Source organism: Clostridium niameyense (genome assembly GCF_001243045.1).
Classification (GTDB): domain Bacteria; phylum Bacillota; class Clostridia; order Clostridiales; family Clostridiaceae; genus Clostridium_F; species Clostridium_F niameyense.
On sequence record NZ_LN849007.1, the window covers coordinates 969047 to 1026717 of the forward strand.

The window sequence follows — 57671 nt, forward strand, 5'->3', positions numbered from 1 at the left end:
GGAGTAGATGTAACAAGAGATTTAAGGTATGCTAAAGTATATGTAAGTATTTTTGGAGATGAAAAATCAAAAGAAGAATCTTTATTAGCACTTAAGAGTTCAACAGGGTTTATAAGAAGAGAAGTAGGAAAAAAAATAAACTTAAGATACACACCAGAGATTATAATACAGTTAGATGAAAGTATTGAAAGAGGTATGCATATAGATAAAATTCTAGATGCAATAAAGGAGAAAGAGGAAAATGATAATTAGTAAAATCCTAGATAAAATAAAGGAAAGTAACAGCATAGCTATTACTTTCCACACTTCTCCTGATGGTGATTCTTTAGGTAGTGCTTTAGCTTTACTTAAATCTATTAGAAAATTAAATAAAAAGGCTTATATATTATGCAAAGAAGAAATACCTAAAACCTTTAGATATTTGCCTTTATCAAGAGAAATAACAGGACAACTATTTAAACCTTATGATGATACGGATTGTATTATAGTATTGGATTGTGGTGATGTAGAAAGAATAAATGCAGATTTAGATTTAGAAAATAGAGAATATTTTGTTATAAATATAGATCACCATTTATCTAATGAATTTTATGGAGATTTAAATTTTGTAGATACTAATGCACCTGCTGTAGGTGAGATAGTATACAAAGTAATTGAAAGTTTACATATAGATATGTGCAAAGATATAGCCACTTGTTTATATACATCTTTAATTACAGATACAGGTTCTTTTAGATATTCAAGTACTACTCCTAATACTCATATTGTAGCAGGGGAACTACTAAAAACTGGTATAGATTTTAGTAATATTCATAGAACTATATATGAAAATAAAGAATTAAAAAGATTAAAACTTTATGGAAAAGTATTGGATGGAATGTATGTTGTACAAGATAAAATTTGTGTAATGAAAATTACATATGAAATGTTAGAGGAACTTGGATTAGGGGAAGTAAAGGATACATCTGATGTGATATCTTTAGGTATGCAAATCCATACGGTAGAAGTAGGGATTTTGTTAAAAGAAGCAGAAGATGGAGTAAAGGTAAGTATTAGGTCTAAGGAATTTGTAGATGTACGAAAAGTGGCAGAAGGCTTCAACGGAGGAGGTCATAAAAGAGCCTCAGGAGCTTATGTAAAAAATGAGAAAATTACCAATGTAGAGAATAAACTTATAGAATCTATAAAAAAAGAGTTGATTTAAATGGATGGAATAGTAAATGTTTTTAAACCTTCAGGTATGACTTCTTTTGATGTAGTAAGAGATATAAGAAAAATAACTAAAGTAAAAAAAGTAGGTCATACAGGTACTTTAGATCCACTAGCATCTGGAGTCTTACCTATATGCATAGGAAAAGCTACAAAAATTTCAGATTATATAATGGAAGGTACTAAATCTTATAGGGTAGAGTTGAAGTTAGGTATAACTACGGATACCTATGATAGAGAAGGAAAAATTACATCATGTAATGATGTAAAAGTAACAGAAGAACAGCTTATAAGTGTTTTGAACAATTATATAGGAGATATAGAACAAGTACCTCCTATGTATTCCGCTATAAAAGTAAAAGGAAAAAAACTATATGAGCTAGCAAGAAAAGGTATAGAAGTAGAAAGAGAGTCTAGAAAAATAACTATATATAATATATCTGTTATAAGTATAGATATGCCTTATGCAATATTTGATGTAAAATGTTCAAAGGGAACATATATAAGAAGTTTATGTTATGATATAGGAAAAGACTTAGGATGTGGTGGAGTAATGTGGAATTTACAAAGAATAGAAACATCACATTTTAATATAAAGCAATCTATAAGTATAGATGATTTAAGTGAGGATAATATAGGAGATTATTTAATACCTATAGATAAAGCTTTAGATCAGTATGAAGCTATTTATGTTGATAATAGACTTTCAAAGCCCCTTTTAAATGGTGTAACTTTAAAAGATAGAAAGTTATTACAAAAGCTGCAGGAAGATAAAATTTATAGAACTTATATTGATAATGGCAACTTTGTAGGATTAGGTTCTATGAATAAATATGGATTTAAAATAGTAAAATTATTGTCTTAGGAGTAGTAACCTATGTTAGTTTTAGAAGATAATTTTAGGAAAAAGTTAGAGTTTAATACATACATTGCACTGGGGAGCTTTGATGGAATTCATAAAGGTCATAAAAAATTAATAATGGAAACTATAGAAAGAGCTAAAAATGATGGAAGTAAAAGTATGGTTCTTACATTTAAAGATCATCCTTTAAATGTAATAAATAAGGATATAGCTCCTAAATTATTAATGGACAATGAAAGAAAAGTTGAAATTTTTCAGGAAATGGGTATAGATATAGTTAATTTTATTAATTTTAATAAAGACTATATGAAATTAAGTCCAGAAGAATTTGTAAAAAATATGATAAAATATTATAATGCTAAAGGCTTTATAGTTGGATTTAATTATAGATTTGGATACAAAAATCTAGGTGATATTAGTCTCTTTAAAGAATTAAGTTATAAATTTAAATTTGACCTACACGTGGTGCCACCTATAAAATATAATGAAGAGATAATAAGTAGTTCTAAAATAAGGCATATGATTATATATGACGGTAATGTAGAAAAGGCATCAAAAATGCTAGATAAAAATTATGCTTTAAAAGGAACTATAATTAAAGGAAAACAATTAGGAAGAAAATTAGGATTTCCCACTGTAAATTTAGATTATGATAAAAAATTTATACTTCCAAGGGGAGGAGTTTATTACACTATAATAAAGTACAATAAAAATTTTTATAAAGGTATTACTAATATAGGATACAATCCTACAGTTGAAAATGAAAAATTAAGTGTAGAAACTCACATATTAGGATTTCATAAAAATATTTATGGGGAAAGTATAACTATATATTTTATAAGTAGAATAAGGGATGAGAAAAAATTTCCAGATCTACAAGGACTTATAAATCAACTTTCTAAGGATAAAGAATATGTAATAAAGCAAAAAACTGAAATTAATTTTTAAAAATTAATTTACAATTGTAGGTTTATTTGCTATAATTACTTCGTGATGAACCTTATGCTAAGAGTGCTGAAATGCCGACGGCACGCTTGGGTATAGGAGATATATTTGGAGGTGTATACAATGGAAAAGGCAAGAAAACAAGAAATAATGAACAAACATGCAAGACATGAAGGAGATACAGGTTCTCCAGAAGTGCAAATAGCATTACTTACAGAAAGAATTAATCACTTAAATGAGCATTTAAAAGAACACAAGAAAGACCACCATTCAAGAAGAGGTCTTTTAATGATGGTTGGTAAAAGAAGAGGTCTTTTAAATTACTTAATGCGTGAAGATATTGAAAGATATCGTAACATAATAAAAGAATTAGGATTAAGAAAGTAATTAAGATAATAAGAGCGGCTATGTCCGCTCTATTATTTTAAAAAATTAATTTTAAATAATATTTTGAAATAGTGTAAAACTAAAGTAATGTAGTTATAATTTTATATTTAAACCGTAATTTCGAGAGGAGGTAGAATATGGTTCATACTTTAGAAACTACCGTTGCAGGTAGAAAAATGAAAGTAGAGTGTGGAAAAACAGGAATGTTATCTAATTGTGCTCTATTTATAAGCTATGGTGATACAGTAGTAATGGTAAATACTAATGCATCAAAGGAACCAAGAGAGGGAATAGACTTTTTTCCTTTAAGTGTAGAATATGAAGAGAGGTTATATTCTGTAGGTAAAATACCAGGAGGTTTTATAAAAAGAGAAGGAAAACCTTCTGATAAATCTATATTACATGCAAGATCAATAGATAGACCTTTAAGACCATTATTCCCAAAAGGATATAGAAATGATGTTCAAATAGTAAATACTGTTTTATCTGTAGAACAAGATAATTTACCAGAAATATTAGCTATAAATGGAGCTTCTTTAGCATTATGCTTATCAAGTATTCCGTTTACTACACCAGTAGCAGCTGTATCTGTAGGTTTAATAGATGGAGAATTTGTTATAAATCCAACAGTATCTCAAAGAGAAAATAGTATATTAGATTTAACAGTATGTGCAACTAAAGAAAGAGTTATGATGGTAGAAGCAGGTGGAGAAGAAATTCCTGAAGATATAATGTATGATGGTATAATGTTTGGATTTGAAGAATGTAAAAACATAGTGGCTTTTCAAGAAGAAGCTATGAGTAAATTCGGAAAAGAAAAAACTGAGCCTAAATTATATAAAGTAGATGAGGATTTAGAAAAAGAAGTAAGAGACTTTGCTTTTTCCATGATAAAAGATGCAATGTATATAACAGATAAAGACGATAGAAATGCTAAAATGGATGAAGTAAAAGAAAAAATAGAAGAAGAATTTGAAGAAAAGTATGAAGAAAAATCAGCTGATATAGGAACTGTAGTTTACCAAATACAAAAAGAGGTAGTAAGAAGTATGCTTTTAAAAGAGCATAGAAGACCAGATGGAAGAAAGTTTAATGAAATAAGACCTATAAGTTGTGAGGTAGGATTACTTCCAAGAACTCATGGAACAGGATTATTTACAAGAGGATTAACTCAAGTCATGACAGTGGCTACATTGGGAGCCTTAGGTGATGTACAAATATTAGATGGTATTGCAGAAGAAGTATCTAAGCGTTATATGCATCATTATAATTTCCCAGCTTATAGTACTGGAGAAGTTAGACCACTTAGAGGACCAGGAAGACGTGAAATAGGTCATGGTGCTTTAGCTGAAAGAGCTCTAGAGCCATTAATTCCATCAGAAGAAGAATTCCCATATACTATAAGACTTGTGTCAGAAGTGTTAAGTTCTAACGGTTCTACATCTCAAGCTAGTGTTTGTGGTAGTACATTAGCATTATTAGATGCAGGGGTTCCAATAAAAAGACCTGCAGCAGGTATTGCCATGGGACTTATAACTAATGAAGATTTAACTGAAGAAGAAGTTATAACAGATATACAAGGATTAGAGGATTTCTTCGGAGATATGGATTTTAAAGTAGCTGGTACAGAAAAAGGAATAACAGCTATTCAATTTGATACAAAGATAAAAGGTTTATCTAGTGATTGCATAAGAAAAGCTTTGGATGGAGCAAGAGAAGCTAGATTACATATACTAGATAAAATAATAGAATGTATTAAAGAACCAAGAGAAGAATTATCAAAATATGCACCAAGAACTAAAGTTATTTCTATAGATCCTGAAAAAATAAGAGATGTAATAGGTGCAGGTGGCAAAGTTATAAATAAGATAATTGCGGAAACTAACGTAAAAATAGAAATAAAAGAAGATGGAAAAATATTTGTAACATCTAGTGAAGCAGAAGGAGTTAAGAAAGCTATTGATATAATAGAAGGATTGACTAAAGATGTAGTAGTTGGAGAAATTTACTTAGGTAAGGTTACAAAAACAACTAATTTTGGAGCATTTGTAGAGATACTACCTGGTAAAGAAGGATTGGTACATATATCAAAACTTGACTTTGCTAGAGTAAATAAAGTAGAAGATGTAGTATCTGTAGGAGATGAAATCTTAGTAAAAGTTACAGATATTGATAACCAAGGAAGGGTTAACTTATCAAGAAAAGATGCTATTACAAATCCTGACAATACAGATAAAGAATAAAAATAGAAGGGCATGTCTGCCTTTTTATTTTTTAAATTTTATTTAGGGAGGAAAATCAATGTATACGCTACTTAAATTAGATAATGGACTAAGAGTGGTATTAGAGAATATAGATTATGTAAATTCTGTTAGTGTAGGGGTATGGATAGAAAATGGTTCTAGAAATGAAACTAAGCAAAACAATGGGATATCTCATTTTATAGAGCATATGCTGTTCAAGGGTACAGAAAACAGAAATTCCTTAAAAATAGCGGAGTCTATAGAAGATTTAGGTGGTCAAATAAATGCATTCACTGGGAAAGAGGCCACTTGTTATTATGTAAAAATATTGGACTCTCATATAGATTTGGCCCTAGATGTATTGGCAGATATGTTATTTAATAGCAAGTTCTTGGAAGAAGACATAGAAAAAGAAAAGAAGGTTGTAATAGAAGAAATAAATATGAGTGAAGATTCTCCTGAGGATGTGCTAGTAGATCTTTTTAGTAGAGCAGCGTGGGAAAATGATTCTAGTTCCTATCCTATTTTAGGGACTATAGATACAGTTGGATCTTTTAATAGAAATCAGATATTAGACTATTTACATCAGTACTATATACCAGAGAATTCAGTTATATCAATATGTGGAAATATAAATATAGATAAAGCTAAAAAGCTTGTGGAAAAATATTTTGGAGGTTGGAAATCAGGGGAAAATAAAAAAATAACTACATATTCTACCCCTAAAATATATAAGAATCATTTATTTAAATCTAAAAATATAGAGCAAATCCATGTGAATTTAGGTTTTAAAGGTATTGAAGCTGGTAGTGATGATATTTATCCCTTAATTATGATTACTAATATATTAGGTGGAGGAGCTTCATCTATTCTTTTTCAAAAAATAAGAGAAGAAAAAGGATTATGTTACAATATATATGCCTATTTGACTTCTCTCAACAATACAGGAATAATAAATATATATTCAGGGTTAAATCCTAAATGTATTGAAGAGGCTTTAAGTTTAATTAAAAATGAAGTTTATAACTTTTATAAGAAAGGTATAGATAAAGAAAAAATATTAAAATTAAAGGAACAATTAAAAGGAGGCTATATATTAGGTTTAGAAAGTACTAGTAGCAGAATGTTTAGTAATGGTAAATCTGTTTTATTTTTAAATAGAATAAAAAAGCCAGAAGATGTAATGAAAAAAATAGATAATGTAACTTATAGTAAGATACAAGAAGTTATGGAGAAGACTTACGGTGAAGGTATATTAAATTCTGCTTTTGTAGGTAAAAATTTAAATTTAGAAAAAGCTATAAATATCATAGAAAAAGAAGAGTATACTTTTAAACAACCAAAAGTTAAACTCATATAATTCATAGGTAATAACTTCTAATATAGTATCATATTATGGAATATGATACTATAATAAAATATTAGGGGGACATATTTATGGAAGAAAATATGAAATATTTTAGTGATATGGAGAAATATGAAATTATAAATGTAAATGATGGAGATAAATATGGATTTCTCGAAAGTAATGATGTGGTAATAGATGAAGATGGATATCTAAAGTATTTATTATTAAATAATTCATCAAAGAATTTTGGATTGTTTTCTAAAAGCAGTTTTATAGAGGTTTCTTGGGATTTTGTAAAAAAGATAGGTTCAAGAACTATAATACTTGATGCAGATGGTAAAGATTTAAAAAAAATCCGTTAAGGAGATGAAACAAAATGAAGATATTAGTACAAAAATTTGGAGGAACATCTGTATCTACTCCAGAGAGAAGAAAAATGGTAGTAGATAAAATTATAAAAGCAAAACAAAAGGGATATTATCCTGTAGTGGTAGTATCCGCTATGGGGCGGATAGGACAACCTTATGCTACAGATACGCTAAGATCTTTAGTAGAAGAAGAATTTTTAGAACAAAATACACTAGCTGCTGATTTACTTATGAGCTGTGGAGAGCTTATAAGTACTGTAATTATGAGTGAAGAACTTTACAAAAAAAGCATAAGTGCAGTACCTTTAATGGGAGGTCAAGCAGGAATAATAACAGATAATAACTTTAATAATGCGTCAGTTTTAAAAGTAGAAAGTGATAGAATATTAGACTTATTAAAAAGTGATAAAGTTCCTATAGTAGCAGGATTTCAAGGAAAAAGTGAAGATGGATATATAACGACTTTAGGTCGAGGTGGTAGTGATGTAACAGCAGCACTTTTGGGAGTAGCTTTAAATGCAGAAAAGGTAGAAATATATACAGATGTAGATGGAATAATGACAGCAGATCCAAGAATTGTTTCAGATGCTTCATTAATAAAAGAAATAAGTTATAATGAAGTTTTCCAATTTGCGGATCAAGGGGCTAAAGTGATACATCCAAGAGCAGTAGAAATAGCTATGAAATCTAATATATCTTTAGTAATTAAAAATACTATGAGTGACTGTTCAGGTACTATTATAAATAGTATAGGTGTTCAAAATCCGAGTACGGTAATAACAGGTATAACTCATATGAGTGAAAGAACACAAATTATTGTAGAGCTTGAAAATAACAAGGGAAACATTAATTATAATAAACTTCTAGATATATTAGCATGTAATTCAATAAGTATAGATCTTATAAATGTATTTCCAAAGGAAAAAATATTTACTATAGATTATAAAGATTTTAATAAGTTTAAACTAATAATGAATGAAATGAAGTTGGAGTTTTCTTATATACAAGATTGTAGCAAAATAGCTATAATAGGAAGCAGAATGAGAGGAATACCTGGAGTTATGGCTAAAATTCTAAGAGGTCTTGAAAAGGAAAATATAGAAGTTTTACAAACAGCAGATTCACATACAACTATTTGGTGCCTTGTATCAAAAGAAGATACTAAAAAAGCTATAAAATTACTTCATAATGAATTTAATTTAGGAAATTAATTGAATTATGTATATAAATCCTATCTATGCACAAAATATTTTTAGTGCATAGTAGGAGGTTTTTATAATGGAACAAGAAAAAGAAGCAAAAGAACAGAAACAACAAATGGAATCAATAAAAGAATTAGGAGTTAATAATATACCTAATCAAATTGACAAAATACAGGTATTACCCATTATAGGTCAAATAGAAGGACACATGGTTTTATCCCCACAAACTAAAGCTACTAGATATGAACATTTAATACCACAACTTGTGGCTTTAGAAACCTCAAATGCTGTAGAAGGAGTTTTTATAATATTAAATACTGTAGGAGGAGATGTAGAAGCAGGTCTTGCTATAGCAGAAATGATAAGAAGCTTGAGTAAGCCTACAGTATCTTTAGTTATAGGTGGAGGGCATTCCATAGGAGTACCACTTGCAACTTCGGCAGATTATTCTTTTATCTCTCCAACAGCGACAATGATAGTACATCCTATAAGAATGAATGGTTTAGTGATAGGTGTACCTCAAACTTTTGAATATTTTCATAAAATGCAAGAGAGAATTACAGAATTTATAGTAAGAACATCAAAAATAGAAAAATCTATGCTAGAAAGACTTATGCTTCAGACAGATGAGTTACTAAATGATATGGGAACAATACTTATAGGAAAAAAAGCAGTGGAATATGGATTGATAGATGAGGTAGGGGGAGTAAAAGAAGCTTTAAACAAATTAAACAAATTAATAGAAGAAAAAAAGAAGCCATAGGATATATCCTATGGTGATTTAATGTTATTAAAGGATATTTATCTTCTTCGTAGAATTTATATTTTTGAGGTGATAAAAAGTGCCAAGGAAAAAGAGAAGAACAAAAACCAAAAATAATAATGATATAACAGGTATAGTGCTTATAAGTATAGGCCTTTTTGTGCTTTTTAGTGTTTTTTCACCTTCATCTTCAGGAATAATAGGTACTTTTATAAAAAAGATACTTATAGCTTTATTTGGAATAGGAGCTATAATTTTTCCTTTTATAATAGTTTTTATAGGATTATGTTTTATAGCTAAAAAAAATAAAATAAGTTTTAATAGTAAATTTTATGGTATAGTAATATTTTGCATAAATTCTTTATTGTTTTTGCAGATGCTGATTATTAAAAATTATGGTACAGAAAATATACTAGAAGGTATAAAAAAGTTTTACATAGAGGATAGTATTTTACACGGTGGTATAATCTGTTATTTAGTAGATGTACCTATATATAAATTATTTGGTACCATAGGTTCATGTATATTATTTATAAGTATATATATAATATGTTTTATATTGATATCACAGATTCCATTAAACACAATATTAAAAGCTATAAGGCCTAAAATTTCTTTAAAGGAAAAAATTCTAAAAACAAAATCAAATGATGAAACTTTATGTGATATAAAAGAAGAAGATTCCGTAGATTCAGATGAAAAAGATAAATTTGTAAAAGATATAAATAAAAAAATAAAGATTTTAGATTTTATGAAAAATTCCAAAATAGAAGAGGATAGTGTAGATGTTTTAGAAAATCATAAGGAACAAAATACTAATACGGACTTTTCTATAGATGAACAATTAAATAAAAATTTAAATACTAATGAAAGTAATTCTAACATAGAATATAAATATCCTAAACTAGAGTTACTAAATGAAAACTTAAAATCTAAGTTAAATAAGGAAGATAAAAGAGATTTATTAAGTAATGCTAATAAATTAGCAGAAACTTTAGGAAGTTTTGGAGTAGATGCAAAAGTTAATCAAGTAAGCAGAGGTCCTTCCGTTACAAGATTTGAACTTCAGCCAAGTCCAGGAGTTAAGGTTAGTAAAATAGTAAATTTAGCAGATGATATAGCTTTAAGTTTGGCAGCTCCGGGTGTTAGAATAGAGGCTCCAATTCCAGGTAAATCTGCAGTAGGAATAGAAGTGCCTAATAAAATTTTAACTCCTGTATATTTAAGGGAAGTTATAGAATGTGATGAATTTAAAAAATCTAATAAAGGATTAGCATTTTGTCTTGGAAAAGATATAAGCGGAAGCTGTGTAATCTCAGATTTATCAAAAATGCCCCATCTTCTTATAGCAGGTGCTACAGGATCGGGAAAGAGTGTTTGTATAAATACACTTATAATAAGCATTTTATATAAATATTCTCCAGAAAATGTTAAGCTTTTAATGGTAGATCCAAAGGTAGTAGAGTTAAATGTATATAATGGAATACCACATTTATTAATTCCTGTAGTTACAGACCCTAAAAAGGCTGCAGGAGCATTAAATTGGGCAGTAAATGAAATGACTAAAAGGTACAAGTTATTTGCAGATAATAATGTTAGAAATGTAGAAAGTTATAATAAATTATATGAATCAGGAAAGATAAGTAGCAAACTTCCTTATATAGTTATAATAATAGACGAGTTAGCAGATTTGATGATGGTATGTCCCAATGATATAGAGGATTATATAAGTAGATTAGCACAAATGGCAAGAGCAGCAGGTATGCATTTGGTTATAGCAACACAAAGACCTTCCGTAGATGTAATTACAGGTATAATAAAAGCTAATATACCATCTAGAATATCTTTTGCAGTATCAAGTTCTATAGATTCAAGAACAATATTAGATATGTCTGGAGCAGAAAAGCTATTAGGAAAAGGGGACATGCTCTTTTATCCCGTGGGAGCTTCAAAGCCTACAAGAATACAAGGAGCTTTTATATCAGAAGAGGAAGTAGAGAAAGTAGTATTTTATGTAAAAGACAAACAAGGAGAAGCAGAATATAAAGATGAAATAATAGATGAAATAGATACAGCAACTAATATACAAGAAGGAGATGAAGATGAATTACTTACAGAAGCTATTAGAATTTCTATAAATTTAGGAGAGGTATCTACATCGTTGATACAAAGAAGATTAAGAATAGGATATAATAGAGCCGCTAGGATTATAGAACAAATGGAGGATAGAGGTATAATTTCCGGAAAAGATGGCAATAAACCAAGACAGGTAATAATTAATTCTGATCATCCAGTGTATGGAAAGTATTTCCAAGGAAATCTATAATTTAATATCTATATAATGCTTGTAAAAATCCCTTAGTAGCTTTAAAATATTTGTTGTGACAAAATTAAAATCCAGGAGGGTATAGATTGATGGAAAAAATTAAAATAGCATTAGTCAGCTTAGGCTGTGATAAAAATAGAATTGATTCTGAGATTATGCTTCATAAATTACAAAATTCAGGAGAAATTATAGAAAACCCCAAGAAAGCGGATGTAATTATAATAAATACTTGTGGTTTTATAGAAGCAGCTAAAGAAGAATCTATAAATACAATTTTAGAAATGGCATCTTATAAGGAAAAATATAATTGCAAAGTTTTGGTAGTAACTGGTTGTTTGACTCAAAGATATAAAGGTCAACTTCAAGACCTTCTACCAGAAGTGGATGTCATGCTAGGAGTAAATGATTATGATAAAATAGTAGAAGGTATAAAGAAATATTTATCTACAGGGAAAAAAAGTTGTTATTATAAATATAGTGATGAAAATATAAATGAAGGAAATAGAGTTTTAACTACTCCAAGTTACACAGCTTATGTCAGAATAGCAGAGGGGTGTAATAATTTCTGTACTTATTGCGCTATACCGCGTATAAGAGGAAAGTATAGAAGTAGGAAGAAAGAAAATATATTAAAAGAAATTAAATCATTAGTATCTCAAGGTGTAAAGGAAATAATTTTAATTGCACAAGATACTACTATGTATGGAATAGATTTATATGGTAAAAAGATTCTTCCAGAACTTTTAAGTGAAATTTCAGAAATAGAGGGTGTAGAGTGGATAAGGGTTTTATATTGTTATCCAGAGGAAATAGAAGAAGAACTTATAGTGGAAATAGCCCAAAATGATAAGGTGTGTAAGTATTTAGATATACCAATACAGCATATAAGTAATAATGTATTAAAGAAGATGGGAAGAAAAACTAATAAAGAAACTATTATAAACATAATAAATAAGTTAAGAGAAAATATTAAAGATATAACCCTTAGAACTTCATTAATTGTAGGGTTCCCCGGAGAGACAGAGGAAGATTTTAAAGAACTTAAGAATTTTATAAAAGATATAAAATTAGATAAAGTAGGAGCTTTTAAATATTCTAAAGAAGAAGAAACTCCAGCAGCTAGTATGGATCATCAAATAGATGATGATATAAAGGAACAAAGAGAAGAAGAAATTATGCTTCTTCAACAAGAAATATCTAAAAATATAAATGAAGATAAAATAGGAAGAGTATATAAGGTATTAGTAGAAGGTATAGAAGAGGATATGTATTATGGAAGAAATTACGAAATGGCTCCAGAAATAGATGGACAAATTTTCTTTAATAAAGATGAAAATATAACTATTGGTGATATAATAAAGGTGAAGGTAACCCACAGTTTAGAATATGATTTAATAGGAGTTGTGTGTGATGAATCTTGCAAATAAGCTTACAGTATTAAGAATATTTTTAGTTCCAATATTTCTTATTTTTATAACAGTAAAGAACATACCTTATGGAACCGTAATTGCTACAGTTATATTTATAATAGCATCAGCTACAGATAAATTGGATGGATACATAGCAAGAAGTAGAAATCAAATAACTACTTTTGGTAAAATAATGGATCCTTTAGCAGATAAGCTTTTAGTTACTTCAGCTTTAATTTGCTTAGTGGATTATCAGCTAATACCAGGTTGGGCCGCTATTATAATAATAGCAAGGGAATTTGCAGTAACAGGTCTTAGAACTGTAGCTTCTGCTGAAGGTATAGTAATTGCAGCTAGTAAATGGGGAAAGGCAAAAACTGTAACACAAATAGTAGCTATAATATTTGGACTTATAAACTTGAACTATAATCAAAATACATCTATTTTAACAAATATAATAACTATTAAAAGTACTACACTAATGTATATAACTAACTTTATGATGGCTATGGCTATAATAATAACTATAATATCAGGAGTAGATTATTTTGTTAAAAATAAAAATGTAGTTTTAAAAAATAAATAAAAAACAGTTTATAAAACAAATTGAATGTCAATACTAATAAAAGTTCCTATATAGGAGCTTTTATTTAATATATAGCCTTGCTTTTTATTCATGGCATAAATATAATATTTACCTATATTTGTATTGACCAAGCATAAAAAATAGTATATAATTTTATTAAAACTTATGTTCGAATTAAAAGGAGGTTGATGACTATAATGTCAAATAAGATAAATAATGAGAAGATGAAAGCTATAGAAATGGCTATGGGACAAATAGAAAAACAATTTGGTAAAGGTTCTATAATGAAACTAGGAGAAGATAATATACTGAATATAGAATCAATTTCTACGGGAAGTTTAGATTTAGATATAGCTTTAGGTATAGGGGGAGTTCCTAGAGGAAGAATAATTGAAATATTTGGACCAGAATCTTCAGGTAAAACTACAGTAGCACTTCATATATTAGCAGAGGCTCAAAAAGTTGGAGGAGCAGCAGCATTTATTGATGCAGAACATGCTTTAGATCCAGCATATGCTAAGAATTTAGGAGTAGATATAGATAGTTTAATAGTATCCCAACCGGATACTGGAGAACAGGCCTTAGAAATTACTGAAGCTTTAGTAAGATCTGGTGCTATAGATGTAATAGTTATAGATTCTGTAGCAGCATTAGTACCAAGAGCCGAAATAGAAGGAGAAATGGGAGATGCTCATGTAGGTCTTCAAGCAAGACTTATGTCTCAAGCGTTAAGAAAACTTGCAGGATCTATTAATAAAACAAAATGTGTAGTAATATTTATAAACCAATTAAGAGAAAAAGTTGGTATTATGTTTGGAAATCCAGAAACTACTCCAGGTGGTAGAGCATTAAAGTTTTATTCTTCAGTAAGATTAGATGTAAGAAGAATAGATTCAATAAAACAAGGTGATGAGATACTTGGAAATAGAACAAGAATAAAAATTATAAAAAATAAAGTAGCACCGCCGTTTAAACAAGCAGAGTTTGATATTATGTATAATGAAGGTATATCACAAGTTGGTAATATATTAGATGTAGGTGTAAGGGAAGAAATAGTTCAAAAAAGTGGTTCTTGGTTCTCTTATAAGGATACAAGATTAGGTCAAGGAAGAGAAAATGCTAAACAATTCTTAAAGGATAATCCTAATATATCATTTGAAATAGAAGATGCTATAAGAAAGAAACACAATTTACCAACTGTAGATGTAAATTTTAAAGAAGATAAAACCGAAAAAGAAGAAAAAGCTACAAATAAACAAGGCAAATAAACTTAATAAAATCAATAGCTAAAAAACGTTTATATTAACTTGACAAGGATAAATTTTTAATATAAAATTAAGACAAAATCTGGTTTAGCATATACAGTCCAATTGAATAGTATAACACCTTTTCTAAGCTTCATATTTACTTATATATAGCGAGCAAAATAAGCAAAGGAGGTGTTTTATGGGTTCTATAAAATATATAGTAATTGCCATAGTAATTATAGCAATTCTAATTATTACAAGTTTATATATTATAGATAAAAAAGCAAAAGAAAAATTATCAAAAGCATCACAAGATGCAAGAAAACTAATTGAGGATGCTGAAAGAAATGCAGAATCTAAAAAGAAAGAATCTATATTAGAGGCTAAAGAAGAAGCCCATAGATTAAGAAATGAAGTAGAAAAAGAAACTAGGGATAGACGTAATGAAGTGCAACGTCTTGAAAGAAGAGTAATTCAAAAAGAAGAGGCCTTAGATAAAAAGATAGAGGCTTTAGAGAAAAAAGATGATTCTTTAAACAGAAAGCAACAAAGTTTAGAGGATTTAGAGAAAAATGTTAAAGAACTTCATGAAAAAGAAAGAAAGGAATTAGAAAGAATTTCCGGATTAAGTAGTGAAGAAGCAAAAGGGATATTATTAGAAGAGGTTAGAAAAGAAATAAGACATGAAACTGCAGTAATGATAAAAGAACTAGAAACTAGAGCAAAAGAAGACGCTGACAAAAAGGCAAGAGAAATCATTACATATGCCATCCAAAGATGTGCTGCAGATCATGTAGCTGAAACTACAGTACATGTAGTTAATCTTCCTAATGATGAAATGAAAGGAAGAATAATAGGAAGAGAAGGAAGAAATATAAGAACTTTAGAAACATTAACTGGTGTAGATTTAATAATAGATGATACACCGGAAGCAGTTATATTATCTAGCTTTGATCCAATTAGAAGAGAAATTGCAAGGATTGCTTTAGAAAAATTAATAGTAGATGGAAGAATTCATCCTGCTAGAATAGAAGAAATGGTTGAAAAAGCTAAGAAAGAAGTAGAAAATGATATAAAAGAAGAAGGAGAACAGGCTACTTTTGAAACAGGAATACATGGACTTCATATTGAGTTGATAAGATTGCTTGGAAGATTAAAGTATAGAACAAGTTATGGTCAAAATGTATTAAAACATTCTATTGAAGTATCATATTTAGCAGGTCTTATGGCATCAGAATTAGGCATAGATCCTACATTAGCAAAAAGAGTAGGGTTGTTGCACGATATTGGCAAAGCTGTAGACCATGAAATGGAAGGACCTCATGCAATAATAGGTTCTGAAATAGCTAAAAAGTATAGAGAATCTTCATTAGTAGTTAATGCTATAGGAGCTCACCATGGAGATATGGAACCTCAGTCTTTAGAAGCAGTACTAGTTCAAGCAGCAGATGCTATATCTGCAGCAAGGCCTGGAGCTAGAAGGGAAACCTTAGAAGCTTATATAAAAAGATTAGAAAAATTAGAAGAAATTGCAAATAGTTGTGAAGGTGTAGAAAAGTCTTATGCAATTCAAGCTGGAAGAGAAATTAGAATTATGATTAAACCAGAAATAATAGATGATACAGGATGTATTGAAATGGCTAGAAGTATAGTAAAAGAAATAGAAAGCGAATTAGAATATCCTGGACAAATAAAAGTAAATGTTATTAGGGAAACCCGCGCTATTGAGTATGCTAAATAGGTTTCCAAAATAGGTTCGAAAATAATAAATTCCTTTTAGGTTTTATAAGTTGCTAAAATTTACAAAATTTAAAAGGAATTTTTAATTTTTTGTAGAATACATATACATAAGTAATACTAATAAATATAAATAAAGATAATATAGGAGGTTTACTTATGGAAGTATTAAAAGTTTCAGCAAAATCAAGTCCAAATTCAGTGGCAGGAGCTTTGGCAGGTGTGTTAAGGGAAAGAGGAGCTGCTGAAATACAAGCAATAGGAGCAGGAGCTATAAACCAAGCTATTAAAGCTGTGGCTATAGCAAGAGGATTTGTTGCACCAAGTGGTATCGATTTAATTTGTATACCAGCCTTTACAGATATAGAAATTGATGGCGAAGAAAGAACTGCCATTAAACTTATAATTCAACCAAGATAAAATAATAACTAAAGGACTTGAATTTTATTCAAGTCCTTTAATTTATTTTGAAAATGTGTTAAATTAGATTATGTTGGATTTAGTATAATTAAAAATAATAGAGGAGGAAACTATGAATATTAAATCAGTTATAGAGCTATTAAGGCCTAAGCAATGGATAAAAAACTTTTTTGTTTTTGCGGCAATAATTTTTTCAGGAAATATATTAAATATAGATATATTACAAAATAATATTATTACATTTGTATTATTTTGTTTAACTTCATCCAGCATATATGTATTAAATGATATTGTGGATTTAGAAAAAGATGGAAGACATCCTCAAAAGAAAAATAGACCACTACCAAGTGGAAGGGTCTCTAAAAAAGAGGCAATCTTTACAGATATAGTTATTGTTTGTTTAGTTATATATTTTTCTTATACTAAAGTTAATCATGAAATCATGTTAATTTATTTAATTTATATGTTTGTTAATATACTTTATTCTTTCAAATTAAAGAATGTAGTTATTATAGATGTTATGATTATAACTTTTGGCTTTGTACTCAGAGTAGCAAGTGGTAGTATAGCTACAGGGGTTAATATATCTCCTTGGTTATTTTTATGTACAATTCTTTTGTCTTTATTTTTAGCTTTAAACAAGAGAAAAAGTGAGATAATAACTTTAAAAGACAAGAGTGGAAGCCATAGAAAAATACTCGAAGAGTATTCCGTAGAGTTAATAGATAACATGTTAACAATAGTAACACCCTCTATACTTATATGCTACTGTATTTATACTTTTAATTCGGTTCAAAGTAAAAGTATGATGTATACAATACCTTTTGTATTGTATGGTATATTCAGATATCAATATTTAATGAGTAAACACAATATAGGGGGAAAACCTGAAGATGTATTTGGAAGGGATAAACCTTTCTTATTAAATATGATTTTATGGGTTGTATGTGTTATAGCAATAATATATTTTAAACTATAAGGTAGGTGCAGTTAATATGGACATGTTGTCTGTAACTAGTTATTCTAAAAAAGAACAAAAATCAAATTATTATAGAAATGTAATACTTTTATCATTAATTTTAAGTGTGCTTTGGGTAATATTTATAAATGCAAAACCTTTTTCAGATTTTGATTATTATTATAAATTAGCAACTAATATATCAAAAGGCGGCAAATGGGGAAATACTTATACTTCTGTAGGATATAGCATAATACTTGGGGGAATCTTTAAGATTTTTGGACCTAGTGTGGTTGTAGCTAAAATATTTAATTTAATACTTACTTTTGTAAATAATTTGATATTTTTAGCTATACTTAGAAAGATAGAAATAACTGAAAAACATAGAAAAATCATATTTACCATGTTTGCTTTATTTCCTAACAATATATTTTATAATAGTGTATTAGGTACAGAAATTTTATTTACTACAGTGCTTTTATTAATAACCTATATATATTTTACTGATATGAAATATAAATATATAATTATAGGTATATTAACGGGACTTAATACTATGATAAAACCTTTTTTTATAGCTTATGCTTTTGCTATATTTTTGGTGGAACTTTTAAAGGAGAGAAGTTTATTAAAACCTATTAAGTCTTTTTTAATTATATTTTTAGTAGGAAATATTTGTATAGCTCCATGGATTTATAGGAATACTAAATTAAATGGTCAGTTTACCTATGTATCTAATAATGGAGGAATAGTACTTTATATAAACAATAATTCACAAAATAAAACGGGAATGTGGATGCCTGCTTCAGATGTTAAAGATTCCTTAGTAGAAAAAGATGAATATAAAAGAGCATCCATGACTGAAAAAAATAACATGCTTAAAAAAGAAGCTAAAAAGTGGATAAAATCTCATCCAAAAGAATTTGTGAATTTAGGAGTTAAAAGATTAGTTATTACTTATATGTGTGGAAATGACACATTGTATAGTACCTATGGAAGCAATTTAAGTAAAAATACAAAAATGACATTATTTTATGCTATTAATGTTATAAGGAATTTAGTTTTTATACCGGCTATAATTTATATGATTTTTTATAGTTTATTTATAATAGTAAAGATGATAAAAAGAAAAACCAACAAATTAAATAAATTTAATTTATATTGTACTGTTATTTTTTATATGTTTACTACAGTATATTTTGTAACAGAAGGACAAGGAAGATATGCATTTCCACTAATATTTATAATGGTATATTTTTGGTATTATTTAATAAACCATTTTATTTTAATAATTAAGGAGTTTAAAAGATGATATATTTAATATTAACATCAGTATTTTTAGGAGCTTTAGGACAAGTTTTAGTAAAATATGGGGCTGTAAATTTAGATCTTAATTTTACAGGAAAATATCTAATTCAAAGTATATTATCTATACTTAAAAATCTTCCAGTAATGCTTGGCATAATATCTTATGGCATAAGTTTTTTACTTTGGATAAAGGTTTTAAGTAAAGTAGAATTAAGCTATGCATACCCTATGGTAAGTTTAGGTTATGTGTTAGTAATGATCTTTTCTTACTTTCTATTTAAAGAGAATATAACTCCTTTAAGGATACTAGGAATTGCATGTATAATACTAGGAGTAATTTTAGTTGCAAAGAGTTAAAAAGTTGTTATAGTATTAATTTAAAAATTTTCATAAATTAAAATAACGGGAGGCAATATATGGAATTATCTAAAAAAGCTGTAAAAATCGAACCATCTTTAACTTTAGAAATAACTGCTAAAGCTAAAAAAATGAAATCAGAGGGTATAGATGTAATTGGTTTTGGAGCAGGGGAACCAGACTTTAATACACCAGAAAATATCCAAATAGCAGCTATGGAAGCTATAAAGAAAGGATACACAAAATATACACCTGCCTCTGGAATAATAGAGCTTAAAGAGGCTATAGTAGAAAAATTAAAAAAGGATAATAATATGGTTTATAACACTAATGAAATAATAATAAGCAATGGAGCTAAACAATGCCTTTCAAATTTATTTCAGGCTATTTTAAATGAAGGTGATGAAATAATAATAGCTTCACCTTATTGGGTAAGTTATCCTGAGCTTATAAAATTATATGGTGGGAAACCAGTTTTTGTAAAAACAAAAGAAGAAAATAATTTTAAATATAATATAGAAGACTTAAAAAAAGTTATAACAAATAAAACAAAGGGAATAATAATAAATAGTCCCAATAATCCAACAGGTACTGTTTATAGTAGGGGAGAATTAAAAGATCTTGCAGATTTCGCAAGAGAAAATGATTTAATAATAATATCTGATGAAATATATGAAAAGCTAATATATGGAGACGAAAAACATGTAAGTATTGCTAGTATTTCAAAAGATGCTTATGAAAGAACTATAATTATAAATGGTATGTCTAAAGCCTATGCTATGACTGGTTGGAGAATAGGATATGCTGCAGGACCTAAAGAGATAATTAAGGTTATGTCAAATATACAAAGTCATACTACCTCTAATCCTAATTCTATAGCTCAATATGCTTCTTTGGAGGCTTTAAAAGGAGATACTGAGGCTTTGAATAAAATGGTCTTAGAATTTAAAAAAAGACGAGATTACATGGTAGATAAAATTAATTCTATAGAAGGATTATCTTGTATAGAGCCTAAAGGAGCCTTCTATGTTATGGTGAATATAAATAAAGTTTTAAATAAATCTATTAATAATAGAGTTATAAAAGATTCTTTAAATTTTTCAAAAATACTTTTAGAAGAAGAAAAAGTGGCAGTAGTTCCAGGAATAGCTTTTGGGGTGGACAGTTTTATAAGACTTTCCTATGCAACTTCTATGGAGAATATTGAAAAAGGATTACATAGAATAGAAGTATTCTTAGGAAAATTAAGTTAATTAGAGCTTAATTTATTAAATAAACTCCAATACTGTTGAAATATGTAGAATAAATGGTATAATAATTTAGTGTATATTTAAATTTTATAGAAGAGGTGAACAAAGTGTTAGAAAGAGAAATCACAATAACTAATCCAACAGGATTACATGCAAGACCAGCAACTTTATTAGTAAAGAAAGCTTCATCATTTAAATCAGATTTATTTATCGAATGCAACGGTAAAAAAGCTAATATAAAGAGTCTTATAGGAGTTCTTTCATTAGGAGTAACAAGCGGAGCAAACATAAAATTAATTGCTTCTGGTGATGATGAAACTTTAGCTGTAGAAGAAATTACAAAATTAATAAATACATTAGAATAATTAATAAATAAAGGGCTCTTAAAGAGCCTTTTATTTATTCCCTAAAGAACCTTTTTTTGTTTTAAGGAAGAATAAAAGAGTATAAATGCCAGCAGCTCCTATTATTATATAAATAATTCTTCCTATTAGATTTGCAGGTTCTCCAAATAAGACCCCAACTAAATTAAAGTTAAATAATCCTATAAGTCCCCAATTTATAGCACCTATAACTACCAAAATAAAAGATAGTTTGTCTATAAAACTTAATTTATACATATTGTTATTCACTCCCTAGAATATAATTACATCTTAATAAATTATATTATTTTTAAATAAAAATAGAACATTTATAATAAAAATAAAAAAGCGAATGTTAAAATTGTAAATGAATATAATGTATGTTATAATATGAATAAATAATATAAAATCATAAAATTTGTACATATGGAGGATTGTATAATGAGAAACACATATAACAGCCCTTTAAATAAAAGATACGCATCAAAAGAAATGAGCTATTTATTTTCAGAAGATATGAAATTTAAGACTTGGAGAAGGCTTTGGATAGCTTTAGCAGAAAGTGAGAAAGAATTAGGAATTAATATTTCAGATGAGCAAATACAAGAATTAAAAGCTTGTGTAGATAATATAAATTATGAGGTAGCAGAACAAAGAGAAAAAGAAGTAAGACATGATGTTATGAGTCATGTATATGCCTATGGAGTTCAATGCCCTAAAGCTAAGGGAATAATACATCTAGGAGCTACTAGTTGTTATGTAGGAGATAATACAGATCTTATAATAATGAAAGAAGCTATGAAGGTTATAAAGAAAAAATTAATAAATGTTATAGAGAACTTAAGTAGATTTGCATTAGAGTATAAGGAGTTACCAACATTAGGATTTACTCATTTTCAACCAGCTCAATTAACTACTGTAGGAAAAAGAGCTACTTTATGGATACAAGATTTAGTATTAGATTTAGAACAATTAGAATTTGTTATGGATACATTAAGATTTAGAGGAGTTAAAGGAACTACAGGAACTCAAGCTAGCTTTATGGAATTATTTGATGGTAATGAAGAAAAGGTTAAAGCTTTAGATAAAAAGGTAGCGACTAAAATGGGCTTTTCTAAAGAATTTATGGTAACAGGTCAAACTTATACTAGAAAAGTAGATTCTATAATTTTAAATACTCTATCTGAGATAGCTCAAAGTGCTTATAAGTTTAGCAATGATTTAAGATTGCTTCAAAGTATGAAGGAGATGGAGGAACCTTTTGAAAAAAATCAAATAGGATCTTCAGCTATGGCTTACAAAAGAAATCCTATGAGATCAGAAAGAATGGGATCTTTAGCAAGATACATAATAGTAGATGCTTTAAATCCAGCAATAACTGCTTCTACTCAATGGTTTGAGAGAACTTTGGATGATTCTGCAAATAAGAGAATATCTATAGCAGAAGGATTTTTAGCTTTAGATGGAGTACTTAAACTATACATGAATATATCAGAAAACATGGTGGTTTATCCAAAAGTTATAGAAAGTCACGTAAATCGTGAATTACCATTTATGGCTACAGAAAATATAATGATGGAAGCTGTTAAAAAAGGTGGAGACAGGCAAGAACTTCATGAAATGATAAGAATTCATTCTATGGCGGCGGCTAAAAGGGTTAAAGAAGAGGGAGCATCTAATGATTTAATAGACAGAATAATAGCTGATAAATCTTTTGGACTTACAAAAGAAGAGATAGTATCATCTATAGATCCTAACAAATTTATAGGTAGAGCACCTGGTCAAGTAATAGATTTTATAGAGGAAGTAGTTAATCCAATACTTAAACTTAATAAAGATATATTAGGGGAAAAGGCTGAGATTAACGTATAGTTTAAATATAATAAAAAATAATAGAAAATAATTGTTTCAAATTATTTTCTATTATTTTTTATAAATTAAAGAATATAAGGATAAAAACTATGCTTATAATAAATTAAAGAAGAAGACCCATATAAATTAAATTAGAATAAACACCATCTATAAAGCATTCATTTCTTAATATTCCTTCTTCTTCGAATCCTAAATTTTTATATAACTTTATAGCTGTAGAATTAGTTTCATTAGTTACAAGACTTATTTTTTTAGTTATACCATTAAATTTTGCCCATTCTATAAGGATAGTCATAAGTTCTGTACCTAGACCTAATCCACAATACTTTTGGCTTATAACTATTCCGAATTCTCCAACATGTCTACCTTTAGCTTTTTGAGGGGATTCAACAGTAGCTATACTTATTATTTCATCATTTATTGTAGCTACTAAAACTATTGAATTTTTTTCAGCATTAGTAGATTCTATGAAGTTTTCATAATCATTTAAAGGCATTTTAAATTCATTTTTACCAAAGGAAAGAAAAGTAGTTTCTCCACCTACTACATTATAAAAATTAATCATATTTTGAGCATCTTTTTTTCAGCTTTTCGTATTATAACTTCTGTACCATTTTTTAATAGCATATTTTTCATAATAAATACCCCCATTAATAATATTATTATAAATATAATACTATTGGTCAAGATTTGCAATATTTACATGAAAAATAAATATTTTTAAATTATTATTAATAAATATTTTCATGTTATAATAAATATATTGTAAGATTAAAAAGAAAATAAGGGAGGAAATATATATGGATAAACATCAATATGTATGCCCTAAATGTGGATGTAATAAATATGAAACGGATCAATTTCAAGCTACAGGAGGTAATTTTGCTAAGATATTTGATATTCAAAATAAAAAGTTTATTACTATTAGTTGTTCAAGATGTGGATATACAGAATTATATAAAGGAGAAACTTCAGAGGGATGGAATATATTAGATTTTCTAATATCTAAATAACTTTATTGATAAATATAAATTAAAGTTATTCAATTAAGCAGTTAAAATGGATATTTACATAATAATACTTTAATCGCATAATATATGCTATAATATGGTATATGTATTTTATAATAAGTGTAAAGATATACTAGAATTTTATCTATAAAAGGGGGTAATCTTATAATATACTATGAAGAATTAATTAAGAAAAGGCCACATATAGTTTTTCTAGGATCAGGGGCAAGTATAGCAGCTATAGCTAATGGAGATATGTATGGAAAAAAAATATCTTCTATGAGTGAATTTATAGAAACATCTTTAATAAAGGATACTATTAAGTCTATAGAAACACCTATTAATAGTGACAACTTAGAGGAGATATATTGTGAGTTATATGATAGACCAGAACATAAAGAGTTACTAGATAAATTAGAAAAATATATAGAAGATTATTTTTCAGATTTTAAGATATGTGATAAACCAACAGTCTATGATTTTCTAATATTAGCTCTTACAAAAAAAGATTTAATAGCTTCTTTCAACTGGGACCCATTATTGGTACAAGCATATGAAAGGATAAGTAAAATAACTGATAATTTACCTAAAATAGTTTTTCTACATGGAAACGTTTCCGTAACCAAAGATTCATCAATACCTTTATTATATCCACTAAAGGAGAAAGATTATTATAAAAACAATTCTTTCATTAAAGAGGGTTGGGATATACTTAACTGTTACTTAGAAAAAGCTTATATTGTAACTATTTTTGGATATAAAGCTCCTAATTTTGATAAGGCAGCTATTGATATGTTAAAAAAGCTTTGGAAAAAAGTAGAGGATAGAGATATTGAAAAAATAGATATTATTGATATATCAACTAAAGAAGAGTTAAAAAAGTGTTGGAGTGACTTTACATATACTCACCATTATTCTATTTATAATAACTTTTTTGATTCAACTTTAGGAAGATTTCCTAGAAGAACCTGTGAGTGTGTATTTGATAAAGTAGTTAGATACAAATTTGTTCATAAAAATATGGGATTTAAAGAAGATATGAATTTTAAAAATATACAAGAATTTGTAAAACCTTTAATTGAAGATGAAAAAACTAATAAAGATATACTTAAAAATTTTTATCTATAAAAGAAAATAAATATTTTACTGCTTTAAAATATAGAATGTAATAAAATTGATAAATATGATAAGTTTTTGAAGGACAAAGATTAATAGTGTATAAATAAAAGACGAAAAGCATCCATTTATTTGGGTGCTTTTTATTTAACCTCAATATATTATAAAAATAAGGTTTTAAGAACTTTTATTATAATGGAATTAAGAATTATGATATAATTATTCTTCGTTAATAAATCATATATTGACATAAATCATCTAAATAAATAGTAATATACCACATGTAAATTATAAAAAAGAGTAATGTGATGTGAAGTAATAACAGTTAATATTTATAAATTATATGTACTTTTATTAAAAAATATAAGGAATACATTAAGAAAAATAAATTCAAGTGTTTATTATCTATAATATTATATGAATGTGCAAGAGCAGGAAATTTTTCAATAGATTTGTCAAAAGGATATTCTCTAATAATAAGTTAATCTTATACTAAAAGTAGTTGTAGTAGAAAATTATACCATAAAGTGTTATTGAATTAGTTTGGAATGATACTTAAAAAATTAAATAAAAGAATATATAAAATATGATTCTTACATTAGTATCATATTTTTTTATTTTAAATTTTGAGCTGTTTATTTAATTTTCTGTAACAAAATTAATAAATTAAAAATAGTTTATTATTATAGGACTTTGTGGAGGGAGTTATATGGATTATGAAATAAAGGACTGCATTGATGCTGGCAGTGAATATTGTCCTTGTCATTTAGCAGAAACTGGAGATTGTATTTTATGTTCCCAACTTTCAGGTAAAAAATTTTGTGATTGTATAAATTGGAAAGGGGTTTGTATATATCAAGAATACATGTGGAATGGGAAGAAGGCAAAGGAAGGAAGAAAAAGCTATGAAGGCACTATAATAAAAAAAATTAACATAGAAAATAAAACTACAATTTTTACTATAGCTGTAACTCATAAATTAGCACAAGATTTAATATATCCGGGGAGTTTTGTTTTTTTAAGAAATGAAAAAACTCCTCAATTTTATGATGCTCCTATATCTATAATGGATGTGAATACTGAGGAAAATTGGATAAAAGTAGCTATTGAAACTAGAGGTGTTAAAACTAAAACTATAGTGAACATAGAAGAAAATGAAAAAATAATAGTTAGAGGTCCTTTTTGGAACGGAGTGTTAGGGCTTAAAAATTTATATAAATCAAAAGATGGTGTAAGTATTTTAATTGCTAGAGGAATAGGTCAAGCGCCTATGGTTCCGGTAATGAAAAAACTTTATTCTAACGGCAATAAAATAATAGCTATTATTGATAAATCCTCTTATAAAGACGTATTGATAAAGGAATATTTGGATTTATATAATGCTGCAGTAATAGAAAGCTCTACCTTAGAAAAAGGTGAGCTTACAGAAGAACTTAAAGAAAATATTAAAAATATTATGGATAAAGAAAAAGTAAATCTAATACATTGTGCAACACAAGATATTATAATTTATAAGATTTTAGAGTTTATTGATGGAAAGATAAAAGTAACGTCTTCCAATAATGCAAAAATGTGTTGTGGAGAAGGTGTATGTGGTACGTGTACTGTGAGATATAAAGGGCATATAGTTAAAAGACTTTGTAAAGTTCAAACGGATCCAGAGTATATATTCAAAGAAAGACGATTAATATAATTATTAAATTCTGGAGGTGCTTTTAAAAATGAAAGTAGTAGTAATAGGAGCTGGGTGGTCTGGTTTAGCAGCAGCCATCAGCGCTAAAAAGGCAGGGGCAGAAGTAAGCTTATATGAAAAAACCGATTTAGTTTTAGGTTTAGGAAATGTAGGAGGAATAATGAGAAATAACGGAAGATATACAGCATCAGAGGAACTTATAGCTTTAGGTGCCGGAGATTTAATTCATATTACTGATAAAACCAGTAGACATAAAAATATAGATTTTCCTGGACATAAACATGCATGGCTTTATGATGTTAATAAAATAGAGCCAGAAGTTAGAGGTTATGTAGAATCTTTAGGGATAGATATACACTTTACATCAAGAGTGGTAGATGTTAAAAAAGAAGGATCCAAAATACAAGGAATTTATCTATCAGATGGTACTTATATAGAAGGAGATGCATTTATAGAAACTACAGGATCTACGGGACCTATGGGTAATTGCTTAAGATATGGTAATGGGTGTTCAATGTGTGTGTTAAGATGTCCTGCTTTTGGTCCTAGAATAAGTTTAAGTGCTAGAGCAGGAGTAGATGATCTTCAAGGTGAAAGAGAAGAGGATGTACTAGGGGCGTTTAGTGGATCTTGTAAGTTAGCTAAGGAAACTATGTCTCAGGAACTTGTGGAAGAATTAGATAAAACAGGAGTTCTAGTTTTAAAAGTTCCTAGGGAAGATATAAATTTAGATAAATTAAAAATGAAGGTTTGTCAACAATATGCTCTTAAAGAATTTGCGGAGAATATAGTAATATTGGATACAGGACATGCAAAATTGATGACATGTTTTTATCCACTAGAAAAATTAAGAAAAATAAAAGGTCTTGAAAAAGTTAAGTATATAGATCCATATGCAGGTAGTAAAGGAAATTCTATAAGATACTTATCAGTAGCTCCAAGAACTGATGACATGAAGGTAAAAGAAATAGATAATCTATTTTGTGCAGGAGAAAAGGCTGGATTGTTTGTAGGTCATACAGAAGCTATATGTACAGGAACTTTAGCAGGTCATAATGCAGTAAGATATGCTCTAGGAATGCCTATGTTAATTTTACCGAGAAGTATAGCTATAGGTGATTTAATAGCTTTTGCTAATTATAAATTGAGCACAAAACAGGGTAGAAGAAATAGGTACACATTTGCTGGTGCTGAATATTTCCAAAGAATGAAAGAACAGAATTTATATACTACAGATAAAGAGGAAATAAGAAAGAGAATAACTAAACTTAATTTAGAGGGAGCACTGAGTCAAAAGTTAGTTTAATAATATGTTTTAATATTTTTGAAATATGGAATAAAAATAAAAGTGCTATAAAACTTTAAGAAAAAAGGTTTTATAGCACCTTTTAGTATTGAATGAAGAGCATAATTATTAGTGTTTAACAAGTGACTAAAAACAGAACCAGAAATTGCTCAAACATAAATAGCTCCATTTCCTATTAGAGATAACAAGAGAATGAATCCTAAAATTGCGATTGAAGAATGATAAAACTAAGTGTTATTAGCTATAGTACAGACTTTTTAGTTTTAAATAAAGATGGGAGGATACAGTAGAAGATACAAAAGGTTATGAATCGGAGCAGTGGAAGAGAACATATAAAAAGTTTAAGCTTAGATATTCAGGAATAGAATTAAAGGTACTAGTTATGGAAAATATAAGTAAATGAAATATATCCATGAGTCTACTAGAATGCTTTAGAACAAAGGGGAGCAGATACATTACTATTTATTAATAGCAAGGTAATGGGATATTTAAATTTAAAGATTTTAATATCCATATATAATGCAAAGCCGCATTGCTCAAAAGGATATGCGGTATTTTTATATATAAAGTTAAGAAATGATTTAAGATATCTATACTTTTATTGTATTAGGTAGAGTATTAACAAAATAATACAAAGGAGGATGTAATAATTGAAGCATGGAGAGAAGAATTAAATAAGTTTTTAAATGGTGAGCATAGGTTATTTGAGGAAGAGTAAAATATTGTGTAATGTAATAAAAGGCACTTAAAAAATATAAAACTTAGGTGCTCTTAATATTTAACAAATGTTAAAAAACTTTTCTTTTATAAGGGTTTAAGATTAATTAACCATGACAGATATAAGAGATGTGAAGGTGGAGCTATTAAGCAAGTGAAATAATTTAACATTTCCGGAGCAATAATATTACTTGGAGGTGACAATAATGGCTAATAAACTTAAAGTAAAAGATAAGGAATATGCAAGGTTAGGAATAAGAAAAAATTCAAATGGAGATTTTGAATATATAAATCCAAATGATAAGAATAAGTCAAAATATAAATCAGTTAAAAAAGAGTCTTAGCATATATTCTTTTTTAATACCCAATGGAAAATATAAGAGGACCATATGCAAAAGAATATACAATTAAAGAGAAGAGTAAAAATAACTCCCAAATTATCATTAGGAGTTAAAACATAATAAAATTATGTTATATATAATAAAAGCACTTAACAATAAGGTGGATGATTCAATCCCTACTGTAAGTTAGGTGCTTTTTATATACTTAGAGGGGGTTAGATTATATTGATATACATAGGTGGTGAGAGGTTTGAAGGTAGTAAAAATAATATAAGAACAGCAATCAGGAATATATAAAAAGTTAAATAAAAATACAAAACAGAATAAGAAAAAACCTAGGAGAGGTAAGAAAAAAGGTCCTCTCATTTTTTGATTTTGTGGATCTTATGAAACATGATAGTTATTCTAGGAGTAAAGTCATAAAGCAAAGAATATAAGGAAAATGGATTAAGTTACTTAAATATAATTATGTAAACTAAAATTAAAAGTAAACTAATAAAAGAATAAATAGATGAAAAAGTATATAATTAATATAGAGATAGAGATTTATATAAAACATTTAAAGTAGAATCTTTGGATAGTCTTAGAACATCAAAAGAAAATATAGAAATGCTTAGAAGGAAATATCACAAAGGTTAAGATTTTTGGAGAGTTTGTGTACTTGGAGAATTTACTAAAGGTGAATCAGACTCTTTAATTAGCCTAGAAGTAGTTGAAACTGCTATGAATACAAAAGTTAATATAGATATAAGTACACTCTTCATATTAGAAGTGATATAGCTATGTTGAGTGATGATGAAATTATAATATAGATAAACTATCAATATAAAAGAACTATAGAAGGCTCTTTTATATTGATAATTCATTATTGATTACTTAATTCTAATTTTAATTTATTTATTTCGCTCTCGTTTACTGGGTTAGCAGGTTTATAATAACCTTTTTCTTTAGCAATTTCGTAAATTCTATATTGACGAGCTTCATCTTGATCTCTCATTTGTTGAAGTTGCTGGCGTAATTTCTGGTTATTAGTTTGTGTTATCATATTTGCATAAGTTGATAGACTTCCATTAATCATAGTTAAATAATCATTCATTATATCTTTTTCTTTCATTTTATAACCTCCTATTTTAAGAATGACATTAATTTTTGTTTGCTATTTCTTGCTTCTTGAGCATCATTCTTAAGCATTTGAACTAGTTGTTGATCAGTACATTCATTAGCATAATCATCTAATTTGTTTGCTACTGTTTCATGTGCTCCAATAAGATGGCGAAGATTTTGTAATTCCAGTGAAGTTAAATTTGACATAAAATCACCCCTTTAATAATTACTCTAATAATATTATTAGAAAGGGAATTAAAAATTATTCTATATTAAACAAAACTGTATTTTAAATAGTTACAATATTTTCCCATTTTAAAAAATTACTAAAAATAAATGTTACAAAAGGTTGTATTAAAAACAATTGTATAAAAAATATAATATTGTGTAGCACTTAAGGAATAAAAACCTTAAGTACTTTTTACATATGTAGATAAGCTTAGAAGATTATATTAATATATATGGAGGAAGGGTTTTAAAGTTTTAAGAGAAATAATAGAAGCATAGAATTATGAATAAGTAAGAAGTTAAATATAAAAACATAATAAGAAAGAACAAAATTTATATATTAAATATGAGGAATAGATTGTATAATTAAATAATTATATACTTATGAAATATAGTATAATGTATTTAGAAATATATATAAATTGGAATATGTAGTTAAGATATTTCATATAGAATTAAAATATTAGATTGTCTAAATTATATATAGTTTTTAAGTGAAAGTTATGTGCTATCTTTACTATAGTTGTAATTCTTTCATCCTGTGCTTCAAAAACTACAAATAATATTAAATCTAAGGAAGGTAATGGTAGGAAAGTCACTAGTAAACAATTAGTACAATTAAAAAGGGTCAATTATCTATAAAAATTCCAGCTACTAAAGAAATCATAAATACATTATGTTCTGATGGATTTGAAGGTAGATTGATTGGTTCAAAAGGAAATGAGAAGGCTGGAGAATATATTAGCAAGATATTTAAGGATATAGGATTAACTCCTTTGTTTGGAAACAGTTATTATGAAAAATATTCTCAAAATATTATAAAAACTTATGGAAGTTGTGAAGATAGTAAAAAGTCAACAGTTAATAATGTTATAGGTGTTATAAGGGGAAAAGACAGTAAAAAAGTAGTGATAATATCAGCATATTTTGACCATATAAGATATCAAGATAGCAAAATTATTAGAGGAGCATTAGATAACGCTTCTGGTGTATCTTCATTAATAAAAATGGCAAATACTTTAAAAGGAAAATCATAGTTATATGTGCTTTTAATGGAGAAGAAGAATCAGCAGGAAGTCGTGCATTTGTTAATGAAATTAAATCTAAATTACTATATGAGAAGTTATATAATATTAATATAGACGCTATAGGTTCTAAAGAAGGAGGAAAGTCTGCTTTAAAGAATAAAAGTAAGGTGTCGACAAGTTGTGAAGTTAATCTAAAAAAGAATAATATTTATTTTACAGATACTATTGTAAAGGCCGGAAGTGATCATATAAGTTTTGAATATAAAAATATACCTAATGTCTTATTTGTATAGGAAAACATAGAAAATTTAATTCATAAACCTACAGATATCCCTTAAACTTTGGATTATAAACAAATAGATAGGATTGCAAATGCTATAAGTGATTTTGTAGAAACAAACAATGGGATAATGCTTGAAGCAAAGTAGCAGCTAGTTAGAAAATCATATATCATAGAAACTTATATTAGTTAGAAATGAAACTAAATAGCAATCATAAATAAAGAAGAGTATTATATCTTAAAGGTAGTTGCAAAAAATATTAAGAATTAATAGAAATTATAAATTAGAAAATATATGAACCAAAGTAAGGTTATAAGAATATAATTAACATTAAGTAAAAAATTCATAAAGGGTTGAAAAAAATATCAACCCCTTATGCTAAGAACTACGAATATGAGTAGAATGTTGTGTTGGAATTAATAGGTTTTAATGTTTATGCAAATAATAATAAGTAAATAGAATCATGGCTGATAAGAGTAAAAAATATACATCATTAGATTTAATCCTAGTATAATTAGTAGGAATATTTTTGGAAAATACTAATTTAGTTATTACGGTACTTATCAGACTAACTATAATAGAACTAATGCATTTATTTATATTAGTTCTAATTTTTTTTATTATTATTTTGCTAGTATTTTTAATATAGTTTCCTCTTTTAGTCTTTTTCATAAAAGTGACCTCCTTTAAATAGTTAGGCATATTTATGAAGTTAAAGAAACTATCATTGTTAAAACCTCCTTTCTTGTTATTTCCAACACAAGTTTATTATAACATTTATTGGAAAAAAATTAAAATAAATGTTATAAACTAATCATTTAGCTATAAAGTAAAAATAGTGTATTATAAGGTTAAGAGAGGTTTTTTGATTATGTTGAAATGATGAAATATTATAGTTATAAAAGGTTTAAAAAGGTTTAAGACAAAGCTAAAAAATATATAAGAATGATTAAAAACACTTTTATAGTTAATACTAATTATGGAGGTGTTGGTATGTCCGAATTAGAGGATTTATTAAAAGATATAGATACATTAAGAATGCAATTAGAAAATTTAATAAGTGAAAAACAGGGGAACTTAGTTGATACTGAAGTGGTAGCAGCTAGTAAAATATTAAATGCAGCATTAAATCAGTATAATAAATTTATTGATGAAAAGTTAAAAAAATAATTAAGCTTTTGGGAAAATCTAATTTATTTTAGAAATGGACATCTTAAAAATAAGAAAAATATAAAAGTGATTCTAGGTATAATAATAAAAGTACTCACTAATAAAAGTACTTTTATTGTATTTAGCAAATTTTATTTTAGATATAAGATATAGGTTTAAAAGATTATAATTGTTAATTTTATAAATATTTTAATAAAGACTTAGTTGGAAAAATATTTTATGTGGGGGAAAATACCATATTATCTGTAAGGCGTACAGAAGATATATATACAGAAACTTTAATAGTTTATATTGAGCGTTTTTAGGTTTTTAATAAAATTGGGAAATTTACAGTGAAATCTTTGAAAATCAATAGATGCAGAGATATAATAAACTAAAAAAATGACTAGTTTACTTTGGTTGAACCTTAACATAAGATGTATTAAAATCTCTTTATGACATTAGAAATATTTGGGGATAATATTTGGATATTGTACATAATATTTTTATTAGAACTTGAATGTTTAATATTAGCTTTTGTATTTATTACTATAGAATATATTTTTAAAAAAAATTTTTGAGAAAATGAAGAAATTACATAAATACCGTATTATTCAAAAATGAATTTACGGTATTTTATATTAATACAAATATTATGTGTAATAAATTATGTTATCTAAAAATTAAACAATAACACCTATTCATATAGTGCTGAAAAATATAAACGTAAAATCTTAAAAAGAAATGTTATTTTATTACCCTTATATAAAATTTATTATAAGATTATATAAATAAAAAAGGTTGATTTTTCCAATATATGACTTTAAAAAATCAACCTTTTATAATAATTATATTATTTTATATTCATTGATATCCGTTAAAATGTCTATAGTAAGACTTAAAACTAGTTTATCTCTTATATTATGAAATTCTTTAATGTGAATTTTTATCACTTCTATAGTAGAGGAAATATTTTTATTTTCATATTGAACTAATTGTTGAATATCTTTTAGTAAATAATCTATGTCTATTTTATTTTTAGTAATATATAAATATAATTCATATATATTGCTAGCTAAAACTCTATCTTTTGTAATAAAATATTCATTTTTATTAGGTTTTAAAAGTTGATTATTTAATCTTAATTTGTCTTCTATTAATGATGTTATTAGTAATAAATTTTTTATGCTATGGTCGTTTTCTATAGATTTTGATAAATTATAAATTTCCTGAAGCATTTGTTTAATAGTATTTTTATACATGCTTTTAAGATTTTTATTAGAATCTTTAATTTTATAAGGTAATACAAATTTATTTATAACAGATGCGATAAGGGCACCTAATATAACAAAGAGTATTCTATTTATAGTGATTACTTTAGTATTTCCAAGTAATGCAGCAGCTCCAATAGCGGATATTGTAACATATATCATATTATGTTTGTATTCTGAGGTATAACTACCTAGATATCCAGACATTAGTAAGATCATAGTTCTAGTAGTTGTATTTTTAAATACAGTAAATAATATTGTTACAATTATTGCTCCTATAATTGTTGCTATAATTCTGTCTTTAGTTTTTTTCTTGGATATTTCATATAGTGGATTTATTAAAGAAAAGACTGTGTAAATAATCCATCTACCTTCTGAAAGGTGAAAAAAATCCATTATAAAGGCACCAATAGTTATTCCTAAAGCTACACGAAAAGCATAGGAAAATCTAAAAGAATTCTTTTTAAAATCACTAATAGTAAAGCTTGTATCCTTAAATTTTTCTGGAATATTCTCTAATCTTTTCACAATATTATATTCATTTTTTTGTAAAGATTTAAGTTCTTCAAAGCTTTCCTGTAAAAATTTAATTGTATTAAGTATTTGCAATTCTATTAAATCTTCTATATTTTTTTGTTCATATTTGTAGAGAAATTCATTAATTAAGTTATTTAATGTATTTATATCCTCTGTTTTTTCTAAATATCCTTTTATATGAGTTATAAAAACATACATATCATCTAATATGTAATTTTTGTCTTTATAAAAATTAACTTTGTCTAATAAAAGAGAAAGTTTTTCTAAACCTATAGATAAGTTAAGTTTAATTCTTCCTTCTTCCGTTAAATAAAAATTTTCTTCTCTTTTTTCATATATAAGCTTTTGAAAATTTATTAAATTACATCTAATGTTATTATCTGAGATTGAAGTGTTTTCTCTAGTTTTTATTAAGTTTATTTTATTTAATAAGTTACTGGTTATTTCAATAAGAATTTTAGTTCCTTTAGTATATAATTTGTTTTTATTAAATATAAGTTGAAGCAACATTATAAATATAGCTCCACATAATAAAGAAGTTAATCTCATAGGCAATTTATCAATGGTTATTGGAGTAGCTAATATAAATAAATATTGTAATGAAAATGGCAAATAAATTGGCTTTTTTAAATTATAGCATAGTAAATAATTTATTATAAATAAGACTAAAAAATTTAATGGTACTGCTAAGTACATGTTTAAATTTGATAAATATGCAGTTATACCTATAAATAGATTTAAAATTATAAAAAAAACAGTATTTTTAATAGGCGATAATGTTAAATCTCTTTCTAAAAGCATCAACATAGCTGTTACAGTAGTTACACCTATAAGTGTGTTTTCAGCACCAAAAGTTGCTTTAAATGCAATTATAAAAGATACTATAAGTATAAATAATATTGTTTTAGAAATTATAAGTTTTTTATTCAATGTGGTACCCCTACCTTCTTTATATAAAAGTTACAATAAACAATTTTACTATAATTAAAAATTACGTCAATAATTATAATGAAATTTTAGAGTATTTCTTAGGATATTATTAAAAATCTGTGATATTATAAAATAGAATATAAATATTAATGAATACAGTAAAAGAACAGGATTAATCCTGTTCTTTCTTGAGAGGATATATTATTGTGGATTTTATAGATGAGTGGAAGTACAAGTAATTTAAAAGCCTGTTAAACAATAAGTATGCCTATATATGTTAAAGGGTATAAAAAATACAAATTTATTAAATATTTCATATAAAACCACGCATAAATACATCTAATTTTTAATTATTTTAAATTTTAAGAATTTTTAATTAATTTAGGTATTAATTTTATTAAATAAATTACGAAAAATATAATATCAAACAAATAAAAAATAGTAAACATAATTTAAGGTTTTATTCAATCATAGGAGGAATTATTATGAAAGTAAATTTTGAATACGAAGAAAAAGAATACGTACCAATTAATACAATATCTGTTATAGGAAGCTTTAATAATTATGATGCAGAGAAGGGAAAAATGATAAAACAGGATAATAAGTGGACAACTTCTTTAGATTTGCCAACAGGAGAGCACAAATATAAATTTCTTATTAATGGTAGTTTAAAGCTTAATGATCCAACAGCCAATATATATTTACCTGATGATAAAGAAGAACTTTGGTCTATCATTATTATTAATGAAAATAATGAGCGTATGTACAATAATATTCAATATACTGTACATATAGATAAATATAGTATAGGTTCTATTATTAGTGAAGATGAAGTTGATATAGTTAAAAAAAGTTTTAATAGTTTAATTGATAAAAAAGTGGTTACAAGATTTAAGTTTACAAATGTAACAGGACTACATGCTGTAACTACTGCTTGGTACACACCAAAAGGAGAGTTGTTCCAAACTACAGAAAATAATATATTTACACCAAAAGGAGAGGAAAAACCTGTAGTAACTTGGTTTTGGATGAATTTAGAAGACCATACTCGCAAACATCCTCAAGGTATGTGGACAATGAAATTATTTATAGATGGTGAATTCATTTTAGAAGATAAGTTTGAATTATTAGAAGGAACTTCATATTCAGCACAGGGTAAAATTAAATATTAAAATATAAATATTAAAAATTGATTTTACAAGGGAGGAAATAAAAATGATTGAAAAAATAAATGGGGTAAGAATTACTGATAACATGAATGTTATTAATAAAAGTAAGGTTAATTCTAAAACAAATGCTACTGAGGGAAATTTAAAAGATATTGCTAAAGAGTATAAAGAAACACTTATTATTAATTCTAAGAAAGATGTGAAAGTTGAAAGTAAAAATACTGATACAACAAAAAGTTCAGTAAGTGGATTTAAATCAATATCAGATTCATTTTATAAGGGATTAAGTACTGTAAGAAATGTAATAAGAACAGCAGTGTCTATAGGGGAAAGTGTTAAGAATACAGTTTGTGCTGTTTCAAAAGCTGTTGTAAATGCTGCGAATTCAGTAACTAAAACTATTAAAAGGGTTTCTGAATCAGTAACTGATAAAATAACAAAAACAGCATCTGAAATAGCTAGTACTGTAAAACAAGTTACTACTACTGCATCGGAATTACAAGAAGCTGCAAACAATATTAAAAATGCCGCTAAAGACATAGTTGGAGTAGTAACAAAAACAGCTATATCAGTAAGCAAAGATGTTATGAAGATAGTGGGAAGTGTAACTTATACTGTAGCTGGAGTTAAGGCGGCTATAAATAATCCTTCAACAGGATTTATTGGAAAAGGTATGGAGGTTGCAGGAATTATTGGTACTGGAATCACATCATTAAAAGAACCTGTAGTAAACATAGGAAATACAATTTCAACAGCCTATAAAGATATTAAAAAAGATTACAATGATATAGTCAACAATATAAATGGTTCTATGTCTCAAATTAATTCAATAAAAAATACTATAGTAACCACAAGTAATGATGTAGTTTCAACAGTCAAAACTATAGCATCAGAAATAAAAGAATCTAGTTTAAATGTAGTTGATACATTGAAAGATTCTACAGGTAAAATAAGATATGAAATTGATAAAGGTTCAAAAGAAATTAAAGAGGCATATGAAAATTATAAAAATAATGCAGATTATTCAACTAGTATTGATGGAATGAATCCAGCATTAGCTTAAGTTATAATATAAATTATTGATTTTAAGAGGTACTTCTGTAATGGGAGTACCTTATTTTTTATGAATTATGATAAAATTTTTAAATAAAATAAATGAATTGTAGGTAGATTTTCAAGACAATTAGAATATTAAATTAAGAAAACACTTTCACATAATAAGTCACGTTTAAAATATAGAATAATGTATAAAAAGTAAAAAGACACAGGATAAAAAAAGAAGGAATTCAATTAATTGTAAAGAAGATATATATTAGTGGCAAAAATCTAAAATAAATAGGCAAATAGGAGGAAGCAACATGAAGAAAAAAACAACCATATTAAGTATATTTTTAGGTGTTATTATGGCTTTATTACTAAATGTAGGGAATGTTAAAGCTGCAGCAACAGGACAAGATATAGTAAACTATGCTAAACAATTTCAAGGTAGGCCATATGCTTGGAGTGGTACGACTCCATCAGGATTTGATTGTTCAGGTTTTGTGGGATATGTTTATAGAAATTGTGCAGGTATAAATTTACCAAGAAATACGTATGGACAAATTAATGTAGGTACTGCAGTATCACAAAGTAATTTACAACCAGGAGATTTAGTATTTCCAAGTAGAGACCATGTAGGAATATATGTGGGAAATGGACAAATGATTCATGCATCGTCATCACGTGGTAAAGTAATAATAGGTAATGTGTATGCATTTCATGCAGGTAGAAGAATAAGTGGCATAACTCAATGCCCTTTTGTAGAACCATCACCTGGAAATGCAAAACCTATAAAAAGATGTTATATGCTTATAACAGGTTCACAAGTTGTTAGAAGCGCACCATGTGATTCAGCACCAGTAGTAAGAACATTAAAGCATGGAGATGTAATAGATGTATATAAAGTATATCAAAATAATGGAGAATGGTCTTTAATAGCTAGAGGTGTTAAACAACAGTGGATTAAATCAACTTATTTAGCTCCACGAGTTCCTGTAGTTGATAATGGAAATGCTCCACCAATAAAAACAAGATATCAGGTTATTGTATCTTCTGTACAAGTTAGAAATTATCCCAATAGTTCATCACCAGTAGTGAGAACATTAAAAAAAGGTGATATTATAGATATATACGCAGAGCATGGAGATTGGTATTTAATAGCTAGAGGAGTCAATCAGCAATGGGTTCCTAAAAATACTTTATCAAAGTAATAATTAAAAAGATTACAATGATATAGTTAACAATATTAACGCTTCTAAAGAAATTAGAGAAGCATATAAAAATAATGCAGATTATTCAACTAGTATTGATGGAATGAATATAGTATTAGCCTAAGTTATAATAAATAAGAGCAGTGATAGACAATCACTGCTCTTATTTATTATTAGGAATTTTCAATATGTATGAAAAAGAAGTTATATATAAAGGTATAGACAAAATTATATTTTATATACATAATAAGTAAACTTTATATTTTAATAAAAAATTATAATTTCTAATAAAAAATAAAATAGCTATTGACCCTCCTGTAAGAGGAGGGTTTAATATTAAATTGTAAAGAAAATATGGGCCCATAGGAGAGATTAATATGTTTAGAATAGGAGAATTCGCTAAGCTTAATAAAATATCTATAAAGACTTTAAGATATTATGATGAATTAAAGCTTTTGGTACCCATAAAAGTGGATACTAAGACAGAATCCAGATATGTCTATTGAAATGTTTATATAAGTGGATTTAAGAAAAATCGTCAAAAATTTCGTCAAAAAAATATTTTTTAAAAAATATTTTCAATTATTTTTGTAGCTTTTTTCATCATGTCATCGGTAACATGGGAATAAATTCTCATGGTCATTTCCACAGTATGACCTAATATCTTAGCTGCAGTTTTAAAATCTATTCCAGAACTAATCAATAAAGTAGCGTATGTGTGTCTTAACTCATGCATGGTTATTCCAGCAAGTTCCCTTAATTTAGGGTTTAAATATTTATCAATACTGGCGTGATTAAAAGGTGCAACCCTATTATTAATATCAATAGGGTTATTTTTCTTATAGTTTTTAAGTTCTTTTAATGTATTGGGAGATAAAGGAATTGTTCTATAAGAATTTTTTGATTTGAGTTTACCAAATCCGGATTTTTTATTTTTTAATACTTTCCATTGTTTATTTACACTTACGGTACTATTCTTTAAGTCTATATCATCCCAAGTAAGTCCTAATACCTCGCCTAATCTCATACCAGTATTAGCAGAAATAAAAGCAACTATATAATATCTATTAGTTTTTAGTTTTTTTAATAATAGATCTAACTCTTTTTTAGTAAGCGCTTTTTTATTGCTATATTCCTTTTCTTTGGGAATTTTTATATTCATAGTGGGTAATTCAGAAATTAAATTTAAATCATCTTTAACATAGATAAAAAACATATTCAATATTCCAACATACTTTTTTACTGTTGAGTATTTCAAATGCTCTTTTAACATTTTATCTACTATGCTTTGTATGTCATGTTTTTTGATTTTATTGATATTTTTATTATTTAAATCTTTGAATTTTGAAAAACAATTCTTATAACCTTTAATGGTGTGATATTCTTTATAAAGAAAATTATGTTCTATATAAATAACTGATAATTCTTCAAAGGTTATATGATTAGTGGTATTTGAAGAATTATTATTTTTAATATTAGATTTTAATTCTTTTAACATTTTATCTATATACGGTTTACCTTCTTTTTGTGTTTTAAATCCTTGTTTGCTTTTCTGTTTCCACTTACCCAGGTTATCTTTATAACTTATTATAAACTGCCAGCCTTTATCTTTTTTTCTCCAAGTAATATTATACTCCATTAATTTCACCCCTTTTTTATTTTATCTGTCACACTATTTGTCACACTTTTAAAATTAATAAATTCAGTTATATCAACGTTTTTAACGACTTTGTAAGAAATAAAACTGTGACATATATAATATAAATTCTTTATTATATATATAAAAAGTTTATTTCATTTTATTTTTATATAAAAGAAAGTTAAAATCTCTGTCACTCTGTCACAGATGTAACTGTAAGTCAGATATATCAACGTGTATAAGGTGTGACAGATGATTTTTTTATCTGTCACACCTTGTCACAAAACAAGTTTAAAGTGTTGGTATAGCTAAACTTTCATTTGTCACAGTTTTAATATTATAATCTAATAAACCCTTTAGAATATAATTATCAATTGTAGATATATCAATACATAAATCTTTTTGGTTAAATAATAAAGCAACTGCAAATAAATTAGCTTCATACTCGTAAATTCCATTATTAGTGTCATTAAATTCATTAATTAATTTATCACCATGTAGCAAAGCGTGACCTAACTCATGAGCACATAATATCTTCTGTGATTTTGATGTAAGATAGTTGTTTAAATTAATAACGGGTGATTTACCTATTTTAATAGTATATGCTGGATAAATATTCGGTTTAAGATTAATATAATTAATTTGTATTCCTAGTTTATCACAAATTTTAATTGGATCCTTATCATATTTTTTCTTTAAATATTGTGCCAGATTTATAATTTTATATATCCTCATGTGTACCCCCATTTAATCATATGTAAAATTATTTATTGTATTTAGGTCCTAACATTTTTAATAAATTCAAAAGTTCATTTGCGAATGCGATTATATCCTCATCTGTCATTTTATTAGTATTAAAACCACCATACCCCATTACACTAGGTTGTTTTAATATAAATTGCATAGCTGATTCAGCAGTTTTAAATTCTCCAGTTTCATATAAAGAACATTCTTCTTTTACACAGTTATATTTATTATCATATTCTTTTAATTTATCCTCGCTTATTGGTTCAGATTTCATTAATTCATCTACTGTAACCTCTAAAGTATCAGCTAATTTTTTAAGTGTATTAATAGTTGGATTTTCTTTTTCACCTCTTTCCATGGCACTTATATAACTAGCATTTACTCCACTCATTCTACTCAATTCATTAACGCCTAATCCTTTTAATTCTCTAAGTCTTTTAATATTTTCACCAAACATTTAATCATCTCCTTTCTAGTAGTATATCCTTATAGAATACATTATATACTACCAGTACACAAAGTCAATAGTAAATTAAAGATAAAAAGAGATATATTCTGATAGAACATGATATTTTTCTCTAATTGTGTTCTGAGGGAACATCAGTGTTTGAAATGTGCTTACAGAACATGATATTATGTACTCACAGAACACGAGGAGGTGAATAAAAATTGAATAAAATTAAATATTTTAGAAAAATAAAGGGGTTAAGTATATATGATTTATCTGATAAAACTAATTTGACTCCAAGTTATATTAATAATTTAGAAAATGGACATAAAAATAATCCAACTAAAGCAACTATGGAAAAAATATCAATTGCACTTGATCAAACTGTTTCTGAAATATTTTATCCTCTGGAGGTATAAATATGAGTGAATTATTAACTCAAAAAGATTTGGCACAACGTTGGAGAATGAGTGTTAAGTCTATAGAAGAATATCGTAAAGCTGGTATTATACCTATAGTTCAAGGTATACCAGCAATAAGATTTAATCTACAAACAATTATGGAGTTAGAGGGAACTAAGTTAGAAAGATTTAGTCCATTAGAACGTAAACGTATGGAAAGGGAATTAGAAGAATTAAAGCAAGAGAATGAACAAATTAAATCTATATTAAGTAAGGTATTAGGTGATTTAGCACCAGTAATTAATTTATAAGTAAAGCACTGTAATAAACCTAATGTCAAGCTTAATGAGCTAATTTGAGCGGGAGTAGGCGAAGATAAGAGCCACACTAAAATAAAATGTATAGCCACCGCCAAGACAATTAGTTGATTAAGCTTGACATGAGGGAAGTATTTAAGGAGGTGTGTAATTGAACATTAAAATTTTACAAGCTTACATTAGAGAATGTAAGAAACTGCATATAAAACCAACATGGAAAGGCCTAAAGATAAATTCAAAGGTGGGTGGTGTCATATGTCACAAGTAAAACTCTATCCACACCAAGAGCAGGCGTTAAATCAAACTCAAGAGTTCAACAGAGTAGCTTACTATTTAGATATGGGATTAGGTAAGACATTTGTTGGTTCAGAGAAATTAAAAGGGCTCAATGCCAATACTAACTTAGTTATCTGTCAAAAATCAAAGTTAGATGATTGGAAAGAGCACTTTAAAACATATTACCCAGAGTATAACACATTTATATACTCTAAAACAAGAGAAATACCAAACAAGTCAGTTGTGATAATTAACTATGACTTAGTTTGGAGAAGACCAGAGTTAGCTGAGTTGGAAAATTTTACTTTAATGTTAGATGAAAGTTCAATGATTAAAAATTCTACAAGTAAGAGAACTAAATTTATTCTTAAATTAAATGCAAAGAACGTAGTACTTTTATCAGGTACTCCATGTGGAGGGCGATATGAAGAACTTCATACTCAATGTAAGTTATTAGGTTGGAAAATAAGTAAAAAGCTTTATTGGAATCACTACGTAAAATTTATAAATATGGATGTTGGAGGTTTTAAAATCCCCAAGGTTACTGGATATAAGAATGTTGAAAGACTTAAGCAAAAGTTACATGAACATGGAAGTGTTTTTATGAAAACTGAGGAAGTATTTGACCTTCCAGAGCAAGTAGAAATACCAGTTTTAATTGAGAACACTAAAGAGTATAAGAAGTTTAATAAAGATAGAGTTATAACAATAGGTAATACAGAGCTGGTAGGAGATACAAGCTTAACTAAAATGCTTTATTTAAGACAGTTAGCTTCACAATATAATCCTAATAAGTTAGCAGTACTTAAGGACTTACTAGAGAGTACTAACGATAGAGTAATAATATTTTATAACTTTACAGAAGAAATGAAACAAATTAAAGATTATTTACTCAAAATTGAGAAACCAATAAGCATAGTTAACGGTGGCACTAAAGACTTGGAAAATTTTAAGTCTAAAGATAATAGCATAACGCTAGTTCAGTATCAAGCTGGAGCAATGGGATTAAACTTACAGTTAAGCAATAAGATTATCTATTATAGTTTACCTCTTGCAAGCGAATTATTTGAACAAAGTAAAAAAAGAACACATAGGATAGGGCAAACAAGAACTTGTATGTATTGGTATTTAATAACTAAGGGTTCTATAGAAGAACAGATATTTGAGGTTTTGAAGCAGAGAAAAGATTATACTGAAAAGCTATTTGAGAAAGATCAAAATGATTATACAGATATTTACGAAAGGATGGAGAAACATGAATAAATTACAACTTAAAGTTTTAGAAAATAAACCAGCAGAAGTGAATTTCAACTATGAAGAAATATCTAATAATTTAGATATTGTTCTTAAAAAATATGAGGGGATAGTTGTTACAGAGGATACTGTAAAAGATGGAAAGAAAGTTATAGCGGATTTAAGAAAGGGTAAAAAGTCTTTAGATGAATTTAGAAAGAAAACTAAAAAAGAACTCACTGCTCCAGTGAAAGAGTTTGAAGATAAATGTAAAGAATTAAGTAAAAAGTTTGATGAAGTTATAGATCCAATAGTAGAACAAGCTGAACAGTTTGAAGAAAAGAGAAAATTTGAAAAGAAAATTGAAGTTGAAAAAGTTATAGATGAAGTTTGTAAACTTAAAGGACTTGATGAATTACCGCTAGAGGATAGTTATTTGAATAAGTCAACCTCACTTAAGAGTATTAAAACAGAGTTGATTAAGGTTGCAGATAACATCTTACTTCAACAAGCTACTTTTAAAGCGAATGCAGATTTAATTAAATCTAAAATTGAAGTTGTTAATACGAAACATGATATAAATTTAGCAGATACACCATATGTAAGTATGTTGGAATATACAGATGTTCAAACTGTACTAGAACAAATAAAGAAAGATGTTGAAGAACTTAAAACAAAAATAGCTACTCCAGTAGTACAAGTACCTTCCAAAGATGAAGAAATATTTGTAGACACTTATGAGATAGAAGGAACCGAAGGTCAATTAAATGCTTTGGAAGATTTCCTAAATATTTATGATTATAAATGGAAGATTGTTTCGCTGGAACCGGAGGATTAATCAAATGGCAGCAGAAAAGCAATTTGAAAATAAGATTAAAAAGTTTTTAGAAAGTTTACCCAATACTTGGTTCTTTAAATATTGGGCAGGACCTATGAGTAAAGCTGGTATCCCAGACATAATAGCATGTGTAAACGGTAGATTTGTTGGAATAGAAGTTAAAGCACCGAATGGTAACCCTAGTGAGTTACAGAAACGTAATATAAGGCTTATACAGGAGTGTGGAGGACTTGGATATATATTATATCCCCATCAGTTTGAAAGCTTTAAAAAAGAAATATTGGAGTTAACTTAATTAGTATAACCAATAAATATAAAAACTATACGTGTTTTTATAAAAGGTGAATAGATTTTATAAAAATCGTCAACAACTTTATAGTAGGGGGTGAAATTAGAACGTGAGACAAAGTGCTATAACACAGTTTCAGAAATGTCCTTATAAATATAAATTGCAGTATGTAGATAACTTAAAAACTATACCATCTGATGATCCAGCTAATGCATTGGTAATTGGAACTGCAATACATTATGGAGCTGAAACAGAAAGTATAGAAAATATGTTACAAAATTATTATCAAAACTTCAATATTTTAACTGATGCCCAAATAAACGAAGCTATTAAATTAGAATATTTATTGCCGCAAGTTTTAGATTTCATTAAGCAATTTGACACAGTTGAACATGAAGTACCATTTCAAGTTGGAAGTTTCCACGGAACGGCTGATTTACTGGCACATAATAAAGATGGAACCGTAGATTTATATGACTATAAATATAGTAATAATATAGATGATTATATGGAAGGTCCTCAATTACACATATATAAATACTTTTTAGAGTTATGTGGATATAAAGTAAATAAAATGGCATTTATCTTTATTCCAAAAACATTTATAAGACAGAAGAAAACCGAGGACTTATATCAGTTTAGGAAAAGATTACTTGAAACATTAAAAGACATGAAAATACAAATTAAGTATTTAGAATATGACCAAAGTAAGGTTACAAATTCTTTAATTACTGCGGTTGAAATGCTAGAAACTAAAGAATTTAAGAAAAATCCATCACGCTTATGTGATTGGTGTGAGTTTAAAAAATATTGTTTTGAAGGAGTAGATTATATGATATTACCTAAAAATGAAAGAAGAGATATTAAGAAAGCTAAAAAGAGAAAGATGTGGATATATGGTCCAGCATTTAGTGGAAAAACTACAATGTTAGATAGTGCCCCAAGTCCACTTAACCTAAATACAGATGGAAACATAGAGTTTGTTACAATGCCTTACATTTCCATTAAAGACGAGGTAACGGTTAACGGAAGAATTACAAAAAGAAAATTTGCTTGGGAAGTTTTTAAAGATGCTATAGAAGAATTAGAGAAAAAACAAAATGATTTCCAAACTATTATAGTTGATTTACTAGAAGATACTAGAGAAATGTGTAGGGTTTATAAATATGATGAATTGGGAATACAACACGAATCAGATAGTGGATTTGGGAAAGGTTGGGACATTATAAAAACTGAATACTTAAGTACCATGAGAAGATTTTTTAATCTAGATTATGGAAATTTAGTGGTGTTATCACAAGAAGATATATCCAAAGATATTACTAAGAAGAATGGTCAGAATGTGACCAGAATAGCACCTAATATTCAAGAAGCAATAGCTAATAAAATTGCTGGTATGGTGGACATAGTTGCCAGAGTAGTAGTCGATGGTGATGAAAGAACATTAAACTTTAAATCAGATGAAGTTATATTTGGTGGTGGCAGATTGAAAGGAATTACTAAAACAAGTATTCCGTTAAGTTGGGATGAGTTAATGAAAGTATATGATGAAGCTAATGCTGGCAAGAAAGATAATGTTCCAGTTGAAGAAAAACCAACTAGAAGAAGGAGTAAAAAAGAAGAAAGTAAAATTGAAGAAGATAAAGAACCAGAAACTACTCCTAAGGAAGAAGAAACACCTGCAGAGGAAACAATAGACGAGCTTAAGGAGGAAGCTAAAGATGAAATTAAAGAAGATAAACCAGTAGAAGAACCTAAGGAAGAAAAGCCAAGACGTAGAAGAAGAAAGAAGGCTGATGAAAAATAATTAGGGGGGTCTCTATGTCAAGTAAATATGTAATACAAACGTTGAAATTGCAATAAAGAAGCCTTAAAAACTTTGTATAAATAAGAGATCAAAATATATAATTATAAAAAAAAGAAACGGAAAGGAAGATAATTATGACTAACATATGGGAAAAATTTGATAAAAACATTGATGTGGAAGGTTTAAAGAAAGATGTAGAGGAAGCAGCTAATAACAACAATGACTTTAAGGAAGTACCACATGGAGAATATGAGGTTGAGGTAAATAAACTAGAGTTAAGAGAAAGTAAAAAAGGAGATCCAATGTTAAGTATTTGGTTTAAGATTTTAACAGGAGAATATAAAGGTAGCTTAATATTCTACAACCAAGTTCTAAGCAATGGATTTGGATTACACAAGGCAAATGAAATGTTAAGAAGTCTAGATAGTGGAATAGATGTAGAGTTTGAAAGCTTTAGTCAATACAACAATATGCTTATGGACATAGCTGAAGCAGTGGACGGTAATTTAGAATTTGCATTAAGCTACACAGCTAATAAAAAGAATCCTAAATTTAGCGAGTACGAGATAAAAGACGTATTTGAAGTAGAGTAAGGGTGATGGGGAGTGTGAAAGCTCCCCTTTAAAATAAAGTGAGGTGTAAAAAATAAAAGAATATGCACTTTACAAGGGAGAGGAAATATTAGCTATAGGAACAGTAAAGGGGATAGCTGAGAAGTTAAATATTTTACCCCAAACGGTTGTGTATTATTGCATAGATGCATATAAAAGAAAGTTGGCTAAAAGAAAAAATACTAAAAATGCAAGAATTTTAGTTGATTTAGATTATGAAGAATAAAGGTGATATAGAAATGCTTTTTTATGACTTTGAAGTATTTAAATATGACTGGCTAGTAGTTATTAAAGATACTGATAGTAAAACCACACATACAATAGTTAACGATAGAGATAAGTTAAATAATTTCTATGAAGCTAACAAAGAAAATATATGGTTTGGTTATAATAGTAGGTCCTATGATCAATGGATTTTGAAAGCTATAATAGCTGGATTTAATCCTAAAGAATTAAATGATTGGATTATAGTAGAACATAAACCAGCATGGAAATTTAGCAGCATACTTTGGAAAATTCAACTTTATAACTATGATGTTATGACAAGTTTTCATGGACTTAAACAATTGGAAGGATTTATGGGAAATGACATAAGAGAAACAACAGTTAATTTTAATATAGATAGGAAACTTACGGAGGAAGAACTCCAGGAAGTTATATTCTATTGTAATCATGACGTAGAACAAACAATGGAAGTATTTATAAATAGAATTGAAGAGTTTGAAGCACATATGGGATTAATTAAAAGTTTCAAATTACCACTTAAATATATAAGTAAGACCAAGGCTCAATTAAGTGCAATAATCTTAGGATCAGATAAACGTGAGCGTAATGACGAGTTTGAAATTACTATAGTACCAACTATAAAGATTAATAAATATAAAGAGATTTTAAATTGGTATAAGAACCCACTCAATAAAGATTATGATAAAAAACTAGAATATGAAGTTGCTGGAGTACTTCATATATTCGGTTGGGGTGGACTTCACGGAGCTAGACCTAATTATATGAGTGAAGGAGTATTTATAAATTCAGACGTAGGAAGTTTTTATCCAAGTTTAATGATACAGTATGATTTTTTAAGTAGAAACGTAAGGGACAAGAGTAAATATAAAGAGATTTATGATTATAGAATGACACTTAAAAAAGCTGGTAAAAAGAAAGAACAACAACCTTACAAAATTGTACTTAATTCAACTTATGGAGCTAGTAAAGATAAATATAATAATCTACATGATCCATTACAAGCTAATAATGTGTGTATTAATGGTCAACTCATGTTACTTGACCTTATAGAAAAAGTAATTGAAGGAGTTCCGGGAGTTAAATTAATTCAATCAAATACAGATGGTGTTATGTGGAAGTTACCGAGTGATAAATATATAGAAACTTATAAATTAATATGTGAAGAATGGTGTAATAGAACACGAATGACATTGGACCATGACCATATTAAAAAAGTGGTTCAGAAAGATGTAAATAATTATTTGATAGTTATGGAAAATGGAAAAGTAAAGTCAAAAGGTGCTTATGTTAAATCCTTAAATAAGTTGGATTATGACCTTCCTATTATAAATAATGCTTTAATGAATTACTTTATTAAAGGAATAATACCTGAAGAAACAATTAATAATTGTAACCAACTTAAAGAATTTCAAAAAGTTTGTAAAGTATCATCTAAATATTTATACGCTTACCATGGAAATAAAAAACTAGATGAAAAGGTTTTGAGAGTATTTGCTAGTAGGAGCAGACATGATGCTGGAGTATTCAAACAAAAAACAGAAGGTGGAACATTAGAAAAAATAGCAAGTACACCAATAAGGTGTTTTATTGATAATTCAGACATTGAAGGTAAAACAGTACCGAGAAAACTAGACAAGCAATGGTATATAGATATGGCTTGGAAAAGAATAAAAGATTTTATAGGAGAGTGATAAAAATAATAGGATGTAATCAATACAATAAAAATTGTTACGATTGTATCTATTTTAATACAGATAGGAGATCAAAGAATGGCGGTTGTATATTAGGAAAATGTAAACCAAATTGTAAAGAGAAGGTGGTTAAAAATGGGAACTCTAAAAGTATTAGTAATACCATGTAAGACTTTTAGGGAACGTATGAGACTTACTAAACAGTATATAGACAAGTACTTTATAGAAAATATGGGAAGTTACTTGTATTTAGTTAGGAGGTAATATGATTGAATGGATAAAATACATGAACACTATAAAATGTGTAAAAATCTAAATGATTTATACAAAAGTAAAAACCATGATTATGGTGACAGTTTTGGAGAAACTTTTAAAAAATTAGGAGTTATAAGTGCGGTAACTAGAATTACAGATAAAGTTAATAGATTACAAAGCTTAGCAACTAAAGAACAGTTAGTAAATGATGAAAGTATAAAAGATACTTTAATGGACTTAGCAAATTATTCAATAATGACGCTTATAGAATTAGAAGGAGAAAAGGAACATGAGGATTAAAGAGTTAGTTAAAAAATCACATGAAAATGCAGTTGACAAAGGATTTTGGGATAATTGGGTTTGGATAAAAAGAGATAGACTACAAGGTCATACTGAACATTATTACAATGCTATAAATACTAATTTACTTGAAATAGTGAGAGAAGTAACTGAAGCTATGGAAGGTTTAAGACGTGGGGATATGGACAACTTTAAAGAAGAATTAGCAGATACAGTTATTTGGATTGCGGATTTATGTGGTGGATTGGAAATAGATTTAGAGGAAGAGATAAGAAAAAAGATGAGGATTAATAAAGAAAGGGCATATAAACATGGGAAAATGTTTTGAAAATTGGTTGAATAAACAAGCACCAATTTTAGCACCTACAGTGGCAATTTGTATTTTGAAAAATAGATTTGGTGTAAACAATGCTGAAAAAATTTATAGAGCTTGGAGAAAAGAATACATGAAAGTAGATACACAAAGATAGTAGATTATGAATCAATAATGTTTTGGATAAAAGTAAAAAGAGACCTATCTTTTGATAAGTCTCATATATGGTGGTGGGAGTCGAACCCACAGTACTCCCTTAGCAGGGGAGCGTTCTGTCCATTGAACTACACCACCGCACTTTTAACATTTTAACATTATAGTAATTAAGTGTCAAGAAATAAATTCGCAAAAATAAAGGGGTGAGAGTTTGGAAAAGCCTATATTGGATGTATGTTGTGGAAGCAGAATGTTTTGGTTTGATAAAGAAAATAAAGATGTAATTTTTATGGATAATAGAGAATTGGAAGATACACTATGTGACGGAAGAAAATTAATAATTAAACCAGATGTGTTAGGAGATTTTAGACATATTCCATATAAAGATAATACTTTCAAGCTAGTAGTTTTTGATCCACCACATTTAATTAAAGTTGGAGAAAATTCTTGGTTGGCCAAGAAATATGGAAAGTTAAATAATGATTGGCCAATAGATATTAAAAAAGGGTTTGAAGAATGCATGAGAGTTTTAGACAACTATGGAGTATTAATTTTTAAGTGGAATGAGGAACAAATAAAGCTAAAAGAAATTTTAAAGGTTATAGATTATAAACCTTTATTGGGAAATAAAAGAGCAAAAACACATTGGCTAGTTTTCATGAAATTTAGTTCGCAAAAATAAAGTTATATGAAGTAATTCTAGTACACTATTAATTTACTTATAGTGTACTAGAGTATTAAAACAGTATTACAATAGGGGGGAATAATATGAAAGTACATTTAAGTTGTATACAAGACATTTTAAAACTAACAAAAGCAAGTAATATAAGCATCATGCTTAAAGACAAAATTTATGTAGTAGCAAATGAAATAAAAGACAATGAATTTAAAGGACAAATTGTTATAAGTTCAGATGCTGCTTCTTATGAAGATGAAGGACAAACATTAATTAATAGAGATGTTTTAAAACTTGTTCCCAAAGGCACTTTAGTAACTGTAAAAGAAGATGTGATAGTTGCTGGAAATAGAAAGATTAAATATCCTAAAAATGATATTATACATGAACCTATTAAGGTGGAGAATTATTTAACCACTATACCAGCTGGAGAATTAAAACATCTATTGAGTGGGTATTATGCTATGTCAACCACTTTAGCTAGACCAATATTATGTGGTATGTGTATTAATGGTAGTGATTTTATAGCATTAGATGGTTATAGATTGGAAGTTAGAAAGGGTAATTTTGAAGTTAAAGAGCAAGTAGTAATGGACTTAAGTATGGTTAATACATTGAAAAAAATTAAATATGATAAAGATGTTGAAGTTTATTACAACTATAAATATGTAAAATTCAAGTTTGGAGATTTAGAAGTCATAGGGAATAGACTTGAAGGGAATTACATTAAATATAATCAAATAATTCCGGAGAATTGCAGCACATCAGTAGAAATAGAAACTAAACCTATAGTTGATATATTAAAGGATTACAAAAAGAATAAATTCGAGTTAGTTAAATTGAATTTTGAAACTAATAAATTAATAATTAGTGCAAGTAATGAAATTGCAAGTATTGAAGATAAGGTATGCATAAAATTGCAAGGTGAACCTTTAAAAATTGCATTTAACGTAAATTATTTAATAGATGCTTTAAAAGACTATAAAGTTGCAACTTTAGAACTTACAGCTAGAGTTAATCCAATGCTAATTAAAGCTGATAATAAATTAGATTTAGTATTACCAGTGAGAATTAGAGATTAAGATTTAAAAGGTAGGGTGAACTGAAATGTGGAAAGGATATATACCAACTGGCGGTAGGGATGGAAAACACCCTACCGAAGAATATAAAGATAGAACAGAGTTTTATAAACTCGAAGAAGTTGAAAGTTTAAAATCTTATGGGGGCGTACTTAAAAGTAATTTAATACAAATAGATATTGATAATTTAGATGAAGCTAAAATACTTCTGTCAATTGTTAAAAGCTTAAATATACATACCACCGTGTTAAAAACTACAAGGGGAATGCACTTTTATTTTAAGAACGTTGGTATAGAACGTAGAAAGCAAGGTTATTATACTGCACTAGGAATAAAAATAGATGTTGGTCTTGGAATACAAAATGCAGTAGTACCATTAAAAATTAAAGGTAAATTAAGAGAGTTTATACAAGTAGCGGAAGAATTAGACGAGTTGCCAGCGTGGTTAGAGCCACTTAAAAAAGCAAAAATTGATTTTACCAACATGGGTGAGGGTGATGGTAGGAATAGTGGTCTGTTCGGTTATATATTAACGTTGCAACAAAAGGGATTTAGTGTTGAGGAAGTAAGGGAAACAATAAGACTTATAAACACTTATGTAATAGCTGAGCCGTTAGATAAAACAGAGATTGAAACTATTTTAAGAGATGAAGCTTTTATGAAAGAAACATTTTATATTAAAAGTAAGTTACAGTATGAAAAACTAGCAATTTACTTAAGAGATAATGAAAAAGTTATAAAAATAAATGATGAACTACACATATATAAAGACAATTATTACTGCTCAGATACTAAAGAAATTGAAAAGAATATGTTGAAATATATAAAAAATAGTACAAATGCAAATAGAACAGAAGTATTAAGATATTTAGATTTATTATGTCAAAACAATAAATTAGCCAATCCAAAATATATTACTGTAGCCAATGGTATTTATGATTTAGAATCTAAAAAGTTACTGGAGTTTAATAGCAGCTACATTATAAAAAATAAAATTCCTTGGAGCTATAATCCAGATGCTAAGTCAAAAGTGATGGACAAGACTTTAAATAAAATATGTTGTAAGGATAAGCAATTAAGATTATTAATAGAGGAAATGATTGGTTACTGTTTATTCAGAAGAAATGAGATAGGAAAAGCTTTTATACTTACTGGACAAGGTGCTAATGGTAAGAGTACGCTCTTGGAAGTATTAAACGAATTATTAGGTGAAGAAAATATATCTAGTGTTAGTTTAGAAGAATTAAACCATAGATTTAAGACATTCCAACTAGAAGGTAAGTTAGCTAACATAGGTGATGATATTTCTAATAAGTATGTTGAAGATAATTCAACTTTTAAAAAATTAGTTACTGGAGAAAAAGTTAACGTAGAGAGAAAAGGTCGGGACCCATACGATTTTAAAAATTATAGTAAATTAATTTTTAGTGCTAACGAGTTACCGAGAATAAACGACCTTAGTGGAGGACTTAAAAGAAGATTAATATTTATACCTTTTAATGCTCATTTTAGCAAGAAAGACAAGGACTATGATCCTTTTATTTTAGATAAGTTATTAGACCAAGAATCTATGGAATATTTATTAAAATTAGCACTTGAAGGACTAAACAGAGTATTAATTAATCATAGCTTCACATACGCAAAAGTTTGTGATGATGTTTGGGACGAATATGAAGCTATAAACAATCCAGTAGTAGCATTTTTAGAGGATAACGAGATAGAAAATGAACCAGTTAAAGAAGTTTATTTACGTTATTCCAGTTGGTGTGCTGATAATGGATTAAAGGCACTTAGTAAGCCAGTATTCGGGCGTGAAGTAAAAAAGCAAGGATATAATAGTGAAACTGTTATTAGAGTTAATGGAAAGCAAAAAAGAGTTTATAAGAAGGCTTAATGCGGAATCAAGGTGATGCTCTTTGAAAATTGAATAATACGGTGTTAAAATTAATTGTATAATGATATGGGTAAAAATGGGGGAATTAATATGGAAAATACAGAATTTAGATTAAATGAGTCTAAATTTTTCCTTAAAAGAATGAAAGAAAATAAAGAAAAATCACCTGAATTTGAATACTATCTAAATGCTTATGTTAGTTCTGCACGTTCTGTACTTTGGATCATGAAAAGCGAATATAGCAAACTAAAGGAATGGGGGAAATGGTATGATAATAAGGGTGTAAGTCAGGAACAAAAAAAGCTATTAGATGGAATTGTCAAAATGAGAAATCGTTCCTTAAAACAAAGACCGTTAAAAGTAAGAAAATATGCTACTATTGGTGATGATAAAAGTTTTTGTGATATTGATGAAGTATTCAAAAAATTTATAGGTAAAAGAGTAAATATAAAAATTGAACCTATAGAAGATTTAAAAAATTTAAAAGGATTTAATATTTATAACGATAATAATCACACAGAAGTTACCGGCAAATTAAAAATTTCAACAACAGTAGAAGAATTTAAGAATGAGGATATTATTAATATTTGTGAGGAATATGATGTATGGTTATCAAATATAACAAGTGAATGCATAAATATATTTGGGTAAAATGTTTAAAGTTCAATTAATATAAAAATACCGTATTATTCAGAAATGGATTTTACGGTATTTTTATATTACTGTTACAAAGGTTTTTTAGACACAACCAAGTAATATCAACGGTTACAATAGTTTTTGTTACAGAGTGTTACAGATGAATTAAAATCTCTGTAACACCTTCTAAGCTAGTAATATCAATAGTTAAGAGGGTATATGTTACAGAGTTACAGATGAAATCAATTTCTTTATATATAAAATAAAATAGAAATAACTTTTTATATATATAATAAAGAATTTATATTATATATGTAACGCTTTTGATGTAACAAAATGACCTCAAACCCAGTAAACAAGCCAAAGTTAGTGTGACAAATACCTTCTAAAAGTGTGACAGATAAGGAGTGATTAACATAGATAATTATAAAAAAACAGAGTACATGTTATATAATTATAAAAATTTTAAAGCAGAAATCAAAAATATATTACTTGAAATAGAAGAAATAGAGAACAGTTATAGAGGAATAAGTGCAATAGAATATAGTGATATGCCTAAAGCTTATAACAATAACAGTTCAGTAGAGCAAGAGATAGAAGAGAAAGAGAAACGTATAGAATATCTTAATCAACTTATAATTAAAAAAGAGAATATGATACAAAGAGTAGACAATGCTTTAGAAGCTTTAACGGAGGATGAACGTAAATTAGTAGAAATGAGATACTTTAATAAGATACCCAATATTAAAATAGCAGAAATACTAGATTTAACAGAACAGACAACGTCAATTATGAAGGGAAGAATAATTAATAAGATGATAAACTTAATGTTCTTTTAAATAAGTATTAATTAAACATTAAGTCATAATTAAATTAATATGTTATGATATTATCATACGGAGTACTCCAGAGAGGGGTACTCTTTTTTATTATGTTAAATGTAAAGGAGGTGTGTTAGCATTGGCTATATTAACAAATAAAGAATCAGATATGATAACAATGCTAATTGAAGGTGTTGGAATAACTGACATAGCGAAGAAATTAAATGTTACTAGACAAACTATTTATAATTGGCAAGAGAAAGATCATGTTAAGGCTGAACTAGACCGGCGTAGACGAGAGCTATCACGCCAAGGAAACAACCTTATTATAAAGGACTTAACAACATATATAGATAACATTAAGACATTAGCTAATGATAAAGCTGATAAGCGTGTAAGTCTAGCTGCTAACCAATACTTACTCAACCGTATCTATGGTAATCCTACCAATGTTGTGGAGGATAATACAGAAGATAATAACGATAATATTGACACAAATACGTTGGAAGAAGAATTAAATAAGTTCAAAAAGATACGTAGAGTTAAGTGATATCAAGGGTTTGCGTTAAATTGATTTATATACGTTAAAACTAAATTTAACGCAATTGAACACATTAGTGTATTAAATTAAATATAGGAGGGGTGGTTCTAAAATATGAATAAGTGAAAAGCCAATTAGTTACTTCTATATTTTTTATAAAAATTTTAAAAACCAGAGGGAGGTGAAAATCCTCCTAACTATAAAATTGTGCATATGTAAATAGCACCCATTAAGGTGCTATTTACATACCTGGAAACAGGAGATTATATTAAAAAGGAGCGGTGATTATGAAATATAAATTTAATACTAGATGGGATAAAAATATTTTAAAATGTGCCTGTCTAGTTGGTAATCCCGCTTGTGATAGGTATAAAAAATGTGAAGTATTAGAATTTAAATTTAATCCTTATAAAGATATAACTAAATGTATGAATCATGAGTCTTATAAAAGAATTAGAGGAAAAATTCAACAATTATAAAGGATAACTTCCTAAAATGTAGAAATAGAATATTTTAGGAGGGATTATAATATGAATAATTTTGAATATGCTAATTATGAATTAGGTGAGCTAATTAATGATGGAGAATTTGGAGAAAATGTAAAACAATTAACTAAACAAGTTGGTAAAATATCAGATGCTGATTATTATTGTAAGTGTTTAGATTTATGGCTACGAGATACAAAGCAATTTGGAAAAGAAAATGTAAAAATATTTATTTCTATATTTTTAAAAATAATAAATGAATCTCTTAAAGTAGATGCTGAGAAGACAATTTATGAATTAACCTCATTTTTAGAAGGTAATGATATAAATGATCGAGCTGAAACAATTAGTTCATATAATGAATATATGATTTATCATAAAACATTTCTTGAAGAATTGGCAAAAAAGAGTGATGAGGGAAAAAGTATAAAAAATATTAAACAAGTTTCTAGTGCGCTAATTAATGCGTATAGTAAAGGAGTTGAATATATTTCAAAAATATATTCATTAATAGATATATTATTTTATATTATAGATGAAAGAAAAATTGATATTAATAAAATTAATAAGAAAACATTATATGAAAAATGTAATGATATTAAATCACGTAAAGTGCCCGAATATAATATCCTAGTAGATTCAATTGATAGAAATATTAGAAATGCAGATGCTCATTTAAATATA

61 protein-coding genes, 1 tRNA gene and 1 pseudogene (2 of these 63 running past the window's edge) are annotated in these 57671 nt (G+C 27.4%); 53 read left to right on the forward strand and 10 right to left on the reverse strand.

Going from position 1 to position 57671, the window contains the following annotated elements; all coding sequences use genetic code 11:
- The 21 genes from rbfA to BN1711_RS05715 all read left to right on the forward strand — a co-directional run.
- Nucleotides 1–252 carry the 3' portion of a 30S ribosome-binding factor RbfA gene (gene rbfA, locus BN1711_RS05615; RefSeq protein WP_050607201.1) on the forward strand. Its footprint begins 111 nt before the window's first position, so the window shows 252 of its 363 coding nt (coding positions 112–363); the start codon falls outside the window, past its left edge; the stop codon is at nucleotides 250–252.
- A complete protein-coding gene (locus BN1711_RS05620; RefSeq protein WP_050607202.1) occupies nucleotides 242–1204 on the forward strand; it encodes a DHH family phosphoesterase in 963 nt (320 codons plus the stop codon). Before rbfA ends, BN1711_RS05620 begins: the two co-directional genes overlap by 11 nt.
- Nucleotides 1205–2074, forward strand: coding sequence for a tRNA pseudouridine(55) synthase TruB (gene truB, locus BN1711_RS05625; RefSeq protein ID WP_050607203.1), 870 nt, complete (start codon nucleotides 1205–1207; stop codon nucleotides 2072–2074).
- 12 nt (nucleotides 2075–2086) lie between these two features.
- Nucleotides 2087–3019: a bifunctional riboflavin kinase/FAD synthetase gene (locus BN1711_RS05630; protein ID WP_050607204.1), complete on the forward strand. Its 933-nt coding sequence runs from the start codon at nucleotides 2087–2089 to the stop codon at nucleotides 3017–3019.
- Nucleotides 3020–3139: 120 nt separating this feature from the next.
- Nucleotides 3140–3403, forward strand: a complete 264-nt coding sequence (gene rpsO, locus BN1711_RS05635; protein ID WP_050607205.1) for a 30S ribosomal protein S15 — start codon at nucleotides 3140–3142, stop codon at nucleotides 3401–3403.
- Between the two features lie 137 nt (nucleotides 3404–3540).
- Nucleotides 3541–5646 carry a polyribonucleotide nucleotidyltransferase gene (locus BN1711_RS05640; protein WP_050607206.1) on the forward strand — a complete coding sequence of 702 codons (2106 nt, stop codon included), beginning with the start codon at nucleotides 3541–3543 and terminating at the stop codon, nucleotides 5644–5646.
- Between the two features lie 58 nt (nucleotides 5647–5704).
- Nucleotides 5705–7006: a M16 family metallopeptidase gene (locus BN1711_RS05645; protein WP_050607207.1), complete on the forward strand. Its 1302-nt coding sequence runs from the start codon at nucleotides 5705–5707 to the stop codon at nucleotides 7004–7006.
- Between the two features lie 77 nt (nucleotides 7007–7083).
- Nucleotides 7084–7356: a YlmC/YmxH family sporulation protein gene (locus BN1711_RS05650; RefSeq protein ID WP_050607208.1), complete on the forward strand. Its 273-nt coding sequence runs from the start codon at nucleotides 7084–7086 to the stop codon at nucleotides 7354–7356.
- Nucleotides 7357–7370: 14 nt separating this feature from the next.
- Complete coding sequence (dapG, locus tag BN1711_RS05655; RefSeq protein WP_050607209.1) at nucleotides 7371–8573, forward strand: aspartate kinase; 1203 nt, start codon at nucleotides 7371–7373, stop codon at nucleotides 8571–8573.
- Nucleotides 8574–8679: 106 nt separating this feature from the next.
- Nucleotides 8680–9327, forward strand: coding sequence for a ClpP family protease (locus BN1711_RS05660; protein WP_423243706.1), 648 nt, complete (start codon nucleotides 8680–8682; stop codon nucleotides 9325–9327).
- Nucleotides 9328–9406: 79 nt separating this feature from the next.
- Complete coding sequence (locus BN1711_RS05665; protein ID WP_050607211.1) at nucleotides 9407–11653, forward strand: FtsK/SpoIIIE family DNA translocase; 2247 nt, start codon at nucleotides 9407–9409, stop codon at nucleotides 11651–11653.
- Between the two features lie 89 nt (nucleotides 11654–11742).
- Nucleotides 11743–13080, forward strand: a complete 1338-nt coding sequence (gene rimO, locus BN1711_RS05670) for a 30S ribosomal protein S12 methylthiotransferase RimO (RefSeq protein WP_050607212.1) — start codon at nucleotides 11743–11745, stop codon at nucleotides 13078–13080.
- The gene (gene pgsA / locus BN1711_RS05675; protein WP_050607213.1) at nucleotides 13064–13648 is read left to right on the forward strand and encodes a CDP-diacylglycerol--glycerol-3-phosphate 3-phosphatidyltransferase; all 585 of its coding nucleotides are present in this window, start codon (nucleotides 13064–13066) and stop codon (nucleotides 13646–13648) included. Before rimO ends, pgsA begins: the two co-directional genes overlap by 17 nt.
- Before the next feature lie 197 nt (nucleotides 13649–13845).
- Nucleotides 13846–14916, forward strand: coding sequence for a recombinase RecA (recA, locus tag BN1711_RS05680; protein WP_050608444.1), 1071 nt, complete (start codon nucleotides 13846–13848; stop codon nucleotides 14914–14916).
- Between the two features lie 178 nt (nucleotides 14917–15094).
- Entirely contained in the window at nucleotides 15095–16636 is a 1542-nt protein-coding gene (gene rny, locus BN1711_RS05685) for a ribonuclease Y (protein ID WP_050607214.1), read from the forward strand.
- Between the two features lie 155 nt (nucleotides 16637–16791).
- On the forward strand, nucleotides 16792–17052 hold the full coding sequence (locus tag BN1711_RS05690; protein WP_050607215.1) for a stage V sporulation protein S: 261 nt from the start codon (nucleotides 16792–16794) through the stop codon (nucleotides 17050–17052).
- A 112-nt stretch (nucleotides 17053–17164) separates the two neighbouring features.
- Entirely contained in the window at nucleotides 17165–18031 is an 867-nt protein-coding gene (locus BN1711_RS05695; RefSeq protein WP_050607216.1) for a decaprenyl-phosphate phosphoribosyltransferase, read from the forward strand.
- A 16-nt stretch (nucleotides 18032–18047) separates the two neighbouring features.
- Nucleotides 18048–19322, forward strand: coding sequence for a glycosyltransferase family protein (locus BN1711_RS05700; protein ID WP_050607217.1), 1275 nt, complete (start codon nucleotides 18048–18050; stop codon nucleotides 19320–19322).
- The gene (locus BN1711_RS05705; protein ID WP_050607218.1) at nucleotides 19319–19675 is read left to right on the forward strand and encodes an SMR family transporter; all 357 of its coding nucleotides are present in this window, start codon (nucleotides 19319–19321) and stop codon (nucleotides 19673–19675) included. The genes BN1711_RS05700 and BN1711_RS05705 overlap by 4 nt, the downstream gene beginning before the upstream one ends.
- A 59-nt stretch (nucleotides 19676–19734) precedes the next feature.
- The gene (locus BN1711_RS05710) at nucleotides 19735–20928 is read left to right on the forward strand and encodes a pyridoxal phosphate-dependent aminotransferase (RefSeq protein WP_050607219.1); all 1194 of its coding nucleotides are present in this window, start codon (nucleotides 19735–19737) and stop codon (nucleotides 20926–20928) included.
- 104 nt (nucleotides 20929–21032) lie between these two features.
- Complete coding sequence (locus BN1711_RS05715; protein WP_050607220.1) at nucleotides 21033–21290, forward strand: HPr family phosphocarrier protein; 258 nt, start codon at nucleotides 21033–21035, stop codon at nucleotides 21288–21290.
- A 30-nt stretch (nucleotides 21291–21320) separates the two neighbouring features.
- Here BN1711_RS05715 and BN1711_RS05720 read toward each other — a convergent pair whose 3' ends face one another.
- The gene (locus tag BN1711_RS05720; protein WP_050607221.1) at nucleotides 21321–21545 is read right to left on the reverse strand and encodes a DUF378 domain-containing protein; all 225 of its coding nucleotides are present in this window, start codon (nucleotides 21543–21545) and stop codon (nucleotides 21321–21323) included.
- Nucleotides 21546–21728: 183 nt separating this feature from the next.
- Between BN1711_RS05720 and purB the strand changes: the two genes are divergently transcribed.
- Nucleotides 21729–23159: an adenylosuccinate lyase gene (gene purB / locus BN1711_RS05725; protein ID WP_050607222.1), complete on the forward strand. Its 1431-nt coding sequence runs from the start codon at nucleotides 21729–21731 to the stop codon at nucleotides 23157–23159.
- A 103-nt stretch (nucleotides 23160–23262) separates the two neighbouring features.
- On the opposite strand, the gene BN1711_RS05730 is transcribed toward purB, so the two are convergent.
- Nucleotides 23263–23724 (reverse strand): GNAT family N-acetyltransferase, encoded by a 462-nt coding sequence (locus BN1711_RS05730; RefSeq protein WP_082174061.1) that lies wholly within the window; start codon nucleotides 23722–23724, stop codon nucleotides 23263–23265.
- 235 nt (nucleotides 23725–23959) lie between these two features.
- Between BN1711_RS05730 and BN1711_RS05735 the strand changes: the two genes are divergently transcribed.
- The 5 genes from BN1711_RS05735 (at nucleotide 23960) to BN1711_RS12400 (ending at nucleotide 29345) form a co-directional block, all read left to right on the forward strand.
- Nucleotides 23960–24172 (forward strand): zinc ribbon domain-containing protein, encoded by a 213-nt coding sequence (locus tag BN1711_RS05735; RefSeq protein WP_050607223.1) that lies wholly within the window; start codon nucleotides 23960–23962, stop codon nucleotides 24170–24172.
- A gap of 252 nt (nucleotides 24173–24424) precedes the next feature.
- On the forward strand, nucleotides 24425–25297 hold the full coding sequence (locus tag BN1711_RS05740) for a hypothetical protein (RefSeq protein ID WP_207204527.1): 873 nt from the start codon (nucleotides 24425–24427) through the stop codon (nucleotides 25295–25297).
- Between the two features lie 697 nt (nucleotides 25298–25994).
- Nucleotides 25995–26978: a sulfide/dihydroorotate dehydrogenase-like FAD/NAD-binding protein gene (locus BN1711_RS05745; protein WP_050607225.1), complete on the forward strand. Its 984-nt coding sequence runs from the start codon at nucleotides 25995–25997 to the stop codon at nucleotides 26976–26978.
- 28 nt (nucleotides 26979–27006) lie between these two features.
- Complete coding sequence (locus tag BN1711_RS05750) at nucleotides 27007–28284, forward strand: FAD-dependent oxidoreductase (protein WP_050607226.1); 1278 nt, start codon at nucleotides 27007–27009, stop codon at nucleotides 28282–28284.
- A 923-nt stretch (nucleotides 28285–29207) separates the two neighbouring features.
- Nucleotides 29208–29345 (forward strand): hypothetical protein, encoded by a 138-nt coding sequence (locus BN1711_RS12400; RefSeq protein ID WP_012344550.1) that lies wholly within the window; start codon nucleotides 29208–29210, stop codon nucleotides 29343–29345.
- An 862-nt stretch (nucleotides 29346–30207) separates the two neighbouring features.
- Here BN1711_RS12400 and BN1711_RS05755 read toward each other — a convergent pair.
- Nucleotides 30208–30456, reverse strand: a complete 249-nt coding sequence (locus BN1711_RS05755) for a spore coat protein (RefSeq protein ID WP_050607227.1) — start codon at nucleotides 30454–30456, stop codon at nucleotides 30208–30210.
- Nucleotides 30457–30467: 11 nt separating this feature from the next.
- A complete protein-coding gene (locus tag BN1711_RS05760) occupies nucleotides 30468–30653 on the reverse strand; it encodes a hypothetical protein (RefSeq protein WP_050607228.1) in 186 nt (61 codons plus the stop codon).
- A 929-nt stretch (nucleotides 30654–31582) separates the two neighbouring features.
- Between BN1711_RS05760 and BN1711_RS12685 the strand changes: the two are divergent.
- A pseudogene (locus BN1711_RS12685) lies at nucleotides 31583–31995 on the forward strand (M28 family peptidase).
- Nucleotides 31996–32409: 414 nt separating this feature from the next.
- On the opposite strand, the gene BN1711_RS05770 reads toward BN1711_RS12685, so the two are convergent.
- Nucleotides 32410–32655: a hypothetical protein gene (locus BN1711_RS05770; protein ID WP_050607229.1), complete on the reverse strand. Its 246-nt coding sequence runs from the start codon at nucleotides 32653–32655 to the stop codon at nucleotides 32410–32412.
- A 321-nt stretch (nucleotides 32656–32976) separates the two neighbouring features.
- On the opposite strand from BN1711_RS05770, the gene BN1711_RS05775 reads away from it, so the two are divergent.
- Nucleotides 32977–33153, forward strand: coding sequence for an aspartyl-phosphate phosphatase Spo0E family protein (locus BN1711_RS05775; protein ID WP_050607230.1), 177 nt, complete (start codon nucleotides 32977–32979; stop codon nucleotides 33151–33153).
- 827 nt (nucleotides 33154–33980) lie between these two features.
- Here the strand turns inward: BN1711_RS05775 and BN1711_RS05780 are convergent.
- Nucleotides 33981–35870, reverse strand: a complete 1890-nt coding sequence (locus BN1711_RS05780) for an FUSC family protein (RefSeq protein WP_050607231.1) — start codon at nucleotides 35868–35870, stop codon at nucleotides 33981–33983.
- Between the two features lie 485 nt (nucleotides 35871–36355).
- Here BN1711_RS05780 and BN1711_RS05785 point away from each other — a divergent pair, with 485 nt between their 5' ends.
- From BN1711_RS05785 to BN1711_RS12230, 4 genes are all read left to right on the forward strand, one after another.
- Nucleotides 36356–37042, forward strand: coding sequence for an early set domain-containing protein (locus tag BN1711_RS05785; RefSeq protein WP_050607232.1), 687 nt, complete (start codon nucleotides 36356–36358; stop codon nucleotides 37040–37042).
- A 43-nt stretch (nucleotides 37043–37085) separates the two neighbouring features.
- Nucleotides 37086–38102: a hypothetical protein gene (locus BN1711_RS05790; protein ID WP_050607233.1), complete on the forward strand. Its 1017-nt coding sequence runs from the start codon at nucleotides 37086–37088 to the stop codon at nucleotides 38100–38102.
- Nucleotides 38103–38397: 295 nt separating this feature from the next.
- Nucleotides 38398–39288 carry an NlpC/P60 family protein gene (locus BN1711_RS05795; RefSeq protein WP_163249322.1) on the forward strand — a complete coding sequence of 297 codons (891 nt, stop codon included), beginning with the start codon at nucleotides 38398–38400 and terminating at the stop codon, nucleotides 39286–39288.
- Between the two features lie 377 nt (nucleotides 39289–39665).
- Nucleotides 39666–39794, forward strand: a complete 129-nt coding sequence (locus tag BN1711_RS12230) for a MerR family DNA-binding transcriptional regulator (protein WP_082174063.1) — start codon at nucleotides 39666–39668, stop codon at nucleotides 39792–39794.
- Between the two features lie 59 nt (nucleotides 39795–39853).
- Here BN1711_RS12230 and BN1711_RS05800 read toward each other — a convergent pair whose 3' ends face one another.
- The 3 genes from BN1711_RS05800 to BN1711_RS05810 form a co-directional block, all read right to left on the reverse strand.
- Nucleotides 39854–40927 carry a site-specific integrase gene (locus BN1711_RS05800; protein WP_050607234.1) on the reverse strand — a complete coding sequence of 358 codons (1074 nt, stop codon included), beginning with the start codon at nucleotides 40925–40927 and terminating at the stop codon, nucleotides 39854–39856.
- A 291-nt stretch (nucleotides 40928–41218) separates the two neighbouring features.
- A complete protein-coding gene (locus BN1711_RS05805; protein ID WP_050607235.1) occupies nucleotides 41219–41662 on the reverse strand; it encodes an ImmA/IrrE family metallo-endopeptidase in 444 nt (147 codons plus the stop codon).
- A 28-nt stretch (nucleotides 41663–41690) separates the two neighbouring features.
- The gene (locus BN1711_RS05810; protein WP_050607236.1) at nucleotides 41691–42131 is read right to left on the reverse strand and encodes a helix-turn-helix domain-containing protein; all 441 of its coding nucleotides are present in this window, start codon (nucleotides 42129–42131) and stop codon (nucleotides 41691–41693) included.
- 212 nt (nucleotides 42132–42343) lie between these two features.
- Between BN1711_RS05810 and BN1711_RS05815 the strand changes: the two genes are divergently transcribed.
- The 12 genes from BN1711_RS05815 (at nucleotide 42344) to BN1711_RS12830 (ending at nucleotide 50856) form a co-directional block, all read left to right on the forward strand.
- Nucleotides 42344–42541, forward strand: a complete 198-nt coding sequence (locus BN1711_RS05815) for a helix-turn-helix domain-containing protein (protein ID WP_050607237.1) — start codon at nucleotides 42344–42346, stop codon at nucleotides 42539–42541.
- Between the two features lie 2 nt (nucleotides 42542–42543).
- Nucleotides 42544–42834 (forward strand): hypothetical protein, encoded by a 291-nt coding sequence (locus tag BN1711_RS05820; protein WP_050607238.1) that lies wholly within the window; start codon nucleotides 42544–42546, stop codon nucleotides 42832–42834.
- A gap of 219 nt (nucleotides 42835–43053) precedes the next feature.
- A complete protein-coding gene (locus tag BN1711_RS05825) occupies nucleotides 43054–44379 on the forward strand; it encodes a DEAD/DEAH box helicase (RefSeq protein ID WP_243128195.1) in 1326 nt (441 codons plus the stop codon).
- Nucleotides 44372–45187, forward strand: a complete 816-nt coding sequence (locus BN1711_RS05830) for a DUF1351 domain-containing protein (RefSeq protein ID WP_050607240.1) — start codon at nucleotides 44372–44374, stop codon at nucleotides 45185–45187. The genes BN1711_RS05825 and BN1711_RS05830 overlap by 8 nt, the downstream gene beginning before the upstream one ends.
- Nucleotides 45188–45191: 4 nt before the next feature.
- On the forward strand, nucleotides 45192–45482 hold the full coding sequence (locus tag BN1711_RS05835) for a VRR-NUC domain-containing protein (protein ID WP_050607241.1): 291 nt from the start codon (nucleotides 45192–45194) through the stop codon (nucleotides 45480–45482).
- 103 nt (nucleotides 45483–45585) lie between these two features.
- Nucleotides 45586–47283, forward strand: a complete 1698-nt coding sequence (locus tag BN1711_RS05840; RefSeq protein WP_050607242.1) for an AAA family ATPase — start codon at nucleotides 45586–45588, stop codon at nucleotides 47281–47283.
- A gap of 134 nt (nucleotides 47284–47417) precedes the next feature.
- A complete protein-coding gene (locus BN1711_RS05845) occupies nucleotides 47418–47876 on the forward strand; it encodes a DUF669 domain-containing protein (RefSeq protein ID WP_050607243.1) in 459 nt (152 codons plus the stop codon).
- A 233-nt stretch (nucleotides 47877–48109) separates the two neighbouring features.
- A complete protein-coding gene (locus BN1711_RS05850; RefSeq protein WP_481128488.1) occupies nucleotides 48110–49831 on the forward strand; it encodes a hypothetical protein in 1722 nt (573 codons plus the stop codon).
- A 135-nt stretch (nucleotides 49832–49966) separates the two neighbouring features.
- The gene (locus tag BN1711_RS12825; protein ID WP_279233065.1) at nucleotides 49967–50095 is read left to right on the forward strand and encodes a hypothetical protein; all 129 of its coding nucleotides are present in this window, start codon (nucleotides 49967–49969) and stop codon (nucleotides 50093–50095) included.
- Between the two features lie 9 nt (nucleotides 50096–50104).
- Nucleotides 50105–50386 (forward strand): DUF1599 domain-containing protein, encoded by a 282-nt coding sequence (locus BN1711_RS05855; RefSeq protein ID WP_050607244.1) that lies wholly within the window; start codon nucleotides 50105–50107, stop codon nucleotides 50384–50386.
- Complete coding sequence (locus BN1711_RS05860) at nucleotides 50376–50714, forward strand: MazG nucleotide pyrophosphohydrolase domain-containing protein (protein ID WP_050607245.1); 339 nt, start codon at nucleotides 50376–50378, stop codon at nucleotides 50712–50714. Before BN1711_RS05855 ends, BN1711_RS05860 begins: the two co-directional genes overlap by 11 nt.
- A 7-nt stretch (nucleotides 50715–50721) precedes the next feature.
- Nucleotides 50722–50856, forward strand: coding sequence for a hypothetical protein (locus BN1711_RS12830; protein ID WP_279233066.1), 135 nt, complete (start codon nucleotides 50722–50724; stop codon nucleotides 50854–50856).
- A gap of 64 nt (nucleotides 50857–50920) precedes the next feature.
- Here the strand turns inward: BN1711_RS12830 and BN1711_RS05865 are convergent.
- A tRNA-Ser gene (locus BN1711_RS05865) sits at nucleotides 50921–50993 on the reverse strand.
- A gap of 73 nt (nucleotides 50994–51066) precedes the next feature.
- Here BN1711_RS05865 and BN1711_RS05870 point away from each other — a divergent pair.
- The 8 genes from BN1711_RS05870 to BN1711_RS05905 all read left to right on the forward strand — a co-directional run.
- The gene (locus tag BN1711_RS05870) at nucleotides 51067–51537 is read left to right on the forward strand and encodes a class I SAM-dependent methyltransferase (RefSeq protein ID WP_050607246.1); all 471 of its coding nucleotides are present in this window, start codon (nucleotides 51067–51069) and stop codon (nucleotides 51535–51537) included.
- An 86-nt stretch (nucleotides 51538–51623) separates the two neighbouring features.
- Nucleotides 51624–52613, forward strand: a complete 990-nt coding sequence (locus BN1711_RS05875; protein ID WP_050607247.1) for a beta clamp domain-containing protein — start codon at nucleotides 51624–51626, stop codon at nucleotides 52611–52613.
- Between the two features lie 25 nt (nucleotides 52614–52638).
- The gene (locus BN1711_RS05880) at nucleotides 52639–54504 is read left to right on the forward strand and encodes a phage/plasmid primase, P4 family (RefSeq protein WP_050607248.1); all 1866 of its coding nucleotides are present in this window, start codon (nucleotides 52639–52641) and stop codon (nucleotides 54502–54504) included.
- A 90-nt stretch (nucleotides 54505–54594) separates the two neighbouring features.
- Nucleotides 54595–55155: a hypothetical protein gene (locus BN1711_RS05885; RefSeq protein ID WP_050607249.1), complete on the forward strand. Its 561-nt coding sequence runs from the start codon at nucleotides 54595–54597 to the stop codon at nucleotides 55153–55155.
- A 428-nt stretch (nucleotides 55156–55583) separates the two neighbouring features.
- Complete coding sequence (locus tag BN1711_RS05890) at nucleotides 55584–55979, forward strand: sigma factor-like helix-turn-helix DNA-binding protein (protein ID WP_243128196.1); 396 nt, start codon at nucleotides 55584–55586, stop codon at nucleotides 55977–55979.
- 112 nt (nucleotides 55980–56091) lie between these two features.
- Nucleotides 56092–56511, forward strand: coding sequence for a helix-turn-helix domain-containing protein (locus BN1711_RS05895; protein ID WP_243128197.1), 420 nt, complete (start codon nucleotides 56092–56094; stop codon nucleotides 56509–56511).
- A gap of 278 nt (nucleotides 56512–56789) precedes the next feature.
- A complete protein-coding gene (locus tag BN1711_RS05900; protein WP_050607251.1) occupies nucleotides 56790–56981 on the forward strand; it encodes a hypothetical protein in 192 nt (63 codons plus the stop codon).
- 51 nt (nucleotides 56982–57032) lie between these two features.
- Nucleotides 57033–57671, forward strand: partial view of a hypothetical protein gene (locus tag BN1711_RS05905; protein WP_050607252.1) — the 5' portion only. It continues 213 nt past the right edge of the window; only the first 639 of its 852 coding nucleotides appear in the window; its start codon is at nucleotides 57033–57035; its stop codon lies off the right edge, out of view.

What these genes read in the sequence shown, in the direction of transcription:
- BN1711_RS05785 (WP_050607232.1), top strand. Translation starts at nt 36,356, where the DNA reads ATGAAAGTAAATTTTGAATACGAAGAAAAAGAATACGTACCAATTAAT.
- BN1711_RS05880 (WP_050607248.1), top strand. Translation starts at nt 52,639, where the DNA reads ATGTGGAAAGGATATATACCAACTGGCGGTAGGGATGGAAAACACCCT.
- BN1711_RS05660 (WP_423243706.1), top strand. Translation starts at nt 8,680, where the DNA reads ATGGAATCAATAAAAGAATTAGGAGTTAATAATATACCTAATCAAATT.
- rny (WP_050607214.1), top strand. Translation starts at nt 15,095, where the DNA reads ATGGGTTCTATAAAATATATAGTAATTGCCATAGTAATTATAGCAATT.
- BN1711_RS05755 (WP_050607227.1), bottom strand. Translation starts at nt 30,456, where the DNA reads ATGAAAGAAAAAGATATAATGAATGATTATTTAACTATGATTAATGGA.
- BN1711_RS05790 (WP_050607233.1), top strand. Translation starts at nt 37,086, where the DNA reads ATGATTGAAAAAATAAATGGGGTAAGAATTACTGATAACATGAATGTT.
- BN1711_RS05710 (WP_050607219.1), top strand. Translation starts at nt 19,735, where the DNA reads ATGGAATTATCTAAAAAAGCTGTAAAAATCGAACCATCTTTAACTTTA.
- BN1711_RS05810 (WP_050607236.1), bottom strand. Translation starts at nt 42,131, where the DNA reads ATGTTTGGTGAAAATATTAAAAGACTTAGAGAATTAAAAGGATTAGGC.
- BN1711_RS05850 (WP_481128488.1), top strand. Translation starts at nt 48,110, where the DNA reads ATGAAGAATAAAGGTGATATAGAAATGCTTTTTTATGACTTTGAAGTA.
- BN1711_RS05820 (WP_050607238.1), top strand. Translation starts at nt 42,544, where the DNA reads ATGAGTGAATTATTAACTCAAAAAGATTTGGCACAACGTTGGAGAATG.
- BN1711_RS05825 (WP_243128195.1), top strand. Translation starts at nt 43,054, where the DNA reads ATGGAAAGGCCTAAAGATAAATTCAAAGGTGGGTGGTGTCATATGTCA.
- BN1711_RS12400 (WP_012344550.1), top strand. Translation starts at nt 29,208, where the DNA reads ATGGCTAATAAACTTAAAGTAAAAGATAAGGAATATGCAAGGTTAGGA.
- BN1711_RS05645 (WP_050607207.1), top strand. Translation starts at nt 5,705, where the DNA reads ATGTATACGCTACTTAAATTAGATAATGGACTAAGAGTGGTATTAGAG.
- BN1711_RS12825 (WP_279233065.1), top strand. Translation starts at nt 49,967, where the DNA reads ATGGGAACTCTAAAAGTATTAGTAATACCATGTAAGACTTTTAGGGAA.
- BN1711_RS05630 (WP_050607204.1), top strand. Translation starts at nt 2,087, where the DNA reads ATGTTAGTTTTAGAAGATAATTTTAGGAAAAAGTTAGAGTTTAATACA.
- BN1711_RS05885 (WP_050607249.1), top strand. Translation starts at nt 54,595, where the DNA reads ATGGAAAATACAGAATTTAGATTAAATGAGTCTAAATTTTTCCTTAAA.
- BN1711_RS05835 (WP_050607241.1), top strand. Translation starts at nt 45,192, where the DNA reads ATGGCAGCAGAAAAGCAATTTGAAAATAAGATTAAAAAGTTTTTAGAA.
- pgsA (WP_050607213.1), top strand. Translation starts at nt 13,064, where the DNA reads ATGAATCTTGCAAATAAGCTTACAGTATTAAGAATATTTTTAGTTCCA.
- BN1711_RS05640 (WP_050607206.1), top strand. Translation starts at nt 3,541, where the DNA reads ATGGTTCATACTTTAGAAACTACCGTTGCAGGTAGAAAAATGAAAGTA.
- BN1711_RS05890 (WP_243128196.1), top strand. Translation starts at nt 55,584, where the DNA reads ATGTTATATAATTATAAAAATTTTAAAGCAGAAATCAAAAATATATTA.
- BN1711_RS05805 (WP_050607235.1), bottom strand. Translation starts at nt 41,662, where the DNA reads ATGAGGATATATAAAATTATAAATCTGGCACAATATTTAAAGAAAAAA.
- BN1711_RS12230 (WP_082174063.1), top strand. Translation starts at nt 39,666, where the DNA reads ATGTTTAGAATAGGAGAATTCGCTAAGCTTAATAAAATATCTATAAAG.
- BN1711_RS05735 (WP_050607223.1), top strand. Translation starts at nt 23,960, where the DNA reads ATGGATAAACATCAATATGTATGCCCTAAATGTGGATGTAATAAATAT.
- BN1711_RS05690 (WP_050607215.1), top strand. Translation starts at nt 16,792, where the DNA reads ATGGAAGTATTAAAAGTTTCAGCAAAATCAAGTCCAAATTCAGTGGCA.
- BN1711_RS05745 (WP_050607225.1), top strand. Translation starts at nt 25,995, where the DNA reads ATGGATTATGAAATAAAGGACTGCATTGATGCTGGCAGTGAATATTGT.
- BN1711_RS05830 (WP_050607240.1), top strand. Translation starts at nt 44,372, where the DNA reads ATGAATAAATTACAACTTAAAGTTTTAGAAAATAAACCAGCAGAAGTG.
- BN1711_RS05800 (WP_050607234.1), bottom strand. Translation starts at nt 40,927, where the DNA reads ATGGAGTATAATATTACTTGGAGAAAAAAAGATAAAGGCTGGCAGTTT.
- BN1711_RS05730 (WP_082174061.1), bottom strand. Translation starts at nt 23,724, where the DNA reads ATGATTAATTTTTATAATGTAGTAGGTGGAGAAACTACTTTTCTTTCC.
- BN1711_RS05740 (WP_207204527.1), top strand. Translation starts at nt 24,425, where the DNA reads ATGTATGGAAAAAAAATATCTTCTATGAGTGAATTTATAGAAACATCT.
- BN1711_RS05650 (WP_050607208.1), top strand. Translation starts at nt 7,084, where the DNA reads ATGGAAGAAAATATGAAATATTTTAGTGATATGGAGAAATATGAAATT.
- BN1711_RS05860 (WP_050607245.1), top strand. Translation starts at nt 50,376, where the DNA reads ATGAGGATTAAAGAGTTAGTTAAAAAATCACATGAAAATGCAGTTGAC.
- BN1711_RS05760 (WP_050607228.1), bottom strand. Translation starts at nt 30,653, where the DNA reads ATGTCAAATTTAACTTCACTGGAATTACAAAATCTTCGCCATCTTATT.
- BN1711_RS05770 (WP_050607229.1), bottom strand. Translation starts at nt 32,655, where the DNA reads ATGAAAAAGACTAAAAGAGGAAACTATATTAAAAATACTAGCAAAATA.
- BN1711_RS05845 (WP_050607243.1), top strand. Translation starts at nt 47,418, where the DNA reads ATGACTAACATATGGGAAAAATTTGATAAAAACATTGATGTGGAAGGT.
- BN1711_RS05750 (WP_050607226.1), top strand. Translation starts at nt 27,007, where the DNA reads ATGAAAGTAGTAGTAATAGGAGCTGGGTGGTCTGGTTTAGCAGCAGCC.
- rpsO (WP_050607205.1), top strand. Translation starts at nt 3,140, where the DNA reads ATGGAAAAGGCAAGAAAACAAGAAATAATGAACAAACATGCAAGACAT.
- truB (WP_050607203.1), top strand. Translation starts at nt 1,205, where the DNA reads ATGGATGGAATAGTAAATGTTTTTAAACCTTCAGGTATGACTTCTTTT.
- dapG (WP_050607209.1), top strand. Translation starts at nt 7,371, where the DNA reads ATGAAGATATTAGTACAAAAATTTGGAGGAACATCTGTATCTACTCCA.
- BN1711_RS05620 (WP_050607202.1), top strand. Translation starts at nt 242, where the DNA reads ATGATAATTAGTAAAATCCTAGATAAAATAAAGGAAAGTAACAGCATA.
- BN1711_RS05700 (WP_050607217.1), top strand. Translation starts at nt 18,048, where the DNA reads ATGGACATGTTGTCTGTAACTAGTTATTCTAAAAAAGAACAAAAATCA.
- BN1711_RS05900 (WP_050607251.1), top strand. Translation starts at nt 56,790, where the DNA reads ATGAAATATAAATTTAATACTAGATGGGATAAAAATATTTTAAAATGT.
- BN1711_RS05775 (WP_050607230.1), top strand. Translation starts at nt 32,977, where the DNA reads ATGTCCGAATTAGAGGATTTATTAAAAGATATAGATACATTAAGAATG.
- BN1711_RS05795 (WP_163249322.1), top strand. Translation starts at nt 38,398, where the DNA reads ATGAAGAAAAAAACAACCATATTAAGTATATTTTTAGGTGTTATTATG.
- BN1711_RS05875 (WP_050607247.1), top strand. Translation starts at nt 51,624, where the DNA reads ATGAAAGTACATTTAAGTTGTATACAAGACATTTTAAAACTAACAAAA.
- rimO (WP_050607212.1), top strand. Translation starts at nt 11,743, where the DNA reads ATGGAAAAAATTAAAATAGCATTAGTCAGCTTAGGCTGTGATAAAAAT.
- BN1711_RS05720 (WP_050607221.1), bottom strand. Translation starts at nt 21,545, where the DNA reads ATGTATAAATTAAGTTTTATAGACAAACTATCTTTTATTTTGGTAGTT.
- BN1711_RS05705 (WP_050607218.1), top strand. Translation starts at nt 19,319, where the DNA reads ATGATATATTTAATATTAACATCAGTATTTTTAGGAGCTTTAGGACAA.
- BN1711_RS05695 (WP_050607216.1), top strand. Translation starts at nt 17,165, where the DNA reads ATGAATATTAAATCAGTTATAGAGCTATTAAGGCCTAAGCAATGGATA.
- recA (WP_050608444.1), top strand. Translation starts at nt 13,846, where the DNA reads ATGTCAAATAAGATAAATAATGAGAAGATGAAAGCTATAGAAATGGCT.
- BN1711_RS05855 (WP_050607244.1), top strand. Translation starts at nt 50,105, where the DNA reads ATGGATAAAATACATGAACACTATAAAATGTGTAAAAATCTAAATGAT.
- purB (WP_050607222.1), top strand. Translation starts at nt 21,729, where the DNA reads ATGAGAAACACATATAACAGCCCTTTAAATAAAAGATACGCATCAAAA.